The organism is Paenibacillus sp. 1-8 (assembly GCF_056316205.1).
Genome location: NZ_CM149995.1, coordinates 4,600,133 through 4,657,803, shown reverse-complemented (window position 1 = coordinate 4,657,803; position 57,671 = coordinate 4,600,133). Strand labels below are relative to the sequence as shown.

Genomic DNA, 57,671 nt, shown 5'->3' with positions numbered 1-57,671 from the left:
CCTTCCTGGCGGGGGGCAACGACGCAAGCTTACGCCGATTACCGGCTGGAGGGCGCGCACGAGGAATTGCTGGAACTCGCGCGCGTGGACGAAACGGCCGTTGTCATCCGGGACATCTTAGAGCAAGTCAAGCGGCAGATCGAAGCGGAGGCCGGGGTACTGCATGGAAGCTGACCGCCAGCCGTCTGTTCTAGAACAAGGCACAGCGGCGCCTTCCAAGCGCCAAACCGCTTACGCCGCCTGGAAAGCGTTCCGCTGGCTGATGTCCTATGTAAGCCGTCACAAAGGCTGGATGATCGTCGGTACCTTGTCCGCAATTGCCGCCGCTGTTATTGAGATATGGACGGGAAGTTTGATCGAGCAGCTGACCACCCAGGCCGAGAAGGGGGCGGGGCCAATCGTTCTGCAAATCGTGTACACGGTCTTTGTGGTCATCTTGATCGGTGTGCCGGCGAAGTATTTCATGAGCTTCGGCGTGGAGCGAAGCAGCGCCTCTGCGGTGCAGGATATCCGCAACCATGTCATGCGTCATATCGGCAAACTCCCGGTCTCCTATTTGGAAAAGCAGCACTCCGGCGACGTATTGTCGCGAATCAACAACGACCTGCAGCTCATCCAGCAGTTTATGATTCGGGACCTCGCCCAGTGGTTTTATCATCCGCTGTTGTTCATCGGCTGTTTCGCTTATTTGATCTACCTCCAATGGGAGCTGATGCTGTACAGCCTGCTGTTATTTCCCGTAGCGCTGCTGGTTTCCCAATGGATCGGCAAGCAGTTGGAGCGGTTGACGGAGGAAGCCCAGGCGAACATGGGCCGAATGAACGTCAACCTCCAGGATACGCTTGGGGGTATGCCTATTGTAAAAAGCTACCTGCTATCCGGCATGTTATCTCGCTCCTACCAAGTGCTGCTGCAATTGACGGCCCAAAAAAAGCTGGCCGTGAAAAAGCGGGAAGCCTGGGTCAACCCGCTGCTTTCCACGCTGATGATCAGCCCGATCATTTTCGCCGTCAGTTACGGAAGCTATTTGATCTACAAAGGGCAGCTAGGCGCGGGAGAGCTGATCGCCTTCCTGTACTTGCTGAATCTGTGTCTGGAGCCGCTGGAGCATATTCCCGAGCTCATCACGCGGACGTTCGAAATGGCCGGTGCCCTGAGAAGGGTCTCCGAAATCGTCGAGCAGCCGACCGAAACGGAAAATGGCCGTTCGCTTCCGAAAGCGAGCGCCGCCCCCATCGAGTTTCAGAACGTAACCTTCGGGTATGAGGAGAGCTCCCCGATCCTGCGGAATGTTAGCTTCTCGGTGCCGGAAGGGAAGACGATCGCGCTTGTCGGAGCGAGCGGCGGAGGGAAGAGCACGGTGTTTAAGCTTGTATGCGGCTTTTATCCGCTTCCGGAGGACCAGGGCGAGATCCGCGTGTTCGGCAGCCTGATCCACGGCGCCGATCCGGAGCAGCTTCGGTCGCATTTTTCCGTGGTAACCCAGGATTCATATTTGTTTAGCGGCACGATCGCTGAAAATATCGGCTACGGGCGGGAAGTAGCGTCGATGGACGAGATTATCGAAGCCGCCAAAGCCGCTCAGGCGCATTCCTTCATTATGCAGCTTCCCGACGGCTACCAGACGTATGTCGGAGAGCGCGGAGGCTTTTTGTCCGGCGGGCAGCGCCAGCGCATTGCAATGGCCCGGGCTTTTCTGAAGGATGCTCCCGTTCTGCTGCTGGACGAGCCAACGTCGGCTCTTGATCCGGAGTCGGAAAGCGCGGTTCAGGAAGCGCTGGGCGTATTGATGAAGCAGAGAACGACGATGGTTATTGCCCACCGGCTTTCTACAGTACAAAACGCCGACGAAATTTGGGTCATGGAACAGGGGAGTATTGTTGAAAAGGGCACTCATGAACAATTGCTGAAGATGAAGGGACTGTACGCCCAGTCGTACTATCAGGAATTTACCGAGTCTGCCGAACGCAGGGAGGTGGCGTACACATGAAAAAGGGCGGATGGCTCTCGCAAGTGAAAGAACTCGGCTACTTGCTGATGTTTATGAACCGCAAGCGCAAAACCCAGTACGCCATTGGCCTGGCCGTGACGGCGCTCACCCAGACATTGTTCCTGATCGCCTTCAGCTTGGTCGTACATAACTTGGTTGATTTCGCCGTGTCCCGAGATACGTCCCTGATGGTGGAAGCCTTTATTATTTTGGGCGCGGCCTTGTTCCTGGAAAATGTGATTTCTCCCTGGTTCATTTACTTATACCAGCGCAGTGTCGAGCTGACTGTGCTGAATATCCGCGAACGTCTTTATGACAAGCTGTGCCGGGTGCGGCCGAGATTCCTGGAGCAGACGCACCATGGGGACTTGCTGTCGCGGGTGAACAACGACGTAACGACCGTTGAGTTTACATTCTCGCAGGTTTACTTCGTTTTGCTGCTTCAAGTTGTCTTTTGCATCGGCTCCATTGTCTCCATGGTGTTGATCGATTGGCGGTTTGCCGGCGTATCCTTCGTCATTCTGCTGCTGTCCTCCGTGGTCAGCCTGAAATTTGCGCGGGATATTCGCGCCTTGTCCGAACAAGGCTTGCAAACGCTCGGTAAAATGACCGAAAAATTCAAAGATTTTATGGGCGGCATTCAAATTGTGAAGCTGTTCCGCATCCGCACGATTTACGGCCAGTACGAGGCGTTGAACGAACAAATGACGCAGACGCTTCGGCAAACCGCGCAGAAGAACGGCATGCAGGCTGCGGTGAATCATTTTATCAGCTACGTCACGTTCTGCGGCATTATCGTCATCGGCAGTCTTCTTTATGCCTACGGACTGATGGGAATGGGAAGCGTCGCCGCCCTGGCGGTTCTGCAAGTGAATCTGACGCACGCCTTGTTGAACTTGGGGATGGTTCTGTCGATGATCCAAAATTCGCTCGCGGGCGCTCACCGGATTCAAGAGGTACTAAGAGAGGAAGAGGAACCGGAGCGTTTGGGATCTCCTCACAGCGAGCTCGTGTCGGAGGCTGCGGTGGAGTTTCGCGATGTGGAATTTTCCTATCAGGCGGATAAAAAGGTGCTTGTCGACATGTCCATGCAGGTGTTTCCCGGCCAGGTCGCCGCTATCGTGGGGGCCAGCGGCAGCGGCAAAAGTACGCTGATCAAGCTGCTGCTCGGCTTTTATCCTGTGGACAGCGGAGAAATCCTGCTCCAAGGCAAACCGTTCGGCCATTATACGCTGGACGAAATCCGCAGGCAGATTGCATACGTTCCGCAGGAGCCGTTCTTGTTTACCGGCACGATTGAGGAAAACATCCGCTACGGCAACCCGGATGCAACGGATGAAGAAGTGATCGAAGCGGCCAAAGCGGCGTACGCTCACCATTTCATTCAGGAACTTCCTGAACAGTATAAAACGCCGGTGGGAGAGAGAGGAGCGTCGTTGTCGGGCGGACAAAGGCAGCGAATTGCGATCGCCCGGGCGATTCTCAAAAACGCCCCGATTCTGCTGCTGGACGAAGCGACTTCCGCGCTGGATAACGAATCCCAGCATTGGGTACAGCAGGCCCTGAACGTATTGATGAAGGGGCGCACCACCATTCTGATCGCCCACCGTCTCAGCACCGTGGAACATGCGGATTTGATTACCGTCATGAACCAAGGGACGGTCGTCGAGCGGGGCCGCCATCAGGACCTGCTGGCGCTCGGGGGTTATTACGCCCGGCTGTACGGCTAGACCCGCTTTACGGCGGGCGGCTTCCTACTTGCGAATGCGACAGAGTCTTTTAGTAATCCAAGGTATGACTTTATAACCGGTAGTTACCAGAAAACGTAGACACGAAAAAGGAGTAAGAGTCCGAAGGAGCCGTTCCGGGAATGGCCTGCGCGGTTCTTCTTAAGAGTGACTAAGTGACATCTAGGTACAAAGCCTATCTATAAAGAATCTCTAAACCGGGAGTGTGTCGATGTGAGAGAGAATACCAACGAGCAATATGGATTAACGCAAGCCCAGCGCCGAATATGGTTCATGGAAATTATGAATCCGGGAACGTCCATCACGATGCTTTCCGCGACCTACCAGATTACGGGCGAGATCAACACACAGCTTCTGGAGCAAGCGGCGGCAGAGATCGTCAAAACCTATGACGTTTTCCGAATCCGCATTAGCGGGGATTTGCAAAATCCAACGCAGTGGTTCGAAGAGCCGGAGAATGTCCAAGCTAGGATAAGCCGCCTCGAAATAGGCACAACCGAACAATTCTATGCTTGGGTGAAAGAAGTAAGCGAAAAACCGGCCAGCGTGTTCGACGAACACCTCTACCAATTTACGATTATCCATTTTGCGAACGGCCAAGTATGGCTCAATTTGACGGTAAATCATATTATCGCCGACGGCTTGTCCGTCAATGCTTTGCTGCATGCGGTGATGGAAAAATACCTGGAACTGCGCAAAGGCATCTCCAGCAGTTACCAGGCCCCTTCCTATCTGGATTATATTTCCGCGGAGCGTGAATATGAGCAATCGCAGCGTTATCAAAAAGGCAAGGAATACTGGCTGACGAAGTACAACACTTTGCCTGAAACGACCGGCATTAAATCGTATCCGCCATTCTCGATCGGCAGCGAATCCAATAAACTGGCCATCACTTTGGACGGTTCCCGGTATGAACGCATTCTGGCCTTCAGCGAACAATATCAGGTCAGCTTATATACGTTATTTCTGTCCGCCATGTACGCCTTATTGTACAAGCTGACCGACAGCACCGATGTTCCGGTCGGCACGGTTTTCGCCAATCGCACCAGCAAGAAGGAAAAAGAAACGATCGGCATGTTCGTCAGCACCGTGGCTACGCGGATTCGTCTGAATCCAGACAGGCACGTGCTGTCCTTGATCCAAACGGTTTCCAAGGAAAATACGGCGGATCTGCGGTATCAGAAATACCCTTATAACCAATTGATCCAGGATTTACGCGAACAACACGGCCGCAACGATCTTTCGGGGCTGTTCCGCACGTCTCTGGAATATCTGCCTTTGAAAATCGTGGAGTACGAAGAAATCAAGGTACGCCTGGAGGCTCACTTCGCTAGGCACGAGATGGACGATTTGCTGCTGCGCTTCGACCATATGCTGAATGAAGGCCATGTAATTCTCCATGCTTCCTATCGTACCGGCCTGTTCGAGACGGCCGAGATTGATCGGATTATGGAACAGTATGTAACCGTTCTGGACCAGTTTCTTCAGACTCCCGAACTGCCGGTACGCGAGATTTCTCTGCTGAGCGATGAGGAGAGACACCGCATTCTCAACGTTTTTAACCCGCCGGTGGCAGGGCTGAGCGAGGGAGAAGCGTTTCATCGGTATGTTGAAAAGTTTGCCCGGGAAATTCCGGATCATCCGGCAGTCGTCTACATGGACAAACAGCTGACCTACGGCGAATTGAACGAACGCGCCGAGCGGCTGGCTTCTCTCCTTCGCGAACAGGGCGTGGGAAGGGAGACGATTACGGGGATCTGGGCGGAGCGTTCGGTGGAACTGCTGGTCGGGGTGCTCGCCGTTTGGAAAGCCGGCGGAGCCTATGTACCGCTGGACCCCGATTATCCGGCGGAGCGGATTGAGTACATGCTCAGCGATAGCGATGCATCGGTGCTGCTTACGCAGCGTCATCTGTTGGAGCGGGCCGGAGGTTGGTTGGCCGATGACCGGCTGAAGCTTCAAGCTGTCTATGCCATGGACGATGAACAGATTTATAACGGGGATGCCTTAGCCGTGGAATTTGAATCTGCCGGCAGCGCCCCGCAAGATTTGGCTTATGTGATTTACACCTCGGGTACTACGGGACGCCCGAAAGGCGTCATGATCGAGCACGGTAGTCTCGTGAATACGGCGGATGCGTACCGTCGAGAGTACCGGTTGGATCAGTTTCCGGTGCGGCTGCTGCAGCTGGCCAGTTTCTCGTTTGACGTGTTCGTCGGAGACATCGCGCGGACGCTGTATAACGGAGGCACGATGGTGATTGTGCCGAAGGATGACCGGATTGATCCGAACCTCTTATACGGCTGGATTCGGGACCAAAACATTACGGTATTCGAATCGACGCCTGCGCTCATCCTGCCGTTCATGCAGCATATTTATGAAGAAGGGCTGGACGTTAGCTCCATGCAGTTGCTGATTACCAGCTCAGATGCTTGCAGTGTCACCGATTACCGATTGCTGCAGGAAAGATTCGGCGGACAATTCCGCATCATCAACAGCTATGGCGTTACCGAAGCGGCCATTGACAGCAGCTTTTACGGTGAGCCGCTGGATAAGCTGCCGCCGTCGGGTCATGTGCCGATCGGCAAAGCTTGGCTGAACGCCCGGTTTTACATTGTCGATGCCGCGTTAAGGCCGGTTCCTGTAGGGGTTCCGGGCGAGCTTGTCATCGGCGGCGCCGGGGTGGCGCGCGGGTACTGGAACCGTCCGGACCTAACCGCCGAGAAGTTTGCGGACAGCCCGTTTGTGCCGGGCGAACGTCTGTACCGGACAGGCGATTTGGCCCGCTGGCTGGAAGACGGCAACGTCGACTTCATCGGCCGGATCGACTATCAGGTGAAAATTCGCGGGTTCCGGATCGAACTCGGCGAAATTGAAACGGCCCTGCTGCGTTTCCCGGGCGTCAAGCAGGCTGTGGTGACCGACCGTACGGATGAGCAGGGGCAAAAGTATTTGTGCGGCTACGTGGCGGCGGATGCTTCCTTGCAGCTGAGCGATCTGCTGTCCCAATTGAAGCAAGAGCTGCCGGCCCATATGGTCCCGGCCCGGCTGGTGTCTCTTGATAAGCTTCCGCTCACGCCGAACGGCAAAATTGACCGTAAAGCGCTGCCTGAACCGACCGGAGAGGTAGAAGCAGGCCGTGAGTATGTGGCTCCTCGCACAACGCTGGAAACAAGACTTGCTCTCATTTGGCAGCAGGTGCTGGGTATTGCGCGAGTTGGAGTCCAAGACGATTTCTTTGACTTGGGTGGTCATTCCTTGCGGGCCTCCACGCTTGTTTCCAAGATTCGGAAAGAGCTGCAAGTCGAGGTTCCGCTGCGGGAAGTTTTCCGCTACACCACGATCGAACAGCTGGCCCAAAGAATCGGCGGTTTAAGGCAGCAGGAGACGTATGAGATTACAAAGGCGGCTGAGGCCGAGTACTATCCGGTTTCATCCGAGCAAAAGCGTCTGTACGTCCTGCGCCAGCTTGACGGGGCCGAGCGCAGCTACAATATGTCGGCGGCGCTTCTTCTCGAAGGCAAGCTGGACCGCACGCGCGTCGAGCACGCGTTCCGGGCGCTGATTCAGCGCCATGAGACGCTGCGTACCGGGATCGAGCAGGTTCAAGGCGAGCTTGTCCAGCGCATCTATGACGAGGTGGAGTTTGCTGTCGATTATTTCCAGGCGAGCGAGCGGGAAGTGGACCAAGTGGTGGAAGCTTACTATCACCCGTTTGATCTGACCAAGCCGCCACTTCTTCGCATCGGCCTGATCGAAGTCGCCGAGGATCGCCACATTCTGCTGTTCGATATGCACCATATCGTCTCGGACGGCATTTCGACAGCGCTGCTCTTCGACGAGTTCAGCCGTCTGTATCGGGGCGAGGAGCTGGCTCCACTGTGTATTCAATACAAAGATTATGCCGTTTGGCAGCATTCCGAAGCTTACGGGCAGCTGCTCCAGCCACAGAAGGAGTATTGGCTCGAACAGCTGTCGGGCGAGCTGCCGGTCTTGGAGCTGCCGACGGACTTCCCGCGGCCTGCGGTGCAAAGCTTTGACGGCCGAACCGTGAAGTTTTATATCGGGAAAGAGCGGACGGAGAAGCTGAAAGAGCTGGCGGCACGGACGGGCACGACCCTGTATATGGTGCTGCTGTCGGCTTACTCCATCCTTATGCATAAATATTCGGGTCAGGAAGATCTGATCGTGGGAACGCCGATTGCCGGAAGAACGCAAGAAGAAGTGCAGCCGATCGTAGGGATGTTTATCAACACGCTGGCCATTCGCAGCCGTCCAGAGCGTTCCAAGCTGTACCTTTCGTACCTGGAAGAAATCAAGGACATCACGCTCGGGGCTTTCGAAAACCAAAATTATTTGTTCGAAGACTTGGTGGAAAGTCTTCACATTGCGCGCGCGACCGGCCGGAATCCGCTCTTTGATACGTTCTTCTCCCTGCAAAATACGGAGAACGAGCAAATTGTCATCGAGGGGCTGGAGCAATCGTTTTATCCGCTGGAAAACCAAACATCCAAGTTCGAGCTGCTCCTGGATATTTCGGAGCTGGACGGTCAGCTCGAATGCCGGTTGGAGTACGCTACGGCTTTGTATAAACAAGAGACCGCGGAACGGTTCGCCAGACATTATGACAAGTTGCTCGAAACCATCGCAGCAGCGCCGGACGGGAATATTGCCTCGCTGGAAATGCTCACGGAGGAGGAAATCCGCGAGCTGGTGCGCGGTTTCAACGATTCAGAGGCGGACTACCCGAGGCAGCAGACGATTCACGGCTTGTTCGAAGAGCAGGCGGAGCTTTACTCGGACAACGTGGCCGCCGTCATGAACGAGCAGCAGCTGACCTACCGCGAGCTGAACGAGCGATCCAACCGCCTTGCGCGGAAGCTGCGGGAGACGGGAGTAGAAGCGGATCAGCTGGTAGCGATTCTGGCCGAACGCTCGCTTGATATGGTCGTCGGCATGCTGGCGATTCTCAAAGCGGGCGGAGCATACGTGCCTGTCGATCCCGACTACCCGGAGGAGCGCATCCGCTTCATGATCGAGGATTCGGGCGCGCCGTTATTGCTGATTCAAAAGCATCTGCACGAGAAGACCGACTTCGCAGGAACGCGCCTCGAATTGGACGATTTCGTTTGGGGCGACAGAGGGGCGGACTCCGAAGGTGTGCTGGACGCTTCGAACCTGGAGCCGATTTCCGGGCCGGGCAACCTGGCTTATGTCATCTACACGTCGGGAACGACCGGCAGACCGAAAGGAACGCTGATCGAGCATAAGAACGTCGTGCGCCTCCTGTTCAACGACAAGAACCTGTTCGACTTCGGGCCGTCCGACACGTGGACGCTGTTCCACTCGTTCTGCTTCGATTTCTCCGTCTGGGAAATGTACGGAGCGCTGCTGTACGGAGGCAAGCTGGTCATCGTACCGCCGCTCACGGCGAAAAATCCGGCCGATTTCCTGGCGCTGCTGGGCCGCGAACAGGTCACGATTTTGAACCAGACGCCAACGTACTTCTACCAGCTGCTGCGTGAGGTCTTGGCGGACCATCCGTACGATCTGCGGATTCGCAACGTCATCTTCGGGGGCGAAGCGCTGAGTCCGCTGCTGCTCAAGGGCTTCAAGACGAAGTACCCGGAGACGAAGCTGATCAATATGTACGGCATTACCGAGACGACGGTTCACGTTACGTATAAGGAAATAACGTGGGTCGAAATGGAGGCGGCGAAGAGTAATATCGGCAAGCCGATCCCGACGCTGAGCGTGTACGTCCTTGATGAAAACCGCCACCCTGTGCCGATCGGCGTAGCGGGCGAAATGTACGTGGCCGGGGAAGGCCTTGCGAGAGGATACCTGAACCGTCCGGATCTGACGGCGGAGAAGTTCGTCGATTCCCCGTTTGCGGAGGGGGAGAAACTGTACCGCTCGGGCGACTTGGCGGCTTGGCTGCCGGACGGCAACATCGAATACCTGGGCCGGATCGACCACCAGGTCAAAATCCGCGGGTACCGGATCGAGCTGGACGAAATCGAGACGCAGCTTCTGAACGTCGAGGGCGTGGAAGAAGCGGTGGTGCTCGCCCGTCAGGACGGCGGGGGCGAGAAGGCGCTTGTCGCCTACTTTGTGGCGGACCGGACGCTGACGGTCAGCGAAATGAGAACCTCGCTGGCCCAGGGAATGCCGGGGTACATGATCCCGTCGTACTTCGTGCAGCTGGAGCGCATGCCGCTGACGTCCAACGGCAAAGTGGACCGCAAAGCCCTGCCAGAGCCGCAAGGCGGCTTGCAAACGGGCGTCGAATACGTAGCACCGCGTAACCGGACGGAGTTCCAGCTTGTGAAGATCTGGGAGGAAGTGCTGGGTTACTCCGGTATTGGAGTCCTGGACAATTTCTTCGAGCTCGGAGGCCACTCCTTGCGGGCGACGAACCTTGTCAGCAAGATTCGGAAGGAAATGAACGTCGAACTTCCGCTGCGCGATGTGTTCCGCTATATGACGGTAGAGTCGATGGCCGGGGCTATTGCCAGCTTAGAAGAAACGCAGCACAGCTCGATTCCGAAAGCGGAAGAGAAAGCATACTATCCGGTTTCCTCCGCGCAAAAAAGGCTATACGTACTGCACCAGCTGGATAGCTCGGAGCTGAATTACAACCTCCCAAGCGCCTTGCAATTGGGAGGGGCTTTGAACGAGGCCAAAGTGGAAAAGGCGCTGACTACTTTGGTGGCCCGGCACGATATGCTGCGCACCGGTTTTGAAATCGTGAATGGGGAGCCGGTTCAGCGTATTCATCCGCTCGTAGCTTTCAAGGTCGAGAAGCTTCAAGCAAGCGAAGATCAGGTTGCGGCCATTCTTGAAGGCTTCATTCAGCCTTTTGACTTGACCCAGCCGCCTTTGCTGCGCGCCCTGCTGATCGAACTGGAGAAAGAGAAATTCCTGCTCGCGCTGGATATTCATCATATTGGTTCCGACGGCCTTTCCATGGACGTGCTGCTGCGCGAATTCGTGCGGCTTTACAATGGGGAAGAATTGCCGGAGCTGCGGATTCAATACAAGGATTACGCCGTTTGGCAGCAATCCGAGGAGCAGCGCCAGCGCATCAAACGGCAGGAGGAATACTGGCGCGGGGTATTCAGCTCCGAGCTTCCGGTTCTTGAGCTGCCTCTCGACTTCTCCCGCCCGGCCGTCCAGCAGTTTGACGGTCAAACGCTCACGTTTACGCTGGATGCGGAGAAAAGCGAAGCTCTCAAACGGCTTGCCGGCGATTCGGGGGCGACGCTGTACATGCTTCTGCTGGCTGCGTACTCCGTATTGCTTCATAAATACGCGGGACAGGAAGATATAGTGGTCGGCACTCCGATTGCCGCCCGTTCTCACGCCGACCTGCAGCCGATTATCGGCATGTTCGTCAATACGCTGGCCCTTCGCTTGGGTCCGGCGGCGGAGCGGACGTTCCTGGATTACTTGCAGGAAGTGAAGGAAACGACGCTTGGAGCCTACGAGCACCAGGACTATCCGTTCGAGGAGCTGGTGGAAGCTCTTCAGGTGAGCCGGGATTTAAGCCGGAATCCTCTGTTTGACACCATGTTTTCTTTGCAAAAGCACGAAAGCTTGGATTTAACCCTGGAAGGCTTGCAATGGTCGCTGTTCGACATCGAGGAAAAGACAGCAAAGTTTGATCTTAGCTTTGATATCGTGGAAGCCGATAACGAGCTGGTTTGCAAGATCGAGTACGCTACCTCGTTGTTTAGACAGGAAACGATGGTACGGCTGGCGGGTCATTACGAGCAGCTTTTGGCGTCGATCCTGGCTCAGCCGGGTGCGCGGATTTCGGATTTGGATATCTTGACGGACAGCGAAAAGCATGATTTGCTGGTCGGGTTTGACGTGTCGTCTTCGGCTCTTGCGAAGCAACCCGCCGCAGAGGGTACAGGTTTGGAAGCGGATGAGTCGTGGAGAGAGAGAACGTTCCACGAGCTGTTCGAGGAGCAGGCGGAGCGCACTCCGGGAGCGCTGGCGGTTGTCTACGAAGACAGCAAGCTGACGTATGCGGAGCTGAACGCCAAAGCGAATCGTCTGGCGTATGCACTGCGGGCGCGCGGGGTGAAGCCGGAGCAGGTGGTCGGCATTCTGGCCGGCCGTTCGGCGGAGCTGTTGATCGGGGTGCTCGCCGTATGGAAAGCGGGCGGCGCTTATGTGCCGCTCGACCCGGACTATCCGGCGGAGCGGATCGAGTATATGCTCGCGGACAGCGGGGCGTCGGTGCTGCTCACGCAGACCCGCCTGCTGAAGCAGGCGGAAGCTTGGCGCAGCGACGGAGCTCTAGTGCTGCAAACGGTGCTTGCGCTTGACGACGTCGCGACGTACAGTCTCGGAGCGGCGGAAGCGGTTGTGGGCGTACAAGCTTTGGGCGAAGCAGGCGCAGAGGCGGAGGCTTTGGCGCAAGCGGAAACGGCTGCTGCCGAAACGTCCGCCACGGCAGAAGCCGAGAAGAACGTACTAGCGGCGGATCTCGCATCGAATCCGGCGAATGTGAATAAGCCGCGCGATTTGGCTTACGTCATCTACACCTCCGGTACGACGGGCAAGCCGAAGGGTGTGATGATCGAGCACCGCAGCCTGGTGAACACGGCGGCGGGCTACCGGCGGGAATACCGCCTGGATCAGTTCCCGGTGCGGCTGCTGCAGCTCGCCAGCTTCTCGTTCGACGTGTTCGTCGGCGACATTGCGCGGACGCTGTACAACGGCGGCACCATGGTCATCGTGCCGAAGGACGACCGGATTGATCCAACCCGCCTCTACGGCTGGATTCGCGACTACGCCGTGACGGTGTTCGAATCGACTCCGGCGCTGATCGTGCCATTCATGGAGCATGTGCATGCCGAGGGTCTGGACCTCAGCTCGATGCAGCTGCTGATCACAAGCTCGGATGCGTGCAGCGTAGCGGATTACCGCACCTTGCAGGAGCGCTTCGGCTCGCAGTTCCGTATTATTAACAGCTACGGCGTAACGGAAGCGGCGATTGACTCCAGCTTCTATGACGAGCCGCTGGAGAAGCTGCCGAAGACGGGCAGCGTGCCGATCGGGAAAGCGTGGCTGAACGCCAAGTTCTACATCGTGGATGCGAATCTGAAGTCGGTGCCGATCGGGGTGTTGGGCGAGCTGGTTATCGGCGGAGCGGGTGTGGCCCGCGGTTACTTGAACCGCCCGGATTTGACGGCGGAGAAATTCGTAGACAGCCCGTTCGCCGCTGGGGAGCGGCTGTACCGGACGGGCGACCTGGCGCGCTGGATGCCGGACGGCAATGTGGACTTCATCGGCCGGATCGACAACCAGGTGAAAATTCGCGGCTATCGGATCGAGCTTGGTGAAATTGAAGCGGCCATGAAAAATTTTGCCGGCGTGCGTCAAGCGCTTGTCATCGACCGGACGGACGAGCGGGGGCAGAAATATTTGTGCGGGTATGTCGTAGCGGATTCCAGCTTCGATCTGGAAGGGCTTGTGGCCCATCTGGACGCCGCGCTGCCTTCCCATATGGTGCCTTCGCGCATCATGCGCCTGGATCAAATGCCGCTTACGCCGAACGGGAAGATCGACCGTAAAGCGCTGCCTGTACCGGAAGGAAGCATTCGTGCCGAGGCTGCATACACGGCGCCTCGTACTCCTGCCGAGCAAGCACTTGCGTCGGTCTGGCAGTCGGTGCTGGGCGTGGATCAGGTCGGCACGATGGACAATTTCTTTGCGCTCGGCGGCGATTCGATCAAGGCCTTGCAGGTATCGTCCCGTCTTTTGCAAACGGGGTACAAGCTGGTCATGAAAGATTTGTTCCATTACCCGACGATTTCCGCCCTTAGTTTGCAGCTGCAAACGGCGGAGAGAACGGCAAGCCAGGCCGAAGTGACGGGAGAGGTCATCTTGACCCCGATTCAGCGCTGGTTCTTTGAACAAAATCCGGCCGACGTGCATCACAGCAACCAGGCGTTCATGCAGTTCTCCAAGCAAGGCTTTGACGAAGAAGCTTTACGCCAAGCGGTGCGTCAGCTTGTCGTGCATCACGATGCTCTCCGTACGGTTTACCGCCAAACCGAGAACGGCTATACCGCCTGGAACCGCGGCGCCGAGGAGAACGAAGCGCTGTTCGATCTGGAAGTTGTCGATTTCAAGGGAGTCGGCGACGTGAAAGAAGCGGTAGAGGCTAAGGCGAATGACATTCAAGCGAGCATCGATCTGGAAAACGGTCCGCTGGTGAAGCTCGGCTTGTTCCGCTGCGACGACGGCGACCACCTGCTCATCGCGATCCATCACTTGGTCGTAGACGGCGTATCCTGGCGGATTCTGCTTGAGGATTTTGCTGCCGGCTATGAGCAGGCGCTGCAAGGGCAGCCGATCCGTCTGCCGCTCAAAACGGATTCATTCCAAACGTGGGCGAAACAGCTCGCTGATTATGCGAACGGTCCGGCGATGGAAAGCGAGAGAGAGTATTGGCAGCATATCGAGCAATTGACCTATGAGCCGCTTCCGAAAGATTTTGAACAAGGCAGATCCAAGCTGAAGGACAGCGGGCTCGTGACCGTTCGCTGGACGGCGGAGGAAACCGAACAGCTGCTGAAGCAGGCACACCGTGCTTACCATACGGAAATGAACGATTTGCTGCTTGCCGCGCTTGGCCTCGCGGTACAAGCTTGGAGCGGCCGGGAACGCGTGCTGGTGAATCTCGAAGGCCACGGCCGGGAAGATATTTTGCCGGATGTGGACATTACGCGCACGGTAGGCTGGTTTACAAGCCAATTCCCTGTCGTTCTGGAGCCGGGTCACGCCCAGGCGCTCGGTCATCAGGTGAAACAGGTTAAAGAAAGCTTGCGCCGCATTCCGAACAAAGGAATCGGCTACGGCATCCTGCGTTATTTGTCGGCGCCGCGTGACGGCGAGCGCTTCGCTTTGGAGCCGGAGATCAGCTTTAACTATTTGGGTCAGTTCGACCAGGATTACGAAAGCAGCGGCTCGAGGCCGTCTCCGTTCAGCCCGGGCTCCGATTCAAGCCCGAATGCAGTGATGGATTATGTCCTCGATATCAACGGTATGGTGTCGGAAGGAGTGCAGGAACTCACGATCCGTTATGGGGAAACCCAGTATAAACGGGAAACGGTAGAGCGCCTGGGCACCCTGCTTCATTCGAGCTTGCGTGAAGTCATCAGCCATTGCGTATCGAAAGAGCGGCCGGAGCTTACGCCTAGCGACGTACTGCTTCAAGATGTGACGTTGGAGGAACTGGAGCGGCTGGCCGAACATACGGCGGCGCTCGGCGAACTGGAGAATGTATACACCCTGACTCCGCTGCAAAAAGGGATGTTGTTCCACAGCCTGCTGGATGCCGATTCGGAAGCTTACTTCGAACAGGTGACCTTCGATCTGTACGGAAGCCTGAATGTCGAAGCCTTCACCCAAGGATTGGATACGCTGGTGCAGCGGAATGAGGCGCTGCGGACCAACTTTATTACCGGCTGGAGAGACGAGCCGATTCAAGTGGTATTCCGCGAGCGGAAGTGTGAAGTGTACTTCGAAGATATTCGCTCGGTAAGCGATGAAGACCCGGAGAAGACGATAGCCGATTTCGTCAGCGCGGATAAAGCGAACAAGTTCGATTTGGCCCGAGGCTCTCTTATGCGCGTGACAGTTTTGCGCACGGGCGACGAGTCCTACCATGTGATCTGGAGTCACCATCACATTTTGATGGACGGCTGGTGCATGTCCTTCATGATCAAGGAAGTGTTCGACACCTACTTCGCGTTCCAGGAGAAGCGGACGCTGGAGCTTCCTCCGGTTACCTCGTACTCCCGGTATATCGAATGGCTGGAAGCTCAAGATGCCGCGAAAGCTTCGCGTTACTGGTCCGAGTATTTGGCGGGTTACGATCAGCAGACCAAGCTGCCCCAGGAGAAAACGCAGCTGAAGCAGGGCGCTTTTGAAGCGGCTGAAATCGATGTGGAACTCAGCAAGGAACTGACCGGGCAAATCGAGCGGGTGGCGCGCCAGCAGCAGGTGACGCTCAATACGTTCATGCAGACCGTATGGGGACTGGTTCTGCAGGTATACAACAACAGCGAGGATGTCGTATTCGGCTCCGTCGTATCCGGGCGTCCGGCGGAAATTCCGGGCATCGAAAGCATGATCGGCCTGTTTATTAATACGATCCCGGTCCGTATTCAAGGCAAAGCCGAGGAGACGGTAGCCGATATCTTGAGAAAAACCCAGGATCAAGCGCTGGCATCGGGAGCTTACGAAACGTTCCCGCTGTTCGAAATTCAGTCGCTGAGCGAGCAAAAGCGCGACTTGATCAACCATATCATGGTCTTTGAAAATTATCCGATGGAAGAACAGATTGAGCAGGTCGTCGGCGGAGACAAAGAAGCGCTGAAAATCGCTAATATCCAGTCGCCGGAGCAAACGAACTACGACCTGGACATTACCGTCATTCCGGAAGAGCATATTTTGCTGCGGTTTACGTACAATACGCTGACGTTCAGAGAGGAAGACATCAGGCTGATCCACGGTCATTTTGCCCGGGCACTGGAGAAGGTTGCGGCTAACCCGAACATCCGCGTGAATCAGTTGGAGCTTTTGACGACGGCGGAAAAAGAACAAATTCTCGGCGCGTTCAACCCGGCGCAGCCGGAAGCGGCTCCTGCGGCCGCGTTCCACCGGCTGTTCGAGGAACAGGCGGAGCGCACGCCGGAGGCGGAGGCCGTCGTGTACGAGAATGACCGGCTTACGTATGCGGAGCTGAACGAACGGGCGAACCGCTTAGCATCCACGCTGCGCGCAAGCGGCATCGGCCGGGAGACGATCGTCGGCATTCTCGCCGAGCGTTCGGTGGACTTGCTGGTGGCCGTGCTGGCCGTCTGGAAAGCGGGCGGGGCGTATGTGCCGCTCGACCCGGATTATCCGGCAGACCGCGTGCGGTTCATGCTTGAAGACAGCGGAGCGAAGGTACTGCTGACGCAAACGCCGCTGCGAGAGCGTGCCGAAGCCTGGCTCGGCGAAGAGGAGCTGGCGCTGGCGGCGGTGCTGTACCTGGACGACGAAACTTCGTACAGCGAGGAGCGGACGAATGCCGACAGCTTCCATGAAGCCCCTCCAGAGGACCTGGCGTACGTGATCTACACGTCGGGAACGACGGGCAAGCCGAAGGGCGTGATGATCGAGCACCGCAGCCTGGTGAACACGGCGGCGGGCTACCGGCGGGAATACCGGTTGGATCAGTTCCCGGTGCGGCTGCTGCAGCTCGCAAGCTTCTCGTTCGACGTGTTCGTGGGAGATATCGCGCGGACGCTGTATAACGGAGGCACGATGGTGATTGTGCCGAAGGACGACCGGATCGATCCGTCTCGTCTGCACCACTGGATGGAGCGGGAGCGGGTCACCATCTTCGAATCGACGCCGGCGCTGATCGTGCCGTTCCTGGAGTACGTGCACGAGCAGCGGCTGGATATGAGCTGGATGGAACTGTTGATCACGAGCTCGGACAGCTGCAGCGTGGCGGATTACCGGACCTTGCAGGAACGCTTCGGCTCGTTGTTCCGGATCATCAACGCTTACGGCGTGACGGAAGCGGCGATCGACTCCAGCTTCTACGACGAGCCGCTGACGAAGCTGCCGCAGACAGGCCATGTGCCGATCGGCAAAGCGTGGCTGAATGCGAAATTCTACATCGTGGATGCGCATCTGAATCCGGTGCCGGTCGGGGTGCTGGGCGAGCTGGTCATCGGCGGAGTCGGAGTGGCGCGCGGGTACTTGAACCGTCGGGAGCTGACAGAAGAGAAGTTCGTAGACAGCCCGTTCGCCGCGGGCGAGCGGCTGTACCGCACGGGAGACTTGGCGCGGTGGATGGAGGACGGGAACGTGGACTTCATCGGCCGGATCGACAACCAGGCGAAAATCCGGGGGTACCGGATTGAGACGGGCGAAGTCGAAGCGAAGGTGCTGAGTGTAGGTGGCGTGAAGGAAGCGGTCGTCGTCGTCAGGGAAGATCAAGAAGGTCAGAAAGCTTTGTGCGCTTATTATACAGCGGAAGAAGGCTTGACGGCGGCAGACCTGAAACGGGCGATTGCCAGCGAGCTGCCGGGGTACATGATCCCGTCGTACTTCGTCGAGCTGGAGCGCCTGCCTCTGACGCCGAACGGAAAGATCGACCGGAAGGCGCTGCCGGCACCGGAAGGGGGAACAAGCGCAGGCCGCGAATACGTGGCGCCGCGCACCGAACTTGAGGCGAAGCTGGCCGCCATTTGGCAGGATGTGCTTGTTCGGGAGAAGGCGGTAGGCGTAACGGACAACTTCTTCGACCTCGGCGGACACTCTCTGCGGGCGACGACGCTTGTCAGCAAAATGCATAAGGAGCTAGGCGTTGAATTCCCGCTTCGCGACGTATTCCGCTACTCGACGGTTGAGGAAATGGCCGCGGCTATGGAGCGGCTGGAGATCGGCTCGTTCACGGCTATTCCGGCTGCGGAACCTAGCGAGTATTATCCGCTCTCTTCCGCTCAGAAACGTCTCTATATCTTGAACCAGCTGGAAGGAGCCGAGCTGAGCTACAACATACCGGGAGCTATGCTGCTCGAAGGGGAGCTCGACCGGCAGCGGTTTGAAGAAGCGTTCCGCGGGCTCGTAGCTCGTCATGAAACGCTGCGTACCGGTTTTGAGATGGTAAAAGGCGAAGCGGTTCAGCGGATTTACGAAGAAGCCGCCTTCCATGTGGAATATGTGCAGATCAGCGGGGAGCAGGCGGAAGAAACGGTGCGCCAATTCGTTCGTCCGTTTGATCTAGCGAAGCCGCCACTTCTGCGGGTAGGCCTTGCCGAACTGGTGCCGGATCGGCACATTCTAATGTTCGATACGCATCATATCGTATCTGACGGCGTTTCGATTGACGTACTGATCGAAGAGTTCGTCCGCTTGTACAGCGGGGAGCAGTTGGAGCCGCTCCGCATTCAGTACAAAGATTATGCGGTATGGCAGCAATCGGACGAGCAGAAAGCTCAGCTTGCCAAGCAGGAAGCCTACTGGCTCGACATGTTCCGCGGAGAGCTGCCGGTTTTGGAATTGCCGACGGACTATCCGCGCCCGGCTATGCAGAGCTACGAGGGCCGCACGCTGCAATTGTTTATGCATAGCGAGAAAAGCGAGGGTCTGAAACGGCTTGCAGCCGAGAACGGCGCAACGCTTTACATGGTTCTGCTTGCTGGTTATACAATATTATTGCATAAATATACAGGGCAAGAAGACGTGGTGGTCGGTACGCCGATTGCGGGAAGAAATCACAGCGACGTTCAGCCGCTGATCGGGATGTTCGTCAATACCCTGGCCATCCGCAGTTATCCGGCTGCCGGTAAGACGTTTCTTGACTACTTGAAGGAAATCAAGGAGACGACGCTGGGCGCTTTTGAACATCAGAATTATCCGTTTGAGGAACTGGTGGATAAGGTGAACGTGGCTCGTGATTTACGCCGCAATCCGCTGTTCGATACGATGTTTGCTTTGCAGAATACAGAGAATTTGGAAATCCAGCTTCCCGGACTCCATTTGTCGACGTATGCCAGCGAAGAAATTGTTTCTAAATTCGATCTCAGCTTGGACGTCACGGAGATCGAGGAAGGCTTGGAATATCTGTTTGAATACGCCACTGCTCTTTATAAAACCGAAACGGTGGAGAAATTGGCCGCTCACTACTTGCAGCTGCTTGAATCCATTCTCCGCAACCCGTCGGCGACTATTGCCGAGCTGGGCATTTTGACACCGGCGGAAAAAGAGCAAATTCTCGGCGCGTTTAACCCGGCGCAGCCGGAAGCGGCTCCTGCGGCCACGTTCCACCGGCTGTTTGAGGAACAGGCGGAGCGCACGCCGGAAGAGGCGGCCGTCGTGTACGAGAATGACCGGCTTACGTATGCGGAGCTGAACGAGCGGGCGAACCGCTTAGCGGCTACGCTGCGCGCAAGCGGCATCGGCCGGGAGTCGATCGTCGGCATTCTCGCCGAGCGTTCGGTGGACTTGCTGGTGGCCGTGCTGGCCGTCTGGAAAGCGGGCGGGGCGTATGTGCCGCTCGACCCGGATTATCCGGCAGACCGCGTGCGGTTCATGCTTGAAGACAGCGGGGCGAAGGTGCTGCTGACGCAAACGCCGCTGCGAGAGCGTGCTGAAGCCTGGCTCGACGAAGAGGAGCGGGCGCTGGCGGCGGTGCTGTACCTCGACGACGAAGCGTCGTACAGCGAGGAGCGGGCGAATGCGTCGGTTGTCTCCGGCATTGTCTCCGGCAAGCTGACGGATGCTGTGGACGACGGCGATGAGAGCCATCAGAATGTTGGCACCGACAGCTTCCATGAAGCCCGTCCGGAGGACCTGGCGTACGTGATCTATACGTCGGGAACGACGGGCAAGCCGAAGGGCGTGATGATCGAGCACCGCAGCCTGGTGAACACGGCGGCGGGCTACCGGCGGGAATACCGGTTGGATCAGTTCCCGGTGCGGCTGCTGCAGCTCGCAAGCTTCTCGTTCGACGTGTTCGTGGGAGATATCGCGCGGACGCTGTACAACGGAGGCACGATGGTGATTGTGCCGAAGGACGACCGGATCGATCCGTCTCGTCTGCACTACTGGATGGAGCGGGAGCGGGTCACAATCTTCGAATCGACGCCGGCGCTGATCGTGCCGTTCCTGGAGTACGTGCACGAGCAGCAACTGGACATGAGCCGGGTGGAGCTGTTGATCACGAGCTCGGACAGCTGCAGCGTGGCGGATTACCGGACCTTGCAGGAACGCTTCGGCTCGTTGTTCCGGATCATCAACGCATACGGCGTGACGGAAGCGGCGATCGACTCCAGCTTCTACGACGAGGAGCTGACGAAGCTGCCGCAGACAGGCCATGTGCCGATCGGCAAAGCGTGGCTGAATGCGAAATTCTACATCGTGGATGCGCATCTGAACCCGGTGCCGGTCGGGGTGCTGGGCGAGCTGGTCATCGGCGGAGTCGGAGTGGCGCGCGGGTACTTGAACCGTCCGGAGCTGACGGAAGAGAAGTTCGTAGACAGCCCGTTCGTCGCGGGCGAGCGGCTGTACCGCACGGGAGACTTGGCGCGGTGGATGGAGGACGGCAACGTGGACTTCATCGGCCGGATCGACAACCAGGCGAAAATCCGGGGGTACCGGATCGAGACGGGCGAGATCGAGTCGCAGCTGCTGCGGGTGGAAGGCGTGCGCGAAGCGGTGGTGCTGGTTCGAAGTGACGCGAACGGGCAGAAAGCGCTGTGCGCGTACTACACAACAGATGGCGAACTGACGGCGGCAGACCTGAAACGGGCGATCTCCAGCGAGCTGCCGGGTTACATGATCCCGTCGTACTTCGTCGAGCTGGAGCGCCTGCCTCTGACGCCGAACGGGAAAATCGACCGGAAGGCGCTGCCGACGCCGGAAGGGGGAGCAAGCGCAGGCCGCGAATACGTGGCGCCGCGCACCGAACTGGAGGCGAAACTGATCGCCATCTGGCAGGACGTGCTTGGGCCGGTCACGATTGGCGTGACGGACAACTTCTTCGACCTCGGCGGGCACTCCCTGCGGGCGACGACGCTGGTTAGCAAGGTGCACAAGGAGTTGAGCGTGGACCTGCCGCTGCGCGATGTGTTCCGGCACTCGACCATCGAAGCGATGGCCGAAGCGATCAGCCAATTGGAGCGGCAGGAACACCTATCCATTCCGGTTCTGAATAAGAGGGATTACTATCCGCTTTCCTCCGTGCAAAAACGGCTGTACATCCAGCAGCAGATGGAAGGCGCCGAGCTTAGCTACAACATGTCCGGCATGACGGTTCTCGTCGGGCGCTTGGAACGGAATCAATTCGAGGCGGCGCTCAAAGGATTGATAGCTCGTCACGAAATTTTGCGAACTGGCTTCGAAATGGTCGACGGCGAACCGGTACAACGGATTTATCCGGACTTGAAGTTTGCCGTCGAGTATACGAAAGCGACGGAAAGTGAAACGAAGAGCATCGTAGACGGTTTTGTGCGCGTCTTTGATTTGGAGCGGCCGCCGCTGCTGCGTGTGGGCTTAGTCGAATGGGAAGCGGAACGGCATCTGCTCATGCTGGACATTCATCATATCGTCACGGATGGCATGTCGATGGGCATCTTCGTCGAAGAGCTGCTGCGCCTGTATAACGGCGAGACTCTGGAACCGCTTCGGATTCAATACAAGGAATTCGCCGCTTGGCAGCAGTCCGAACCTGTAAAAGAGCGGCTGAAACGTCAGGAAGCCTACTGGCTGGACGTGCTGGAAGGCGAACTGCCAACGCTTGAACTGCCTACGGACTTTGTCAGACCTGCCGCTCGCAGCTTTGAGGGAGATGTGCTGCCTTTCAGCATCGACAAGCAGATGACCGACAGCTTGCAGCGCATCGCCGATGAGAACGGTGCCACCCTTTATATGGTTTTATTGGCGGCCTATTCAATCCTGCTCAGCAAGTACTCGGGACAAGAAGACTTCATTGTAGGCACGCCGGTTTCGGGCCGCACACATGCCGACCTGGAGCCGCTCATCGGAATGTTTGTCAACACTTTGGCGATTCGCCATTATCCGTCCGGGGAGAAGACGTTCCTCGCTTACTTGAACGAAGTCAAAGAAACGATGCTGGGGGCCTACGACCACCAGGATTATCCGTTCGAGGAGCTTGTGAAAAAGCTGCAGGCGCCGCGAGATCAAAGCCGCAATCCTGTATTCGATGTCATGTTTGCTCTGGAAACCAAGGAAGATAACGTTCAAAGCTTCGGGGATATCAAGATCGAATCTTATCCGGAAACTCATACGGTTTCCCAATTTGATCTTACCTTGGTCATTTCGATGCTGGATGAGGGAATGAACGGGCAGTTTGAATATGCCACCAAGTTGTTTACGCGCAATCTGATCGACAATTTCGCTCAGGACCTGCTCGTGATCGTCACCCAAATTTGCGAACAGCCTTCGGTGCTGTTGAAGGATATTTCCCTGAACGGGCAATCCGAACAGGAGCAAGTTGTGCTAGAGGCCATTGATATTATTTTCTAATCCCTTACCCGGCTTGGGTGTATACCGTATTTCTCTCGGTACGCATCCTTGCCGGGTATTTTTTTCCAAATGAAAGAGAAAAATCCACCACAGGAATCTGACGTCAAGTGCCGCTGAGTAAATATTTCAATTTATTGGAAAATCGACAAAACACAACAGAAAGGGGCTGTCCCAAAAGCCCTTAAAAAGCATATCGAAAAAGAACAAAAACACCGATATGTTCAAAAGGGACGAAGCAGAGGTTTATCCTGCTTCGTCCCTTTTGCGTTTTTCCGTCATTGCGGCTTTTTTGAGCAGATTGTGGGCAAGGCAAAGCCACCCGACCTCCAGGCTTACTTTTTGCAAGCCGCGAAGCAGGAACCTTCGGAAACCCCGATTGTTTTTTATTTGTCCAAACACGCTCTCGGGCTCAGTCATGCGCCGAACGGAAAGGGTGTATCCTTCCTCGCTGCGCAGTCGTTCCCGCATGTCGTTTTTTTGCCGCATATAGGTCAGACTGACGGCAATCTCCCGGTTGCCCTTGGCTGTGGTGCATTTCGCTTTTAGGGGACAATCGCTACAATCTTCACTTCGATAATGGCGTGTCCGAATCGTGTAGCCGCTCTCCGTGACCGTCTGGCCTTCGTATCGAAAACGTAACATTTTTCCAGCCGCACAGGTCCATGTATCTTCCGTTTCGTTGTAGCTCCAGTTGTCCACTTTGCCTATCGCTTGCTTCCAGGCCCTGGTTTTCTCTTTGTGGTATGTCCCGTATTTGACGATCGCTTGGATGTTGTGCTCTTCGAAATAGCTGTAATTTTCTTCGCTTCCATACCCTGCATCGGCAATGACCATCTCTGGTCGTCTCCCGAGTGATTCTTCCAGATGTTCCAAATGGGGCTTCAAGCATTTCGTATCGGTAGGCCGCTGATGCACGCTGTAACCGAGCACAAACTGGTTTTCCGTGCCCATCTGCACATTGTATCCCGGCTTCAGTTGACCATTTCGCATGTGATCTTCCTTCATTCGCATGAACGTCGCGTCCAAATCGGTTTTGCTGTAGCTATTGCGCTCGCCCGCGGTTTCGATCTGATGCTCATACTTTTGGAGCCGCGGCAGCAAGTCCTTGCGTAACTGGCCCACGGCTTTCTTTAAGGTTTTGTTTTTCGGTTTTTCTTGCAAAGCTTCCTCCAGTTGTTGAACCGCGTTTTCCAGCTTTTCTGCCGTGAGCGAGGAAGCTTCGCCAAGCTCAGGAAGGTCTGTACCCGCGTGGAGCGCATCTTCTTCGCTTTCGGCCGCTTCGATGGTTTGGAACAGGGTATGTACTTTTTCTTGCAGCTTGGCCTGGTGCTTGACAACGGCCTTTTTCCAGACGAAGGTGTACCTGTTTGCATTCGCTTCAAACTTGGTTCCGTCCAGAAAGTAGTGTTCCAAGGACACGTATTGCTCCTGAACAAGCAGCTCCAGCACATGGGTAAACACGGTTTCCAGCACCTCTTTCATCCGCTCCGAACGGAAGCGGTTGATGGTACGGAAATCCGGTTGTTGCCGCGCAGCGAGCCACATGAACATGATATTTTCGCGGACGGCCTTGGCGATTTGACGGGAAGAGTAGATGCGCTGGGTGTAGGCGTAAATGATGATTTTGGTGAGCATTTTAGGATGATAACTATGACGGCCACCGCCAGGATACGCAGCGTTGAAAATGGAATCACTCAGGCGGTTGACTGCGTCGTTTACCACACGGACGATGTGGTTTTCGGGGATATCTGCCTCTAAATCCATTGGTAAGAAAAGTTGATCCATGGTATATTGAATGTACAAAGAAACCGTCTCCTTTCGAATGGTTGGGTGGTACCTCCATTTTACCAAGGAACGGTTTCTTTTTGTTTTACAATTTGGAGAAAAGGGCCGTCCCCAGCCAATTTTATGACTTTTGGGACAGCCCCATCAAACCATTTAAACAGAGATAATTCCACCATAAAATCCGAATACCCGAAAAACGAAAAGAAGTAATTGCCGATCGTTGCAGACGAGTTTAATCTTTTGACTATGACACCAGAAGAACAACAAAAGGCACACGAAGACTACAGGAAGAAATACAGATATCTAAAACGTGCGCCGCGGCTACTCGTTTACTACTACCTCATAGGGGAAAAGTTCCGAAATACAATGGCCGAAATAGGCCGCAGGAAGGGCTGAGAGAGATAGCCGACGACGTTCTGAGTAAGGAATTTCAACAGGAATGCTAGGCTTGGAATCGATCTCACCGGCACAATTATGCCGCAAGCATAATCAGGTGGATCAGGACCTGCTCCAGCAGGTTTTCGAGCGGCTGGCTATGCAGATTTTGTCTAGGCATGGCTCTTCGATAGCAGACCGCAAAGCACTCCGGATTATCGACTCTACCACCGTTGCTCTTTGCTTGCGGAGGTACAAGTGGGCCGACTTTCGTAAGACCAAGGCTGGTATAAAGCTTCACCTCCGCCTTGCTTTTGCAGATGCTCATGAGGTCCTGCCAGAGAAGGCAACCATTACGACAGCCAAGAAAAATGACCGGACACAGATGGATGACCTTATCGAAGATGCCGGAATCACCTATGTGTTGACCGCGGTTACGTGGACTACAAAGCATTCGATCGTTATTGCTCGGACGGGATATACTTCGTGACTCGCTTGAAGGAGAACGCGGTGATCGAACCGCTCCAATCGCTTGAAATTCCAGAGGACAGCAAGGTCACCATGGATGAATGGGTGCTGATAGGTTCCACGCAAAAGCGGATGAAGCACAAGCTTCGCATGATGGAAACAACCGATTCACAGGGCAATTTTCTCATTCTGCTCACCAACCGTTTCGATCTGTCTTGCGATGAAATCAGTGAGATGTACCGCAGCCGCTGGGCCATTGAGACCTTCTTCAAATGGATGAAGCAGCACCTGAAGATTAAGCATTTCTATGGAACAAGCAAACAGGCCGTGCACAACCAGGTTTGGCTGACACTCATCGCTTTTTGCCTGCTTATGCTGGCCAAACTGGACGCGAACGTAGAGCACTCCCTCCTGCAAATCCAGCGGTGGCTGAAGGCTCTGATTTGGAAGCCCTATGCACAGTGGATCGGGCGTATGAAGCGAAAACCGAGCCGCAAGTCGGCAGGACGAAAGCGGTTAGAACCCACGTAACTGAGCCGGCCCGAAGGGCGTTGTCTGACGCAAAAGCCAAGTAAATATACATAAATTTTCAAATGGACAGGGCTACCTTTAGTGGCTGCTCGACCTTTTGGTTCTCATGGTAGATGCTAATTATCTGAATTGTCTGTCAATGTTTTATGCAACGCTAGTGAGAATATCTAAGGCATTGGAATAACTACTGGATAAAACTACCACCCAAATCTGCTTGGTAGTTTTTTTTTTTGTAAAAGGGGTCGAATAAGCTGAATTGAGATTTTTAAGACTCTCTTTATATCCTACATTTCCTGCATAAATCCCATTTAGATTTATCATAAAATGATGCTGTTTTTTCAAGGCTTATCCATCGAGATATTTTTTGTGCCAGTTTTTTTGTTTTCAGATCATTATCTCACTCACGGTTAATTGAACGAACAATAGGTTCACCTCATTAGGTTTTTTAATATCGTATGATGGCACGAAGACTGTGCGGCTCCCGTGACACTAGATACCTTGGAAGCCTTAGAACAACAAATAAAAGTAATAAAGCACGATAATGGAATTTATAAAGTTAGAACGATTACAGACGAAGAGGATATAATACCTGTACCTGCAATTGGTAAACTGGTTTATAACATTGAAGAGGAAGAATCACAATTAGAAAAGAAGACGTTAACGGAACTGAACTCGATTACGAAGAATATGATGAAGGGGGTGATTACTTTGTTCCATTACCTACTAATATTAAACCAATAATAGATAGTTTGAATTCACTAGATGACAGAAGAGTTCAAACTGTTATAAATTCTTTAGCCTTGGCAACAAAAGAGAATTTTGAAAATTGGCTTCAGAACTTAAAAATGAGTGAGTTTGAATATTTAATTACACCTTCAAATAGTTATCCTTATAAAAGGTATATAATCAGGAAAATTATTGCTAATTGTTGCGTATCACATCTTTCGTTACTTATAAATACACTTGTCTCAAATATCTCGAACGAGAGCCAATTGTCAGTTTATTATGACAATTTAATTGAGAGAGTAAAAAAATTTAAGGAAGATCAGAAGGAAGAGTTTATCGGTTTAATGGTGGATATAATTGATTCACTTAAGGACTATGTTCACAAGGGTCAACTTAATGGGAAAAAGACTTTAGCGAAACCAAACTTAGATAAATTGAGCTACCTTTTAACTATTTGCGGAAAATCAATCTATAAATCTGCTGAATTAGAGTACAAAGATGTCCAAACCGAAGTATGTTTAGTTCCAGGGTATCAAGAGATAAAAAGGAAACGTGAAGCTCTTGGAGAAGACTTTTGGTATTATGCCGAAACGTTTTTTTCAGTATTAGAATCAGGAGGCTGGAATGTAATCTACCTTCCATAAGTTCACTATTTAAAGAATTAAGTAAAATCAAGCTATCATTCGAACAAAAAAAGAGAATTAATAAACTAGCTAGAGATATAATGGCTTCATTGAAAAAAGTGAATAATGAATTAGTAAGAGATTTGATAGAAGAATTTAATAAAATAAAAATGGATAATAACCTAACTTTAGTTCAAAAAGAGCATCTGAAGACAGCACTTCTTGAACTCTCACGAACTACAGGGCGGTTAGTTCAAATATATGGACAATGGACTAAAGATGGACAGATTATTAGAGATAATTCTTTGAAAAAGAAAATTGATCATTTAAGCACGTTATATGCGACATTCAGTATATTGAGGAAATGGTTATGAAAATTATATTATCGTAATAGTACAAGTTTCCAACTTTCTTTTTATGGTAATTTGTGGTGGTTTCAGACTTTTTATTTTTCGTGTTTATCACGTGCTCTGGCAAACGCAGTAAAATCAACAAAATTGGTTCACGACTTTTTTATCACCTGACATAAACTTGTTGTTCAGTTACATTAAAGTTGGTACCTGAGTTTTAAAAACCGGTTGTCTTAATTTAAGATGACCGGTTTTTTTATAGTACGCCCAGCATGGGCGTCATCTCTAGGGTGAAAGTCCTGAACGGGGGCTGGCGAGCGCCTACCGTTAGCCAAGGGCAAGGGTGTCCACCGTGAGGTGGAATCTGAAGGAAGCTGGAGGCAAAAGCACGGGCCAAGGTACACGAACTGGATTTGAGGCTGTGTCAGTCGGATGAGTCACCTAAACATGACGAAATCCAAAGCCGCCAAGGACTGACGCGGTATACTCCAGTGGTCGCGGGCGGAAAGATGGCGCTCTTATCTGGGGAGACCTGTCAGATAAGCAAGGAAAAAAAAACTTGTAACCGTAGCCGAGAGGCTACGCTGAACGGACAGGAGTCAGCAGAAGCCATAGTACGTAAGCTGTTGCAACAACTTACGGAAGGGCTGAACCGAAAGGAGAGAGGAAACCGATGCGTTCGCATGAAGAGCAAAGACAGCCGAATATCTCGCAAGAGAGCTGCCAGCAAAGAGAAGCGGTGAAGCCGTCAGGGTATGCTGGAGCGCTGAGTTCTTCGTCGGCACAAGTCGCCCTATCCTCTCGCGAAGACCAGAACAACTTGCTGGAACGAATGCTCGAAGGAGATAACCTCAGGCTCGCATACAAACGAGTGGTGCAAAACGGAGGAGCGCCTGGTGTGGACGGTGTAACGGTAGCCAATCTACAAGTTTACCTGAATACGCACTGGGCAAGGGTGAAAACTGAACTTCTGACGGGAACGTACAGGCCTGCGCCAGTCAAACGGGTGGAAATTCCCAAACCCGGAGGCGGTGTACGGCTTTTAGGCATCCCGACCGTAATGGACCGATTTCTCCAGCAGGCGCTTTTACAAGGGATGAACCCGATCTTTGACGCGCAATTTTCCTGGTATAGCTACGGCTTTCGCCCGGGGAAAAGTGCACATGACGCGGTGAAACAAGCGCAAAGATATATCCAAAGTGGACTTCGCTGGGTCGTGGATCTAGATCTGGAAAAGTTCTTTGACCAGATGAATCATGACATGTTGATGGGAAGGGTGGCGCGGAAAGTGACGGACAAAAGAGTGTTGATGCTGATTCGTGCCTATCTGAACGCCGGAGTCATGGTGGACGGAAAGCTGGAGCGTAGCCGGGAAGGAACGCCACAAGGCGGCCCGCTTAGTCCGCTATTGGCCAACATTCTACTGGACGATTTGGATAAAGAATTGACGGAACGTGGCCTGCGGTTTGTGCGCTATGCGGACGACTGCAATATCTTTGTGGCGAGTAAGCGAGCAGGCGAACGTGTGATGGAATCGGTAAGTCGGTTTGTAGAAGGAAAGCTAAAGCTAAAAGTGAATGGGGAAAAGAGCGCGGTAGCCAGACCCTGGCACCGGAAGTTCTTAGGGTTCAGTTTCCTGAGCCAGAAGCAGGCGACGATTCGAATAGCACCGAAGAGCCTCAACGCATGTAAAGAGAGGATTCGAGAGCTGACAAATCGAACATGGTCCATTTCCATGGAAGAACGGATTCGCCGATTGAACCGCTATCTGTTGGGTTGGCTCGGTTATTTCCGTCTAGCTTCGGTGAAGACGCACCTCCAAAAACTGGACCAGTGGATTCGGAGAAGACTACGAATGTGCCTGTGGAAGCAATGGAAACGAGTACGCACACGAATCCGTGAACTCCGGGCACTTGGGGTTCCAGAGTGGGCATGTTTCAAGATGGCTAACTCGAGGCGAGGCGCATGGGAAATGTCCCGGAATACCAATAATGCCCTTCCTACTTCCTATTGGAAAGAGAAAGGGCTGAAAAGTTTGCTTTCACGTTATCTGGAGCTTGGTTAACCTTTTGGAACCGCCGTATGCGGACCCGCATGTACGGTGGTGTGAGAGGACGGGGGTTTACCGCCCCCTCCTACTCGATCTGCTGAATTAGTCATTTGCGCCCTAATTAAAGAAAACCTCCTAATATTTAACCTTTTGTCAACGGACAATAAAGTTGTATCCTAAAAGCAAGTATTTGTAATTTGAACTTAAATTATTGTATTAATAATATATTAGTAAAATACTTACTTTAATTCGTTTCTTTATTAATATGTGCTCCTGTCTTCATCTTTTCCATTTTTTCTTTTCCATGAAATTTTTCTAAGGATATATCCTTTCTATAAAGGAGTTCCTTAAATTTTGTTTGAATTATGTTCTGTATTATGTTCTGTATACAGTAATATTTCCTTCAATTTTCCTTTCATTTCTATGGCATCAAAATTCACTTTTTCATCCAGTACAAACGATTTTCATATGCAATCGTTAAAAACACCTTATTATTGTTAGGAATAACGCATTCTAGGAATGTCCATAGGAGCAAAAAAGAAGGAATTTTGGGAACTATCCGTACTTTTTGCCAGTACTTCTCTACATACAGGGCATTCAGATATAAGCATGATATTGTGGGTGTCACATTACGAGGGTACCTGCTAATGGAATAATTTGAAGGTGTAAAAGTAAAGGATGATTTCTGGCTAGTCTATTTCCTTGGATATAAGGTAAAAGAGGATTAAGTACATCATTTTATCCAAACAAGCTTTGCTATATATTCGACCAACAACTTATTTCTTCCTCTTTACATTTTGATTACATAAAACTATCTCTCCCTTCATATACGAATACTAATATTATCTATGTGTTAGCCGATTATCATCGGTAATCTCAGAATAAATAATAGGGGGGACTTTATGTTTGGCAATCTTTTTAAAAAAATATTACCTATCGTTATGGTGTCATCAATCACAATTACTGGCATTGTGTCAGGAGGAGCTTCTGCACAAGCAGCCTCAGACACAAAAAAAATTAAAAATGTAATTTTTTTAATTGGTGATGGTATGGGTCCATCTTATACTTCTGCCTATCGGTATATGAAAGATAACCCAGCAACCCCCCTGATGGAAAAAACAGAGTTTGATCAGTATCTTGTAGGTGCTCAAACGACGTATCCGGAAGATGAGGCTCAAAATATAACAGACTCCGCTTCTGCTGCCACAGCGATGTCTGCTGGTGTTAAAACATACAATGCTGCCATCGCCGTAGATAACGATAAAGCTGATGTCAAAACGGTATTAGAGCAAGCGAAGGAAAACGGGAAATCTACGGGCTTAGTTGCAACATCTGAGATCACTCATGCTACTCCTGCAGCATTTGGCGCACATGATGTTAGCCGTAAAAACATGAATGCTATTGCTGATGATTACTTTGATGAAAAAATTAATGGAAAGCACAAGGTGGATGTCCTGCTTGGTGGTGGACTAAGCAATTTTGTGCGTAAAGACCGAAACTTAACTGAAGAGTTCAAGAAAGCCGGTTACGGTTATGTCACTGATCGGGAAGGATTGCTGAACAATAAAAACGATCAAATTCTCGGTCTATTTGCCGAAGGTGGACTAGATAAAGCAATCGATCGTGCCAAAGAAACGCCTTCTTTAGAAGATATGACTAATGCTGCAATCAGCCGATTAAATAAAAATGATAATGGTTTCTTCCTGATGATTGAAGGAAGCCAAATCGACTGGGCAGGTCATGACAACGACGTGGTTGCTTCCATGAGTGAAATGGCGGATTTTGAAAAAGCATTTAAAGCAGCGATCGACTTTGCCAAGAAAGACGGCAATACATTAGTAGTTGCAACTGCTGATCATTCTACCGGCGGATTTTCGATCGGTGCAAATGGAGAATATAACTTTAATGTAGCACCAATTAAAGCAGCAACGCGCACACCAGATTTTATGGCTAAAGAAATTGTTGCTGGCGCAAGTGTTGAAGATACACTTAAGAAATATATCTCCTTAGATCTTACAGAAAGTGAAGTTCAATCGGTCAAAACTGCTTCTGCTACAAAGGACGAAGTTAAAATCGATAATGCCATTGAAGCCATCTTCAACACTCGTTCATTTGCTGGCTGGACAACAGGTGGTCATACTGGAGAAGATGTGTCGGTCTATGCTTACGGGCCAGGGAAAGAATTGTTTACGGGACTTATCGATAATACAGATAATGCAAAGAACATTTTTGACATTCTGAAAAAAAACAAATAAATAACAAAAGAAAAAAGGGGTATTTGGATTCATGAACTGTGACCCGAAAGATGGACACTTTGAAAAAAGTGACCTCTCTCGGGTCTCTTTGCGTTTATAATCGATATACAAGTAAGGTTGGAGATACAAAATGGGGAACCGTTGGTCTACCGAGCTGGCAGCTCTAAAGGCCTATCAGGAGGGGAAAACTCCTGCGGACATCTTCAGGGAGGCAGGATTCAACTTAGATATGATCAGACGGGAGAATCCGAATACATGCTTAAAACGTTGGAGAAAAACCTTTACTTCTCAAGGTGAAGCAGGTCTTCTGGAAGAGCAACGAGGAAAAGGCAGCACGGGAAGACCCGCAGCAGAGCAGTCGATGGAGAAGAAGCTTGCACAAGCTGAGGCACGTATAAAGCTATTTATTGTGCTCAAAAAACAGTATATCAGTTTTTAAATCGAAGATTGCAGAGCAATTTTAACCTCTAATTTGGGATTCGCAAAGTTCAGTCACCTAACATTTACAGCCATTTTGAAGACCCTCCGTTATGTAAGGTTGTCGAAATGGTGAGGAGAGAGTATAGTTTGTATGTATTTATTTTGTGCGGGAAGAGGTTAATATGGCGACAATTCACGATGTAGCGTTAAAAGCCGGTGTGTCGGTCACTACAGTATCCCGTGTAATGAATAACCGGGGATATATCAGCGAAACTACACGCAAAAAAGTGTTCGACGCAATGGAGGAGCTTAATTATCAACCGAATGAAATAGCACGATCTCTGCTACGCAAGCAGTCCAATATTATTGGCCTTATTATTCCTAATGTCTCTCATCCTTTCTTCGGTGAGCTTGCCAATCAGGTCGAGTATTATGCCTATCAGCATGACTGCAAGGTCCTGCTGTGCAATTCGCATATGGATCCCGTGAAGGAAAAAGTATATATCGAGATGCTGAAGCGAAACCGGGTAGACGGCATCATTATGGGTAGCCATACTTTAGAAGTAGAAGAGTATCGCCATTTGAATTCACCGATTGTGACATTTGATAGGCAGATTGACCCGTATATTCCGTATATATCTTCGGATAATTATCGTGGAGGCGAGCTGGCCACGGATCTGCTCATTCGCAAAGGCTGCCGGAAAATTGCCCATATATGCGGAAATCTGGAGCTGAACATGCTGTCCAATGAGCGGACCAAAGCATTCCGGGATGTCGTGGGCAAGCATAGTGTCCAGCATGTGATCGTTCAAACGGACTTGAATGTGTTTGACCAGAAGGAGTACGAGCGAATTATCTCGAAACTCATTCATGAACATCCAGATGTTGATGGGGTGTTCGCAACAAGCGATATTATTGCCGCGTTCGCGTTGAAAGAATATATCCGCGCCGGAAGGCATGTGCCGGGGAGTGTGCGTATTGTAGGCTTCGATGATGTAAGCGCTGCATCCTGGCTGACGCCGGAACTTACATCGGTAAAACAGCCGATTGCAGACATCGGCAGACTGGCAGTCGAGCTGATTCGCAGGCAGGCGGAGGGGGAGCAGGTACAGTCTGTCAATCTGCTGCCTGTTGAACTGATTGAGCGTGCAACGACCTGAATGAAATCTGTTCCTCTAACAAGGGGAACAGATTTTTTTTAGTACATGTTAAAGGTTTAACATGTCAAACGATTGACATTAGTTAAATCTTTAACATATAATCCGTTTGTAAGCGTTTTATTCGAGTGTTCAGAGTCGTTACAGAAATAGGGGGATGACAACAGTGAGGAAATTCAAAAGAGTTCAATGGATGGTAATGCTGCTTCTTTTGGTTATGGTGGTGTCCGCATGCGGCGGCTCCGGAGAAGAAGGTAATTCGGCTTCTGGAGGGGGATCAGCGGATTCGAAAAATGTGAAAATTACGCTTTTGAACTCCAAAGGTGAAATCCTTCCACAGTTGGAGGATGCCGCCAAGGCATTCCAGAAAGACAATCCGGGCATTACTGTTGAAATCCAGCCGGTTCCGAACGGTGGATCGCCTTTTGAGCGTGCCTCCGCATTATATGCATCCGGAAATCCGCCGACCATGATGATGCTAGATACAGGCGATGTCGAGAAATTCAAGGACCGTATCCTCGATCTAAACGGAGAAAAGTGGAATGCGGACACTGTTGAAAACGCGACGAAAGCTACGACATTTGACGGTAAAAATTACGCGTTTCCGCTGGCTGTTGAAGGCTACGGATTCATTTACAACAAAGCCGTTGTTGATAAAGCGGTAGGCGGAACCTTTGATCCCGCCACAATTAAAACCCGAAATGACCTTGAAAAACTGTTCCAGCAAATCGAGACATCCGGAAAGAAAGCACTGGTGATTTCACCAATGGACTGGTCCCTTGGCGCTCATTATTTGCCTCTTGCTTATGCAGGCCAGAACAAAGACATGGCTAAAGTGGACAAATTCATGGCGACACTGAAAGCGGGCCAGGCTGATTTGGCTAACAATCCGGTATTTAACGGACTTATGGATACATTCGACGTCATGATGAAATACAATATCGACCAGGCTTCCCCGCTGGCAGGAGCTTATGAACGCGGACCGGAGCTGCTCGGCAAAGGCGAAGTTGGCATTTGGTTCATGGGCAACTGGGCATGGCCGCAAATCAGCAGTTTTGATACCGCTAACAAAAAATATGGTTTCCTGCCTGTACCGATCAGCAATAATGCCAATGACTACGGCAATCAGGAAATTTCGTCCGCTGTATCCAAACGCATTGTTATTGACAAGGAGAAGACTACTCCGGAACAGCAGGAGGCGGCGAAGAAGTTCTTGAACTGGATCGTCTATGAAGAGAAAGGCCAGGATTTCCTCGTGAACAAAGCGAACATTATCCCGGCGTTCAAAAATATTACACTGCCTGCGGCCGACCCGCTTGGCAAGTCCCTCCAGGATTATATCGCAAAAGGCAAGTCAGAGCAGTCGATGAGCACGCTGCCTGCCGATCACTGGTCCAAGACAGGATCTTCCATGCAAAAATATCTGGCGAAACAGGGCGACCGCGCAACACTGGTCAAAGAAATCGAAGACTACTGGAAAACAGCAAAATAAGGTTATTTTCAAATCACCCGGAATAGAGAGAGAAATCCGGAATAAAGAGAGGGATCATCATGATTGCGGAAAAAGGAGTATGGAACCGGTTGCGGTCACGGCTGCTGTTTACCGGACCAACCTTGTTTGCCTTCATAACGGTAATGATCATTCCATTTTTGTACGGCATCTATCTGACGTTCACAAACTGGGATGGTATTTCCACGACACTATCGCTGGTTGGCGTCCAAAACTACCTGGCCGTTTTTCAGGATAATGAGTTTTGGAAATCGTTCAGCTTGACGCTCGAGTATGTGTTTTATACCGTTATTCTTATCAATGTCGTCGCTTTTATGCTGGCGTATGTGCTGATAAAAGGTTTAAAGGGACAGAAAATTTTCCGGGCGGGATTTTTCCTGCCTAACCTTGTCGGCGGCATTGTACTCGGTTTTATATGGCAGTTCATCTTCAACAACGTGCTTGTCTATTTGGGACAACATGCCGGCATTCAGTCGCTCAGCACGACTTGGCTGGCTGATCCCGACAAAGCGTTCTGGGCACTCGTGATTGTAACCGTGTGGCAGAACGTGGGTTACATGATGGTCATTTACATCGCGGGATTGAGCGGTGTGCCGAATGATATTATGGAGGCCGCAAGCATTGATGGGGCGAACAGCTGGATCAGACTGCGGAAAATGGTGCTGCCCTTGATGGTTCCTTCTTTCATCGTATGTATATTCTTGTCCCTGCAGCGCGGATTTATGGTCTATGACGTGAACCTCGCGCTCACGAAAGGCGGTCCGTTCAGCAGTACTCAAATGGTGTCGATGCATGTGTATGAAAAGGCATTCCTTTCCCGTGATTATGGTGTGGGGCAGGCGGAAGCATTCGTGCTGTTCCTGATGGTTGCTCTCATCACCCTGCTCCAGGTTTATTTTAGTAAGAAGTTGGAGGTGGAGGCGTAATGACAAGCAAAAAAGCCGCTTCCTCCGTGATCAAATTTATTGTGCTGACAGTCGTACTCATATTGTTCATCGTACCGTTCGTTTTTCTGCTGATCAATTCGTTCAAGGAAAACAAGGCCATCACTTCGAATCCGTTATCGCTTCCAGAGAGCTTCAATATGGTCAATTATATGAATGCGTTCGATAAAATGAATTACATCGATGCCTTCACCAACTCATTGGTCATAACGGTGTTGAGTGTCTTCTTTATCTCACTGTTCGCGGCGATGACGGCTCATTATTTTGTCAGAAACAACACCAAGTTCAACCAATATACGTTTATGCTGATGGTTGCTTCCATGATCATTCCGTTTCAGGCCATCATGATTCCATTGGTGAAAATTTACGGCTCACTTGATCTGCTGAACAGCAAGTGGTCGCTGATTTACATGTACATCGGTTTTGGAAGCTCGCTGGCCGTCTTCATTTATCATGGATTCGTGAAGAGCATTCCGAAGGAACTGGAGGAAGCGGCGCTGATTGACGGTTGCACGCGGATTCAGACATTCTTCCGAATCGTGTTTCCGGTACTGATGCCCACGACAGCCACCATTTCCATTCTCAATGTGCTGTGGGTCTGGAATGATTTTCTGCTACCTTCCCTCATTCTGGTCGATCCGGAGCAAAGGACACTTCCGTTGTCCACGTATAACTTTTATGGAACCTATACAGTGGATTACGGTCCGTTAATGGCAAGTTTGGTACTGACGATATTTCCGATCATTATCATCTATCTGTTCGCCCAGAAATATATTATTCAGGGTGTTATGCAAGGTTCGATTAAATAACCGCAGGGGGAGGATGCTTTATCATACAGAGTAGAGCATATACGAGAGAGAGTGCAGATCAATTTATTTCTGAATCGAAACATATGCTTCGGCCAGATTATCGGCTGAACTACCACTTAATGGCCGAATTCGGCTGGATGAACGATCCGAACGGTTTCATTCAATATAACGGGCAGTATCACTTGTTCTATCAACATTACCCGTATAAATCAGTATGGGGGCCGATGCACTGGGGACACGCAGTCAGCCGCGATCTTATGAAGTGGGATTATCTGCCGGTCGCTTTAGCCCCGGACGGTGAGTTCGACCGGGATGGCTGCTTCTCCGGCAGTGCGGTTGAGCAGGACGGGAAGCTTGTTCTGATGTATACGGGACATGTGGTAACCGGGCCCGATAAAGATCAGGATTACAAGCAGTCGCAGGGAATCGCAGTATCAGAGGACGGAGTAACGTTCGAAAAGTGGGAGGGCAATCCGGTCATCGGTTACGACGCCGTACCAGACACGGTCAGCCGCAAAGACTTCCGTGACCCTAAGGTGTTCAGACACGAAGATCAATATTACGCCGTTCTCGGTTCTAATGATGCCAAAGGGAACGGGCTTGTACTGCTCTACCGTTCTGAAGACCTGAGAAGCTGGATGTATGTCAATGTATTGGCCGTGAGTGACGGTCGCTTCGGCGATAATTGGGAGTGCCCCGATCTGTTCCCGCTCGGCGGTCGGCACGTATTTATGCTGTCCCCGCAGCGGATGCCTGCCCAGGGGGAAGCTTACCACAATCTGCATTCCACCATGTACGGTATTGGTGATTTCAATTCCGCGGCCGGAACATTTACGGCAGAACAGTATGCTCAGGTGGATCACGGATTCGATTTCTATGCCCCGCAGTCAACCTTGGATGATAAAGGGCGGCGTATCGTCATCGGATGGATGGATATGTGGGAGTCGGAGATGCCGACCCAGCAGGGGCACCATTGGGCTGGTGCGATGAGTCTTCCGCGGGAAGCGGTTATCGACCGCGGTAGGCTGCTGTTCCGTCCGCTTGAAGAGGTAAAGAATTACCGATCCAATCTGTTCGAGCAGCGGGATATCTTACTGACAGGCGAGCACATGATGGAGACGTGTGGAGATAGCTACGAACTGAAGGCGGTATTTGAGTTCGAAGCCAGTAACACCAATGAATTCGGTTTGAAACTGCGGGTAGGTAGCGAAGAGGAGACTGTACTGTCGTACCGTCCGGATGACGGTCTGTTCCGTTTCAACCGAGAACGTGCCGGTATAGGCCCGGGCGGAGAGAGAAGAGTGCCTTTGGACTTACACGAGGGCCGTCTGGAGCTTCGGGTTTTTGTCGATAAAAGCTCGGTGGAAATATTCATCGGCGACGGTGAATACGTCCTCACAGGAAGAGTGTATCCGGGAGTGGAATCAACGGGCATTCGAGCGTTCGCGAGCGGAAAGTGTACGATTGCTTCGTTTCAGAAGTGGGATATATCCACATAGAATTGCATGACAAACAGGAACCCGACCGTTGATGGTCAGGGCTCCTGTTTTTTTGCGAGGATTGTGATTGTTTATTCTTTCGTATTAGCATGACTGCCACGAGTAGCATTGGGGGTTAATTTGCTCAAGTCGGTTCACCTTCCTTATGTGACTTATGTGCGATGTTGAAATCAGCAAGAAGGAACTTTACGCGAGCTTATTTTGAAGATAAGCATCAATTTTTGCGAGGGCTTCTTTTGTACCGCCTGATTGCTGGAAGCTATCATTTATTTTCTGTACACCCTCTTTATACGCTGCGTTCGATACCACCTCACGTACGGCCTCTCTTAACGATTGTACATTGATATGGTCTTTGGTTATTCGATAGCCAGCTTGAAGTTCCGTTAACCGCTGCGCGACCATCGGCTGGTCCTTGTCCTGGGGTAGTACGACCAAGGGAACATTGAAGTGAATCCCTTCATTCACGCTGTTCATTCCACCATGAGTAATAAACACATCTGAATGACGTAATACCTCCAATTGAGGAACATAGGGCGAAATGATAAAGTGCTCGGGGGCCGGATTGATTTTCGTAAAGTCAGCTTTTTCGCCAGCCGCAATCACGACGATGCCTTCAAAATCGGCAAAAGCTTCAATACAGGTGTTAAAAAAGTCTTCAACATGATCCAAAACCGTTCCCATCGAAATATACAGAACCTTGTCATTTTGTAATACATCCAAAGGAAAAGAATGTTCCCCTTTGCGCTCAGGGAAGCTGGGACCGATAAAAAGGTTCTCCTCACCAAGACGGTCCGCGTCCGGTTGGAAATATCTGCTGGTATATACAATATTCAGAGCCCCTGAGTTGTTCATAAATTGAAACACATGCTCAGGAGCAACACCGAATCTTTCCTTCATGTGATGCAGCGAGGTTGTGGCCTGTTCATCAAGCTGAAACGGTACTTCAGCATCAAGACGAAAGGGGTTAACAATCATCTGGTTGTTTGAAATCAGAAAGGATGGCGATGAAGCAATACCGGGGATATTCAAATAATCTCTAACTAACTCACCAGCTCCGAATCTATCATAGAACACAAAGTCAAAATCAATGCTTTCCGACAACCTCCGGGTAACCTCCAATATGTCTAGCGAAGTCTGAATTTGAATGTTCAAAAATGCGTTCAATCCGGCCGGAGAAGCGGCGTTGATAGAAGCGGCCCTCAACAAATCGGGGTGCAGATGAACCGTTGCTCCAACTGCTTCGAGTCTGTCCTTGTATTTCTCAGTTGTAATGTAATGCACTTGGTCCCCCCGTGCTGCAAAGGCCTGCGTAATCCCAATTGTAGGATTCACATGTCCTTCTGCCGGAAAGTTAACCATTAGTATGTGTAACATTCATCATCACTCCTTTTCGCTTCATCGAAGATCGCAGTTTTCACTGAATCTCTCTATCTATAATAACAATAATATTTATATTTTCAAATGATATCCTTTTTGTAAACGTATCTTAAGCTCTTCGAGTTAACACGAGAGAATATTGTACAAAGACATGTGAGTAAGAAATTTGTATAACAGATATTCATCTTGTGCATAGTAAAGACGTACTGTACTCAGCAAGGGAGGTCTTTCTAAATGAATGTCCAAAGAGCACAAGAAATAGCGTCCTCTCCCATAATGGCGAATGTGTTATGTGATGGGTTACCCATTTATATTCAGCATGTGAATGAGCAGAGTGAGACGGCACGTATTTATGCGCTGAACAAGCCGGAAGAGGAACGGGAAGTACCTTTGTACGCGTTAATAGAACGGGATCAGGCACTGGAATAAGACAGGAGGGATATTGAGAATGAAAGAAAATAAACAGAAAGTAGCTGAGGCCGACCGTTTGAATTTTCATGATCGTACTGATGATGTGGTAAGGGAAGTGCCTGCCACGACGGATGCCAGCGAAGCAGTTGCCGCTATGACCTCACATATCAATAAATACGATGTACCGGATGAGTTGGAGAAAAAATAGAGAATGGCCAAGCGCGCACAGGATACCCTGCTGCGTGCTTTTTATATGACGCATAATTGGCTGGTTCGGACAAAAAATATTACATATAGTTTTACTTGGTTTTATGATAACAACAGATTTTTTTTGTTCTTGAAAAAGTATCAGCTAAAAACGTGAGTGATTTTGTTAGAGAGCAGTTGGAAGAGGCTATTATTCTAAAAGAGTTGCTTAGCGAGGAGCAACTACCGACAGAGCGGGAACTCTCAGAAATATTTAATGCCAGCAGAATTACACTCCTTTAATTTGGATAGGTTGAACGAAACTTAAAAACCACCACTGGTATGGATTAATATTTGTAAATTGCAAATATAAAAGGAGAGTATTATCCTGTTACCGGAAAACAACATTTGCTTGATTGGGCCATGGCATCGTTAAAGAGCTTCACAGATCGAATCACGGTTTCTTTTTCAAAATCAGTCAAATACGAAAAAACTTCGTTTAAGTATTCATTCATTTGTGCATCAATAGTGGTTGCTACATATACATTATATACTTGCGAATTACAAGTAATATGCATACTTGATTTTAGAATGGAGCTAAATTAGTATATAAGCATACAGTTATATATCCGAAAGGGGGTTACACATTGGAGCAACTTGGTTATGTAGCCGATCATTTAAAGCTACTGGGGGATAAAACCCGCTTGGCCATGCTTTCCCTGCTAAGAGAAAGAGAATGGTGTGTTTGCGAATTCGTGGACATCTTCGATATGTCGCAGCCAGCAATTAGCCAACATTTGAGAAAATTAAAGTCGCAAGGGATCGTAAAAGAAGAAAGACGAAGTCAGTGGGTATACTATTCTTTAAACGTAGACGACAAGCCCCATATTCAAGCTGTACTTGAGTGTATGCCGGATTCTAAGCATATTTTAAAATGGATGAATAAAGAGGAACCCATAGCATCTTGTGGACCGGATTCCCCCGCTTGCTCCTCCTAAAGGTTGTTCAGTTTATCTCCTTGCGGGGATAATATTTTCTTTATATAAGTATATGTTTATAAGGTGATGTGAGAATGGTGGACTAAACAAGGGAGGAATTCGTAGGAAGAGCAGAAGGAGAACTAGGGATATCATGGGTAATGGAGGTTTTGAACATTGGTTTTGTTGGCATGCATTATATTTTTGGCTACTTTAGTGTTGGTGATCTGGCAGCCTAAAAATCTGTCTATCGGCTGGTCGGCCTGCGGCGGAGCAATACTCGCCTTGCTGGTGGGTGTCGTCGATTTGCATGATGTTTGGGAAGTTACTCAGATTGTCTGGAATGCGACACTGGCTTTTGTTGCTATCATTCTGATTTCGTTGGTGCTTGATAAAATCGGCTTCTTCGAATGGGCGGCGCTTCACATGGCACGAGCTGCGCGGGGAAGCGGAACCCGGATGTTTGTTTATGTGACCATTCTTGGCGCCATTGTCGCTGCTTTTTTTGCGAATGACGGTGCGGCCTTAATTCTGACACCGATTGTACTAGCGATGGTTCGGGCACTGAAATTTGATGAGAAAATGGTTTTCCCTTTCATCATAGCGAGCGGATTTATTGCCGACACGACGTCGCTTCCACTTGTAGTCAGCAATCTGGTGAATATTGTATCAGCCGATTTCTTTGGCATCACCTTTATGGAATATGCGAGTCGCATGATTGTACCTAATTTATTTTCCTTAGCGGTTAGTATCGTGGTACTGTATCTCTTTTTTCGCAAAAGGATTCCCAAAACATTTGATGCTGCACAATTAATAACACCTGCAGAAGCGATTAAAGATCCAAAAATGTTCCGCATGTCCTGGATTGTTCTCGCGGTTCTGTTGGTTGGATACTTTGTTTGCGAATTTTTTAGCATTCCTGTCTCGGTGGTAGCCGGTATTATTGCCGTCTTTTTCTTGCTGATGGCGAGAAGAAGCCCTGCGGTCCCCATGAAAGAAGTCATCAAGGGCGCTCCATGGGCCATCGTATTTTTCTCCATCGGGATGTATGTTGTGGTGTATGGCCTGCGTAATGCCGGTTTGACGGATCTGCTGGCTCATGTGATTCAAGCGGCTGCCGATCAAGGTATGTTTGTGGCCACGATGGGCATGGGTTTTATCGCGGCTGCTATCTCGTCGGTGATGAATAACATGCCTACAGTGATGATTGATGCACTTGCCATAGATGCCACCCATACGACTGGTATGATCAAAGAAGCGCTGATTTACGCTAATGTAATTGGATCGGATTTGGGACCGAAAATAACCCCGATTGGTTCATTGGCCACATTGTTGTGGCTGCATGTGCTTAGCTCAAAAGGCGTGAAAATTTCTTGGGGAGCTTATTTTAAAACAGGCATTGTTTTAACGATTCCTACACTTTTTATTACCCTGCTGGGCTTATATCTGTGGTTAATCATTTCATAATTGAACATTAAAGGAGACGTCTATCATGGAAAAAAAGACAATTTACTTTTTGTGCACCGGCAATTCTTGCCGCAGTCAAATGGCAGAAGGCTGGGCCAAAAAATATCTGGGAGACCGTTGGAATGTGTACAGTGCAGGCATTGAAGCTCACGGCCTTAACCCTAAAGCGGTACAAGCGATGAATGAAGTAGGTATCGATATTTCTAGTCAAACTTCGGATATTATAGATCCTGTCTTGCTGAACAGTGCCGATTTGGTTGTGACCCTGTGCGGGGATGCTGCCGATAAATGTCCCATCACACCTCCACAAGTTCGCCGTGAGCATTGGGGATTTGATGATCCGGCCAAAGCAGAGGGAACGGAAGAAGAGAAATGGGCCGTTTTCCAGCGAGTTCGTGAGCAGGTGGGAGAACGCATTAAACAATTTGGGGAAACCGGAAAATAATAGAACGTTAACTAAAGACTTTATTCTTGAAGATTTTGATTAACTTAGCAGTGATTCTTCTTTATGAAAATTCATCGTCTTCAACGTTACTTTACCGTATGTGTATGTATAATTCTCCTATTTTTTCTTCCAGGATCAGCTTGTTTGAAGGAAAACCAGTACATGCTGAATTAATGGCTTCGTCCTTGAAAGTTATAAGGACGGAGCCATTTGTGTAATGATCATCAACGTACCGGGAGGGTTCCCGGTCGTGGATTGATAAATAGAAACCCGTCATTTCGTTGACAGAGTCCACAAAAAAAAATAATATAATTGTTGCAAAAGTCCACTAAATGGGGGGAGTTAAAATCAATATAGATACTAAGATCATAGCAGATATGAGACGTTTCAATCGATTTTATACCAAAATACTGGGTGTATTAGATAAACATGTGCTGGATAGCGGATATTCCTTTACCGAGGCACGCGTCATTATAGAGATCGGTATGATCGAGCCATGTATAGCCAATACTTTAGTCGATTCTCTTAAAATTGATCGCAGTTATATGAGTAGAATCATAGCTAAACTTTACAAAGAGGGCTTCCTTGTTAAGGAAAATTCTTCGGTGGATAATAGAACAAATCTGATTCGTTTGACGCCTAAAGGAAAAGCGTTCTATCAACAACTGAATGAAAGATCTGACGAACAAGTTGTACAATTAGTTCAAGGACTCTCAGAAGAAGAGATTAAAGAATTACATGCTTCTATGGTATTCATTCAGAACAAACTAGAGAAATTGGAGAGAATACAAAATGATTCGATTTGAGTGCGACTATACCGAAGGTGCCCATAAGCGTATTTTACAGCGACTATTGGAGACGAATGACGAACAAACTGGCGGCTATGGTGTGGATGAGCACTGTGAAAAAGCCAGAGCTTATATTAAAAAGGCATGTGACTCCCCAAATGCAGATGTACACTTTTTAGTTGGAGGTACACAGACCAATACAACGGTGATCTCTTCTATTTTACGTCCGCATCAAGGTGCCATTGCTGCAGTTTCTGGACATATTGCCGTACATGAGACCGGAGCGATTGAAGCTACTGGCCATAAAGTACTTACTTTGCCAAGTGATGATGGGAAAATCCGGGCCGAACAGGTAAAGGGTCTGTATGATGCTCACTGGAATGATGCCGCTCCTGAGCATAGCGTACAGCCCGGTATGGTTTTTATTTCTTACCCTACCGAGAATGGGACGATCTACACTAAATCCGAGCTGGAAGCGTTAAGTCGAGTCTGTCGGGAATGTAGTTTACCGCTTTTTATAGATGGAGCCCGATTGGGTTATGGCTTGGTTGCAGAGGATAGCAATGTAACCTTAGCAGATATAGCAAAACTATGCGATGTATTTTATATCGGCGGGACCAAAGTTGGAGCAATGATGGGAGAAGCAGTAGTCATTATAAATGATACATTGAAAAAAGATTTCCGATACATGATCAAGCAAAAAGGAGGACTGCTGGCTAAGGGGCGAATACTGGGCATTCAGTTTGAAACTTTGTTTGAAGACGATTTATATTTTGAAAATTCCAAACACGCTATAGATATGGCAATGTTGCTTCAAAACGGATTATCTGAGCAAGGCTTTTCTTTTCAGTACCGATCTACAACCAATCAGCAGTTTCCGATTTTACCAGATCGTATGTTAAAGGCATTGAGCGAAAAATATACTTACTCCTTTTGGGAAAAGGTTGATGATACACATAGTGCTGTTCGATTCTGTACCAGTTGGGCTACGAAGAAAGAAAATGTTGAAATGCTGATTCAGGATATTAAAGCATTGCGATAAAGGTATTTATTCAATGTCGTCTGACAGCTGAAGATGGCTTGACAGGCAGGGTTGATCTTGGACGGCCATGGCGCCCTTACGCTCATATTGCTTTTTTAAAATCCTATATGGATGATCATATCAAGCCGGGCGGGACGGATCATTGGAATCCGTAGTTGAATAGATAAATCGTCTTCTTCCAAATGTGATCTTCAATGGATAAGCGGGGTATGCGCTTCAAGCGATTACCTCGCTTATTTGTGTATTTTGCAATTATATATTCGGGAAATATATAGTCGTGGGGATGTCGCTACTACAAATGGCGTTTATACGTTGGTTGATCGCTGTATTTCTCTCGATATTTCAAATACTTGTTTTTATGGAAAATATTTTATATATTAAGTATGAGATGTATTTTTTATCTTTCTATGCACATAGCAGGTGTTGTTTTATTTTACTAGAAAACAAAACTTACATCTTGTATGTTGTTCGTAATTCAGTATAAAAAATTACATTTAATGTTAATTTTAATTCATTATGATGTTGGAGGTGTAGGGATGGCACGTGTGTTGGTAGTGATCACACCTGCTGAAGGCCATGTTAATCCGTCATTAGGATTAGTTAAGCAGTTGGTCGACAATGGTGAGGAAGTAGATTATGTGTGTACGGAGGAATACCGCACGAAAATTCAACAAACGGGAGCAAAACTGATAACCTATCCTTTTAGTAATGATGCTTTTTCTCGTAAATCTGAGTTAATGCCGGCTGAATACAAACATCATTACCAATTCGTGAATATGATCGTTACAGGTTTGATTAAGCCGATTATTCCAAAGGTTTTGAAAGTAATCGAAAATAAGGTGTATGATTATTTGATTTATGACTTTTTGCTGGGCTGGGGAGGCAAGATTATTGCAGAGAAGCTGGGAATACCTGCAATATGCTCTATTGCTTCCTTTGCTTTCGTAGAGCCTCTGGGATCTGATCAAGGATTGGATGATAATGATAAAGAAGTGAAAAAGATTTATGATAACATAATAAAAGTAATGCATCAATTAGCTGATGAGCTTCAGGTTGCCGTACCTGCTATTGAGGAGATCGATTCACATTCCCAAAGCTTAAAGATCGTTTACACAAGCCGTTATTTTCAACCGCAAGCTGAAAAGCTGGATAACAGTTATATTTTTACAGGCCCTTCTATTGTACCACGTAAAGACGCGCCCTCTTTCCCGTTCGAACAACTTCATGCTCTGCATCCGCAGGCTGTTTATATCTCATTGGGAACTATTATTAATAGAGACTTGGATTTTTACAAGCTTTGCTTTGAAGCGTTCCACGATTTACCTGTACAGTTTGTACTTTCATCAGGCAAATATACAGATATGAAGCTATTGGACGATTGTATCCCTGACAATTTTATTGTCAAGCCCTATATTCCGCAACTGGAAATGCTGCAGCATGTAGACGCTTTTATTACACATGCGGGGATGAACAGTACAAGCGAAGCCTTGTATTACAATGTGCCTCTGGTTATGGTTCCCATGACATCGGACCAGCCTATCGTGGCTAATCGGGTGCAAGAGCTGGGAGCGGGTATTGCTGTAGATAAAAATGAGCTTACACCCGCTACTTTGAAAGCTGCCTTATTAGAGGTTTTAAATCATTCAACCTATAAACAGCAGGCCCATGTGATTGGCGAATCATTACGTCAGGCTGGCGGGTACAGACATGCGGCAGATACCATTATGAGTCATTTCTCCACAATAGAAAAATAAGGTGCCAGACTATAGACTGTGATTCCTTTCTTGTAGAGCAGCCGATTTTTCAAACTCTAATTTCTTTGAAATCGCCAGAAGACCAAGGGAGCAGAGGATCAGGGCCAAACATACCCAATAGGTGTTTCGGTAACCCATCCATTGAGCGGTTAATCCGCCCATCAAGCTCCCCACCAGTCTTCCGATGGTTGTCGCATTGGAATACAGCGTCGATGCGTATCCAGGAAGAGAGGGCAATAAATCCTGCATGTAGCTGATGCCAATGGCCGAAATCACTGCAACAAAGAAGGCTAGAAGAAGCTGCCCCACTAATAACTGCCATATCTCCGTAGACATAAGGACGAGGAGATAATAGACAACCCCTGTTAAAGCTCCCCAAAATACAAGCAGACGGTTGGAGTATTTAGCAGCAAGTACGCCCAACATGATCATCAAAGGTATTTCTAAAACCGCGCAAATACTGGATACTAGAGCAACGTCACTCATGTCTCCTTTTAAATTATGAATGATAAACAAGGAAATATTTAAACTGTTCATCCAGTGAGACACATAGAGCAGAGTGAGAACTGAGAATGGTATCAGAATTTCAATGTTTTTATGCAATGTTATGTGATGGAGTAAAAGTTGATTCTTACTTTTGAGCTGAGATGGGGATTGCTTAATAAAACAGAATAGAAGAATAGCTATAAGTATAAAAATAGAAGTCGTCCCTATAAAGATACCTTTAAAACCGGTATGTGCAATCAGGAAAGACCCCAAAAGCGGCCCCGTGATAAAGCCAAGGGAAAACATAGAACGAAGTGTTGAATTGGCAAAAGTATGATCTGCTGCTTCACTGCGATCAACCGCTTCACGTGCACTGGCAAATAACTGCGGCATCCCAGGAGCACCAATGGCCGTAAAGATCGTCATATAAACAAAAAGTACATAAAAATTTTGGATTACAAGATATCCTGCAAAGGCTATGGCATTAAATAACGTACAAATCACCAAAATTTGTTTACGATCTAATCCGGTATCAGAACGTTTGGCAATCAGAGAGCTTATCCATATGCCACAGATCAAAGTCACCGCTGTAAACACACCAAAGGTTCCCACAGATACGCCAAGTGTACTTGTAAAATATACAGCTAAAAAAGGTGCGCTGATGGATATAGCCATGCCTTGCAATAACATGCAGATCATGAACAATGGGTAGTTAGGGATAACAAAAAGATTCTGAATACGCTTTAGCATTTCATTTTTACACTCCTTCCGAATACATACCTATCCCAACCAAACTATATATGACTTTAGCATAATTTGTATATTTACATGGTGTAAAATATTATATATTATTTTTCACTTTGATGAGCAGGACAATATACAGGCAAAGATACTGTAACAGGCTAAGCGTCAAACTCTCCACACCTTCAACTACTAACCTAGCTATGAGATCATGAGATTAACCTGACTGTTCCGCTGTCTTCCGGTAGTCATGATCGTGGGCAAGACAGTAAAGAACAATGTCTATTCGTTCCTGATGATTGGTAGACCGCCCCTTGCTCATAGCTTTCGCTTCCCCATTCCGTACAACTCATAGCGATGTCGCCATTTCACTAAGGTGGTAACGCTGATGTTATGTTTTTTTGCTACTTCCACACGGCTGCTCTGTCCTGCTTTTAACTCCTGTACGATGGCTAGTTTCTCAATCGCATTGTATTCGTTCTTCTTAGACAAAGGAAAACTCCCCTTCAAGTAGCGGTTTATTTATTAAACCTGCCTACTTGAAGGGGAGCATATCAAAATCGGTAGTTCCGTAATTTATAATAGCGAGGTTACGAACTTCACCTCCGGAAAGCGGCTATCCGGTCCTTTCATTAAGATTCCGCCTTGATTTTTCAGATACCTATCGAAGAAATCCAGCATATAGGCATTGATAACGGAGTTCGCTCTTTCGGGCGCAATCTTTCCTGTAATGCCCAGCATTTTGAAAATCGGAGAAATGAACTGTACGTCGGCAAAATTCAAGTGCTCCGTATTTTCGATATAGAGGACTTGTCCCCCTTCGTTGACCGCTTCGCGCATCCGTTCAAGCTCCAACTTTTTATCTTCCGTTACTTGATCCTCCCACTCTCTTGTTGAGCCCATACGGTTAAGCTCTGCATCCGTGTAGACCCGGTTATCCATCACCATTTTTAATTTTTCGAAATAGCTTTCCGAGTTGATGAACAAAAACGGCTTTCGCAGACCCTCTCTTTCACGCAGTCGATAAAGCCCTCCATCAAGGTCTATTCCAACCGCGATTCGCGGATCGTAAGAAGCGTCATAGGCCGTCGCTCCGCCGATGGAATGACCGAACACCCCGACATGACCGAGATCAATCCTCCCTTTTAGATGACTTGTAATCTGCCCCGATTGGATGAGCTCGAATTGGTCCAGCGCAAACGCCACATCGCCGGTTAAAACTTTTCCCAACTTGTCGCGATTTCCTCTACTCGTCTGGTAATCATGGGCGGGCGAGAATAAGTCGTTGGTTGTGCTGGTCGTGATTCGCCCGTCCGGAAACTCGGTTGCAAATGTATTGTAGGTGTGGTCGATCACTGCCACGATATATCCATGACTCGCAAGATTTTCGGCTTGCGACGTGTGGAGGAACCTGGAAGAGCGATTGCCGGGATTCACAAGGATCAGCGGGTATGAAGTCTGTGCCGAAGAGACTTCGGCCCCCGAATAAGCATGACTGGATACGTACTTCAGATGTTGAAAAGTAAACTCAGGAAGGCCATAGTCCGCGGCCATATAACGTAAAATCTGGGTATCGGGAATAAAGGGAGCGTACTTGTCGGTGCCAGCTTGAGCCGGATACCATACCTGAACCATCAATTCCCTTTTGCCTGTCGCGGTTTTGCCAAATGTCTCCTCCCGGCTTGGATCGATGAAATGAAAGACTTGCGTGCCTACCTTCAACTCGCCGGTTGGCGCCGGAAAGTCGAATACGGGAAACACATAGAGGAAGCACGCCGTTGCGATTAGCCCAATCACGATAAAAAGGCGGCCCAGCACCCTACGGATTCGCGAGGCAGTCCGAACGACTTTCAGCGTTATGAAAACGTCTATAAGCGAAAGCATAAGCATCAGGATCGTAAATCCGTATAAAAATAAAAGCTGAACCCTGTATCCTTCGACAAGCAAATGTATCACTAAAAAAATGGAGCCTGCTCCGCTTGTCAGGAGCAAAGCTGGTCTTCGGATACGTTGATTGATAACGAACAGGAGTGCCAACAAACAAGCACTTGAAAAGAATAGCAGCATTTCAAAAAACCTCACGCCAACTCCCCCTTAAAAATAATCCTATCAATGGATTAGTATAGAGGAGCAGCTAGGTTGATACCATTGATCTAGATGACAATTGCCTAACACTCTTGTAAGGTTGCGCGACGATGGCGCAGAAAACGGCATGTAATGTGCTGATTCCTGCTTTTCGGCCGGGGTCCGGAAAGGAATGCCCCATCCGCCGCATGTCATGGCCAACGGATGTTGAACAGGTGGGTGGCTATTTGACGCTTAACGTAACAGAAGTGGGATGTAGATATGTATGTGGAATTATCCTGTAGGATTTGCCTTAAAGGCTGAACCGATCTACGAACTGCTTGATCAGTTCATTCAATAATCCGGCGGCCTTCGTAGGAAGGCGGTGATCGACTTTTTTTATGAAAACAAGTTCACTCTTCGGCAATTGTTGATGTAACAATTTGGCATAAGGATGAAAGAGCTTATCATCTTCCCCATAAACAAGCAGGACAGGAAGATGGATTTCCCCGAGCCGCGAGGTACAGTTGTACTTCAAGCTGTACCGGTAATATTGTTCGACATTTCTGGAATTTCCCTGTTTCGCATCGTTGAATAGCTCACGGAACAAAGAAAACTGTTTCGTTTGCGACCAAGCATTAGAAATCGCAATCGTGCCGACTGCTCCGATTTTGGAGAGAGCAATGCCCACAGAAATTTTGTTTTTTAGTCGCCATTCGTTTACTTCCGACATTCCACTGATCACGATGCCTCCCCATGCCCGATCCGGATAGGTCAAGAGAAATTCAAGCACTATCGAGCCTCCGGTAGAATATCCACACAAAAAAACTTTTTCTATGCTCATCCGGTCCATCAACTGTTTGATATCCTGAGCGATTAGAGGGTAAGTAACCGTTTGTTCGGAAGGCTGACTCTTACCGTGTCCTCTGATGTCAAAAGCAATCGTTCGAAAATGAGGCGATAGACCTTGGATTTGGTATGTGAAATTTAAGCTTGTGAGTACCGGAGGGTGAATGAAGAGGATGGCGATTCCTTTTCCGGAATCAATATAGTGCATCGAGTATCCGTTTATGCTTGTAGTTGTCATTGTTATATTCCCCTTCCATTGATGATTTTGGTTTTACTGAAAAAAATAACTCGTGATATAAAAAACATTTTCGGAATCGTTTTATGACCCTACAATCATAATTCTGATCTCTAAACAATCGAATATATTCTTTTTCATTACGAATATACTCCCCGTTGTCGTACCATTTCATAAACCTGTTACATAGCGGTTTTTCATTGGATAAACAGGGCTCCATAACGACAATGGTTCCGTTAGGCTTTAGAATTCTTTGAAATTCCTTTATGTAACTTGATATTTCATCTGAAGAAATGTGGTGTAATACAGCGATAATAAGTATGTAGTCGAACGACTCATTATCAAATGGGAACTTCTTACTGTTTAATACTTGAAATGCATGGTGGCTATATAATCGCTTTGCATAATCAATTCGTTGGGCGTCAGGATCCATCCCAACATAATACAACGGGTCAAACATGGAGCAATTTGCCCCAGTACCGCAGCCAAAATCCAGTACAGTTTGGCCATCAAAAGAAAAATGGGAATGTACATGATCATGGATATATTTTTTAGTAAACCATTTCGGACGAACAAACCAATGATAAAGTCTAGGTGAGAACGGAATGTTAATGGGAATTCACCATCTTTCTAATTATTCGAGTCACTAGAGATAATTTGGCCTATTAGTTCAAAAAAAATCATGGAATAATTTTTTTTAGTGTAAGCAAAAATAAAAAAAATCAAGGGAATTGTGTTTTTCAAAGAAGGGGATACACAAATGGGGATAAAGTATAAAATCACTATTGTACTGGTGCTAAGTTTAAGTTTACTAATCGTCGGTTGCAGGGCGGACTCCAGTCAACGGCTAAAGCAACAAAGCGTCAAGCCCCATATCATAGCAAGTCAAAATGTTAAGCCTGTCATAGTTATTTTGATTGATTCTTTAATGAACAAGCCTTTACAAGAAGCGATTCAAGAAGGCCGTGCACCCGCAATGCAATATCTCCTTAAAAAAGGGCAATACTTCCCGCAGGTGGTGAGTTCATTTCCCACGATGTCCGTGACGATCGACAGCACATTATTAACGGGGACGTATGCAGACCGACATCATGTGCCCGGACTTGTGTGGTACAGCGACCCAAGGAAACGCATGATTTTCTATGGAAATGGTGTCAAAGAAGCCTTCAAGATAGATCAAATGCAAGTATTTATGGATGCTATTTATCAGTTAAATCAAGTTCATTTGAACAAAAAAACGAAAACAATTCACGAAGAGCTGGCCGACAAAGGAAAAGAATCGGCATCAATCAACGCTATTGTTTTTAGAGGAAGAACGGAACATGTCTTAAAAGTGCCTCGCTTCATAGCGAACAGCAACCGTGTTCCAGAACAATTGAGAATAACAGGACCTAAATGGTTTTCCTATGCAACTTTTGCACAACTGGACCCAAAGAATAGCTGGAATACTCCTCCGTGGAAAAAATTCGGAATGAACGACGAGTTTTCCGCAAAAGATACCGCTTTTTTAATCAATCAAAAAAAACTTCCAAGCGTAACCATCGCATACTTTCCAGAGAATGATAGTTCGGTGCATAAAAAAGGCCCGACTCAGCTGGAGGGAATTGAAAAAGCGGATCAAGCGCTGCAAGGCGTGCTTAACGCATACGGTTCGTGGGAACAGGCTGTAAAAAATGCTATATGGATTGTCATGGGGGACAGTGCGCAAAGCGCTGTTTATAATGATCGACAGGCAGCAACGGTAGAGCTAAAGCCGCTGTTGAACCATTACCGCATAGCACAGTTAAATCAATCAGTAAAAAAAGAAGATCAAATTGTCATTTCCACGAATGAACGAATGGCTTATGTTTATGCGATTAATGATAACGTCGAGTTATCCGATGTAGTGAAGCATTTACAAAAAGAGGAAAAGCTCGATATCATCGCAATGAAAGACGATAAAAATAATATTCGTGTTACAGGAGGGAAAAATAGTTCCATGTTTTCTTATCGTCCCGGTGGAAAATTCACCGATGAATATGGACAATCGTGGACATTATCGGGCGAAAAGGACCTTGTGGATATTACGATAAATAACAATCGAATCAAGTACGGAAAATATCCTGACGTTTTGGCGAGGTTATACGGGGCCATGTATTCTCATGAAGGAAAATACGTTGTCGTCACGGTCCAACCCGGATATGAACTCGTTGGTGAAAGTTCTCCTACCCACATCGGAGGGGGAGCTCATGGTTCGCTGCATGAAAAAGATTCCCTTGTCCCATTAATTATTTCCGGAACGAATACACGGCCCAGAACACTGCGAATCGTTGATATAAAAGACTGGATTATGCAATTGGTGAACGGATAGTTTTAAATTGGATAGTATATGACCATACTTAATCGAGTTAATGTTTTCCCTGAATTAAGATAGGTATGGGGTCTGTCAGCTTTGAATTGGATGGAATCCCCATTTCTTACTGTATATTCGATGTCATTTACACGGACAGTTAATTCTCCATCAAAAACAGTTAAGAACTCCTTCGTTCCCTCTCCATGCGAATCAGCACTTAGGAAGCCGTTTTGTTCTATCTCGATTGAATAAACTTCAAACCGTCTATCATCTTCGAAGGGGAAGTGGGGATAAACTCGATATTTTCCGTTGTCTTCCGTTAATATTTGAATTTCACTTCCTAAAACCACTTTTGTATCTGGCTGCGGATTATTTATGAGTGAAGTAAAAGAAATCTTTAATCCATTGGCTATTTTCCAAATCGTTGTAATCGTAGGGCTGGATTCGCCTCTTTCAATTTGACCTATCATCGTTTTACTTACTCCCGTTAGTTCTGCAACCCTTTCCAGACTTAATTTCTTATTTTCTCTAAAGGCTTTTAAGTTTTTGGCAATGATCAGATTGATGGTCTCCATAAATACCTCCTATACCTGTGTACAATATAACGTCTGTGTTGTACAATAAAACGTAAAACGTTATATTGTTCTTTTTGGACATTATAGCATACACAGAAGAGGGGGTTCCAATATGCCTTTATTATCGTTTCTGTTATATGTGTTTGTTACCAGCTTTACTCCAGGCCCCAATAACATTATGGCTATGCTCTTTGCTAATAAATTCGGGCTTAAAAAGACAATTCGATTTTGTTTAGGAGTAGGTGCAGGTTTCTTTGTAATCATGTTATTGAGTAGTTATTTTAATTTGTTGCTTGAAAATTTCATTCCCAAAATTCAATTTGTGATGACCATCCTGGGTGCAGCCTATATGTTATATCTGGCTATAAAAATAATTATGAGTAAAGATAATGGTAAAGATAATGATGGGGGCAAGAATAACAGTTTTCTAACAGGTATGCTTTTGCAATTTATCAATCCGAAAGGAATTTTATATGGTATCACTGCTATATCAACCTTCATTCTTCCATATCACCATTCAAATTTCAGCTTGATATTGTATTCGTTATTTCTAGCTTTTGTTGGGTTTATGAGTACATTCTGTTGGAGTGTGTTTGGCTCCGTTTTTCAAAAGTTCTTATCAAAATATAGAAGTCAGTTTAATATAATAATGGCTTTGTTATTAGTGTATAGTGCAGTTTCGATTCTTGTAGATATTTGACTCCATGCAAGTAACACAAACAGTCCCATTGAAGAAAATCTTCATTAGGACTGTTGTGTATTTTTGCGGACAGCAGATGAAGCGATGGCGAAAAGGCTGTTCAGTGTGCTTTACTTTTTTTCTACACAAGTCTCTTCCACAGAATATTCCTCCAGCACCGTTGTTTTATCACCATAAACCCTGTCTAAGTGTTCTTCCCCCCATAAGCAAAAACGATCAAGCAGATCTTTAAAATCCCATCCGTATTCACTAAGCTCATACTCTACTTTGGGTGGAACCTGGTTATAGATAATTCGGTGGATGATTTCGTCCTTTTCCAGCTCTCTAAGCTGCTGTGTGAGCACTTTTTGGGTGATTTTTGGAATGAGCTGCCGGAGCTCGTATGTACGTTTTCTGCCGCTGGTTAGATGGTGCAGGATGATGGCTTTCCATTTCCCGCCGATGACCTCAAAGGTTGCTTCAATCCCGAGCATATATGTTTTGGCGTTATCCTTCATTTGTTTTTCTCCCCTCGGATCTGTAGTACATGAAAAGCACTAAGGAACCTTAAAGTACCTACAGTACCTTGAGGTGCGTACTTCACACCTTGTTGTATATCATCCATAATAGCATCTGTAGACAGGGTTCACCAATCACGAGGAGAAAGAAGGTTACGGATAACATGAAAGTTCTATTGGTCGTTACGCATCCTAGAGAAGATTCACTTACCCTTGCGGTCATGAATCGTTTTGTAGAGGGATTGAAGGAGAGTAAGCACGAGGTAGATATTCTGGACTTGGATCGGGACGGGTATAATCCGGTGTACAGCGCAGCAGATGAGCTGGATTGGAATACGCCTCATAAACAATATGCCCCTGAAACACGGAAAGAAATGGATAGAATTGTGGCCGCGGATGCTCTGGTCTTTGTGTTTCCACTATGGTGGTACAGTGTCCCGTCCATGCTAAAGGGATACCTGGATAAAGTGTGGAACATAGGTTTACTTCAGGAGTTTACGACAAAGCAGGTTTTGTGGATGTGCTTGGCGGGAGGGACGAAAGAACATCTGATCAAGTATGAATACCACGATATGGTAACTAATTATTTGAATAAAGCCATTGCTGGTTACGCAAGAGTAAGAGAGTCCAAGGTTGAGTTCTTCTATGATACTTTGTCCGAATCGAAAGAATACATTGAAGGTCTGCTGGAGCACGCTTATCAATTAGGTCTGGCATATAAGTAAATTTTATTCTGATAACAATGAGAATTTCATATTATTGAAAAAAAGGGTTAAGGCTTGTTAGACGGCACTTAACCCTTTTTTTATTATACTGACGAGACTCTATCCTTTTATAGGCTCATACAAAGGTTCAGGTCATTCGCTCGATTGATATTTACAATGAAGTGCTTGATAATAAAGTGGATATTGTAGTAGGCTTGGGGATTCATTCGGATCATCGTAGATAAATATGTAAGTCCAGCCGCAAAGGCCTTCATTCAAAAAATGGAGACGTTTTTTGAAAATTGAAATCCAAAGTGAGGAACTTTGAATGACGACAAAACTATATTACTCTTCTCCGACCCTTACGGAGTGGGAGACTCATATTACACGTAGCATGGAAAGAGACGGCGGATATTTTGTTATGCTGGAGGAAACGGCTTTTTATCCACATGGAGGGGGTCAGCCATGTGATACGGGAACGATTCAGGGAGTTTCGGTGGTGGATGTTTTTCTGGAAGAGGGCGATATTTGGCATCAGGTCGAACGTATGCCGAAGGGTGAAAAGGTAGCTTGTACGTTGGATTGGGAGCGCAGATTTGATCATATGCAGCAGCATAGCGGACAGCATTTGCTGTCGGCGATTTGTCTGGAGCTGCTGGGAGCGCGGACGGAAAGCTTTCATTTGGGACAAGAGCAAGCCACGATTGATGTAAACTGTTCGGATGTAACACCTGCGCAGCTATCGGCAATCGAGCAGGAAGTAAATCGGCAAATCTACAGTAATCGCAGCATAAAAAGCTATTTTGTAACCAATGAACAATTGAAGGATATTCCGCTTGTGAAAACGCCCAAAGTGACGGAAAATATTCGCATTGTTGAGATCGAAGGCATTGAATACAATGCTTGCGGCGGTACACATGTCGGCCGAACCGGGGAAATTGGAATGATCAAATGTCTGAAATGGGAGAAGCAAAAGGGGCTGGCGAGAATCCATTTTAAATGTGGCGTTCGCGCGCTTCAGGACTTTAACGAAAGTGTTCGGATTTTGGACGTGCTGTCTGCGAAATTTAATACCGGGCGCAAGGATATTTTGACCCGCTTTGAAAAGTGGGAGCAGGAGCACAAGCAGCTCAAGGCGCAAGTGGACATCCTGCAAGAGGAAAATGCTTCGTATCAGGCAGCAGAGCTGCTTTCTGCTGTTCAGGGGCAAGTTCTGGCTCATATTTTTGAACAAAAAACCTTTCAGGAAGTACAGCAAATGGCTGCCAAGCTGACATCTGAACATGATTTACTTGTATTATTAGCCACAACAGCAGAAAACAAAATCATTCTGACACATAACGGCACACAGGATGTTGCCTGCGGGGCATACTTTAAAGAGCATCTGGGCGCGTTTCAGGGTAAGGGTGGCGGCAGCAACCAATCGGCTCAGGCAGCGTTCTCGTCCCGTGAAGACCTTTTGAACTTTTTTGAAACCGCCCAGCGGCAGTTTATTCAGGGCTAATGCAGGATTAGTGGCGAAGGGGCATTTTCCACTTATGTTCTTTTTCCGTAAATAAAATAAAAGAAAAAATGAGTGCCACAACAGCGCCCCAGATGGCTTTATCCCCAATAGCCAACGTCAAAAACCCTCCCAGAAAAGCCCCGACCAGAAAGGTGATCAGGATGACACCGTAACGCATGGCGCGAATGGCAGCATTCGTGTCCTTGGTCGTAATGGCGATATACAC

The 57,671-nt window shown here is 48.8% G+C and carries 36 protein-coding genes and 4 pseudogenes (2 of these 40 running past the window's edge); 29 read left to right on the top strand and 11 right to left on the bottom strand.

What is annotated here, in order from left to right:
• The 4 genes from AC0WRU_RS21470 to AC0WRU_RS21455 form a co-directional block, all read left to right on the top strand.
• On the top strand, window positions 1-174 hold the final stretch of the coding sequence (locus AC0WRU_RS21470; RefSeq protein ID WP_476126255.1) for a non-ribosomal peptide synthetase. It extends 3,108 nt beyond the left edge of the window; only the last 174 of its 3,282 coding nucleotides appear in the window; its start codon lies off the left edge, out of view; the stop codon is at window positions 172-174.
• Window positions 164-1,990 carry an ABC transporter ATP-binding protein gene (locus tag AC0WRU_RS21465; protein WP_476126254.1) on the top strand — a complete coding sequence of 609 codons (1,827 nt, stop codon included), beginning with the start codon at window positions 164-166 and terminating at the stop codon, window positions 1,988-1,990. Before AC0WRU_RS21470 ends, AC0WRU_RS21465 begins: the two co-directional genes overlap by 11 nt.
• Entirely contained in the window at window positions 1,987-3,720 is a 1,734-nt protein-coding gene (locus AC0WRU_RS21460) for an ABC transporter ATP-binding protein (protein WP_476126253.1), read from the top strand. The genes AC0WRU_RS21465 and AC0WRU_RS21460 overlap by 4 nt, the downstream gene beginning before the upstream one ends.
• Before the next feature lie 231 nt (window positions 3,721-3,951).
• Window positions 3,952-22,809, top strand: coding sequence for a non-ribosomal peptide synthetase (locus tag AC0WRU_RS21455; protein ID WP_476126252.1), 18,858 nt, complete (start codon window positions 3,952-3,954; stop codon window positions 22,807-22,809).
• Window positions 22,810-23,052: 243 nt separating this feature from the next.
• Here AC0WRU_RS21455 and AC0WRU_RS21450 read toward each other — a convergent pair whose 3' ends face one another.
• Window positions 23,053-24,612, bottom strand: coding sequence for an IS1182 family transposase (locus AC0WRU_RS21450; protein ID WP_476125033.1), 1,560 nt, complete (start codon window positions 24,610-24,612; stop codon window positions 23,053-23,055).
• Window positions 24,613-25,033: 421 nt separating this feature from the next.
• Between AC0WRU_RS21450 and AC0WRU_RS21445 the strand changes: the two are divergent.
• From AC0WRU_RS21445 to AC0WRU_RS21395, 11 genes and pseudogenes are all read left to right on the top strand, one after another.
• A pseudogene (locus AC0WRU_RS21445) lies at window positions 25,034-25,968 on the top strand (IS4 family transposase).
• A 749-nt stretch (window positions 25,969-26,717) separates the two neighbouring features.
• Window positions 26,718-27,338: a hypothetical protein gene (locus AC0WRU_RS21440; RefSeq protein ID WP_476126251.1), complete on the top strand. Its 621-nt coding sequence runs from the start codon at window positions 26,718-26,720 to the stop codon at window positions 27,336-27,338.
• Window positions 27,339-27,418: 80 nt separating this feature from the next.
• Complete coding sequence (locus AC0WRU_RS21435; RefSeq protein WP_476126250.1) at window positions 27,419-27,691, top strand: hypothetical protein; 273 nt, start codon at window positions 27,419-27,421, stop codon at window positions 27,689-27,691.
• Between the two features lie 649 nt (window positions 27,692-28,340).
• Complete coding sequence (gene ltrA / locus AC0WRU_RS21430; RefSeq protein WP_476125132.1) at window positions 28,341-29,732, top strand: group II intron reverse transcriptase/maturase; 1,392 nt, start codon at window positions 28,341-28,343, stop codon at window positions 29,730-29,732.
• A gap of 887 nt (window positions 29,733-30,619) precedes the next feature.
• Window positions 30,620-31,972: an alkaline phosphatase gene (locus tag AC0WRU_RS21425; RefSeq protein ID WP_025686182.1), complete on the top strand. Its 1,353-nt coding sequence runs from the start codon at window positions 30,620-30,622 to the stop codon at window positions 31,970-31,972.
• A 130-nt stretch (window positions 31,973-32,102) separates the two neighbouring features.
• Complete coding sequence (locus AC0WRU_RS21420) at window positions 32,103-32,411, top strand: hypothetical protein (RefSeq protein ID WP_476126249.1); 309 nt, start codon at window positions 32,103-32,105, stop codon at window positions 32,409-32,411.
• A 163-nt stretch (window positions 32,412-32,574) separates the two neighbouring features.
• A complete protein-coding gene (locus AC0WRU_RS21415) occupies window positions 32,575-33,552 on the top strand; it encodes a LacI family DNA-binding transcriptional regulator (RefSeq protein ID WP_476126248.1) in 978 nt (325 codons plus the stop codon).
• Window positions 33,553-33,715: 163 nt separating this feature from the next.
• Window positions 33,716-35,041: an ABC transporter substrate-binding protein gene (locus AC0WRU_RS21410; protein WP_476126247.1), complete on the top strand. Its 1,326-nt coding sequence runs from the start codon at window positions 33,716-33,718 to the stop codon at window positions 35,039-35,041.
• Window positions 35,042-35,100: 59 nt separating this feature from the next.
• Window positions 35,101-35,985, top strand: coding sequence for a carbohydrate ABC transporter permease (locus AC0WRU_RS21405; protein WP_476126246.1), 885 nt, complete (start codon window positions 35,101-35,103; stop codon window positions 35,983-35,985).
• Entirely contained in the window at window positions 35,985-36,812 is an 828-nt protein-coding gene (locus AC0WRU_RS21400) for a carbohydrate ABC transporter permease (RefSeq protein WP_134912440.1), read from the top strand. Before AC0WRU_RS21405 ends, AC0WRU_RS21400 begins: the two co-directional genes overlap by 1 nt.
• Before the next feature lie 83 nt (window positions 36,813-36,895).
• Window positions 36,896-38,311 (top strand): glycoside hydrolase family 32 protein, encoded by a 1,416-nt coding sequence (locus AC0WRU_RS21395; RefSeq protein ID WP_476126245.1) that lies wholly within the window; start codon window positions 36,896-36,898, stop codon window positions 38,309-38,311.
• A 186-nt stretch (window positions 38,312-38,497) separates the two neighbouring features.
• Here AC0WRU_RS21395 and AC0WRU_RS21390 read toward each other — a convergent pair whose 3' ends face one another.
• Entirely contained in the window at window positions 38,498-39,685 is a 1,188-nt protein-coding gene (locus AC0WRU_RS21390) for a macrolide family glycosyltransferase (protein WP_476126244.1), read from the bottom strand.
• A 237-nt stretch (window positions 39,686-39,922) separates the two neighbouring features.
• Between AC0WRU_RS21390 and AC0WRU_RS21385 the strand changes: the two genes are divergently transcribed.
• From AC0WRU_RS21385 to AC0WRU_RS21375, 3 genes and pseudogenes are all read left to right on the top strand, one after another.
• Window positions 39,923-40,117 carry an H-type small acid-soluble spore protein gene (locus tag AC0WRU_RS21385; RefSeq protein WP_476126243.1) on the top strand — a complete coding sequence of 65 codons (195 nt, stop codon included), beginning with the start codon at window positions 39,923-39,925 and terminating at the stop codon, window positions 40,115-40,117.
• A gap of 19 nt (window positions 40,118-40,136) precedes the next feature.
• Window positions 40,137-40,307, top strand: a complete 171-nt coding sequence (locus tag AC0WRU_RS21380) for a hypothetical protein (protein ID WP_476126242.1) — start codon at window positions 40,137-40,139, stop codon at window positions 40,305-40,307.
• Between the two features lie 116 nt (window positions 40,308-40,423).
• Window positions 40,424-40,582: pseudogene (locus AC0WRU_RS21375) on the top strand (GntR family transcriptional regulator); the annotation flags it as partial.
• A gap of 86 nt (window positions 40,583-40,668) precedes the next feature.
• On the opposite strand, the pseudogene AC0WRU_RS21370 reads toward AC0WRU_RS21375, so the two are convergent.
• Window positions 40,669-40,827: pseudogene (locus AC0WRU_RS21370) on the bottom strand (MarR family winged helix-turn-helix transcriptional regulator); the annotation flags it as partial.
• A 105-nt stretch (window positions 40,828-40,932) separates the two neighbouring features.
• Here AC0WRU_RS21370 and AC0WRU_RS21365 point away from each other — a divergent pair.
• From AC0WRU_RS21365 to AC0WRU_RS21335, 7 genes and pseudogenes are all read left to right on the top strand, one after another.
• Complete coding sequence (locus tag AC0WRU_RS21365; RefSeq protein ID WP_025686173.1) at window positions 40,933-41,283, top strand: ArsR/SmtB family transcription factor; 351 nt, start codon at window positions 40,933-40,935, stop codon at window positions 41,281-41,283.
• Between the two features lie 156 nt (window positions 41,284-41,439).
• Entirely contained in the window at window positions 41,440-42,729 is a 1,290-nt protein-coding gene (locus tag AC0WRU_RS21360) for an arsenic transporter (protein ID WP_476126241.1), read from the top strand.
• 25 nt (window positions 42,730-42,754) lie between these two features.
• On the top strand, window positions 42,755-43,174 hold the full coding sequence (gene arsC, locus AC0WRU_RS21355) for an arsenate reductase (thioredoxin) (protein WP_476126240.1): 420 nt from the start codon (window positions 42,755-42,757) through the stop codon (window positions 43,172-43,174).
• Between the two features lie 332 nt (window positions 43,175-43,506).
• Complete coding sequence (locus AC0WRU_RS21350) at window positions 43,507-43,980, top strand: MarR family winged helix-turn-helix transcriptional regulator (protein ID WP_476126239.1); 474 nt, start codon at window positions 43,507-43,509, stop codon at window positions 43,978-43,980.
• Entirely contained in the window at window positions 43,967-45,004 is a 1,038-nt protein-coding gene (locus AC0WRU_RS21345) for a threonine aldolase family protein (RefSeq protein ID WP_476126238.1), read from the top strand. Before AC0WRU_RS21350 ends, AC0WRU_RS21345 begins: the two co-directional genes overlap by 14 nt.
• A 2-nt stretch (window positions 45,005-45,006) precedes the next feature.
• Window positions 45,007-45,150: pseudogene (locus AC0WRU_RS21340) on the top strand (pectinesterase family protein); the annotation flags it as partial.
• Between the two features lie 390 nt (window positions 45,151-45,540).
• Window positions 45,541-46,758, top strand: a complete 1,218-nt coding sequence (locus AC0WRU_RS21335) for a macrolide family glycosyltransferase (protein ID WP_476128696.1) — start codon at window positions 45,541-45,543, stop codon at window positions 46,756-46,758.
• A 9-nt stretch (window positions 46,759-46,767) separates the two neighbouring features.
• Here the strand turns inward: AC0WRU_RS21335 and AC0WRU_RS21330 are convergent, their stop codons facing one another.
• The 5 genes from AC0WRU_RS21330 to AC0WRU_RS21310 form a co-directional block, all read right to left on the bottom strand.
• Window positions 46,768-47,994 (bottom strand): sugar efflux transporter, encoded by a 1,227-nt coding sequence (locus AC0WRU_RS21330; protein ID WP_476126237.1) that lies wholly within the window; start codon window positions 47,992-47,994, stop codon window positions 46,768-46,770.
• Window positions 47,995-48,303: 309 nt separating this feature from the next.
• Complete coding sequence (locus AC0WRU_RS21325; protein WP_476126236.1) at window positions 48,304-48,477, bottom strand: helix-turn-helix domain-containing protein; 174 nt, start codon at window positions 48,475-48,477, stop codon at window positions 48,304-48,306.
• An 84-nt stretch (window positions 48,478-48,561) separates the two neighbouring features.
• Window positions 48,562-50,067 carry an alpha/beta hydrolase family protein gene (locus AC0WRU_RS21320; RefSeq protein WP_476126235.1) on the bottom strand — a complete coding sequence of 502 codons (1,506 nt, stop codon included), beginning with the start codon at window positions 50,065-50,067 and terminating at the stop codon, window positions 48,562-48,564.
• A gap of 295 nt (window positions 50,068-50,362) precedes the next feature.
• A complete protein-coding gene (locus AC0WRU_RS21315; RefSeq protein ID WP_476126234.1) occupies window positions 50,363-51,136 on the bottom strand; it encodes an alpha/beta fold hydrolase in 774 nt (257 codons plus the stop codon).
• On the bottom strand, window positions 51,093-51,740 hold the full coding sequence (locus AC0WRU_RS21310) for a class I SAM-dependent methyltransferase (RefSeq protein ID WP_476128695.1): 648 nt from the start codon (window positions 51,738-51,740) through the stop codon (window positions 51,093-51,095). The genes AC0WRU_RS21315 and AC0WRU_RS21310 overlap by 44 nt, the downstream gene beginning before the upstream one ends.
• 153 nt (window positions 51,741-51,893) lie before the next feature.
• On the opposite strand from AC0WRU_RS21310, the gene AC0WRU_RS21305 reads away from it, so the two are divergent.
• A complete protein-coding gene (locus tag AC0WRU_RS21305; RefSeq protein WP_476126233.1) occupies window positions 51,894-53,483 on the top strand; it encodes an alkaline phosphatase family protein in 1,590 nt (529 codons plus the stop codon).
• 2 nt (window positions 53,484-53,485) lie between these two features.
• Here AC0WRU_RS21305 and AC0WRU_RS21300 read toward each other — a convergent pair whose 3' ends face one another.
• Window positions 53,486-54,040 carry a helix-turn-helix domain-containing protein gene (locus tag AC0WRU_RS21300; RefSeq protein ID WP_476126232.1) on the bottom strand — a complete coding sequence of 185 codons (555 nt, stop codon included), beginning with the start codon at window positions 54,038-54,040 and terminating at the stop codon, window positions 53,486-53,488.
• Between the two features lie 112 nt (window positions 54,041-54,152).
• Here AC0WRU_RS21300 and AC0WRU_RS21295 point away from each other — a divergent pair, with 112 nt between their 5' ends.
• Window positions 54,153-54,740 (top strand): LysE family transporter, encoded by a 588-nt coding sequence (locus AC0WRU_RS21295; RefSeq protein ID WP_025686162.1) that lies wholly within the window; start codon window positions 54,153-54,155, stop codon window positions 54,738-54,740.
• A gap of 110 nt (window positions 54,741-54,850) precedes the next feature.
• Here AC0WRU_RS21295 and AC0WRU_RS21290 read toward each other — a convergent pair whose 3' ends face one another.
• Entirely contained in the window at window positions 54,851-55,237 is a 387-nt protein-coding gene (locus AC0WRU_RS21290) for a winged helix-turn-helix transcriptional regulator (RefSeq protein WP_476126231.1), read from the bottom strand.
• Between the two features lie 164 nt (window positions 55,238-55,401).
• On the opposite strand from AC0WRU_RS21290, the gene AC0WRU_RS21285 reads away from it, so the two are divergent.
• Both AC0WRU_RS21285 and AC0WRU_RS21280 read left to right on the top strand, forming a co-directional pair.
• Window positions 55,402-55,962, top strand: coding sequence for an NAD(P)H oxidoreductase (locus tag AC0WRU_RS21285; protein WP_476126230.1), 561 nt, complete (start codon window positions 55,402-55,404; stop codon window positions 55,960-55,962).
• A 307-nt stretch (window positions 55,963-56,269) separates the two neighbouring features.
• Window positions 56,270-57,445, top strand: a complete 1,176-nt coding sequence (locus AC0WRU_RS21280) for an alanyl-tRNA editing protein (protein WP_476126229.1) — start codon at window positions 56,270-56,272, stop codon at window positions 57,443-57,445.
• 7 nt (window positions 57,446-57,452) lie between these two features.
• On the opposite strand, the gene AC0WRU_RS21275 is transcribed toward AC0WRU_RS21280, so the two are convergent.
• Window positions 57,453-57,671, bottom strand: the end of a protein-coding gene (locus AC0WRU_RS21275) for a YoaK family protein (protein WP_476126228.1). It continues 486 nt past the right edge of the window; the window shows 219 of its 705 coding nt (coding positions 487-705); its start codon lies beyond the right edge, outside the window; the stop codon is at window positions 57,453-57,455.

What these genes read in the sequence shown, in the direction of transcription:
- AC0WRU_RS21465 (WP_476126254.1), top strand. Translation starts at nt 164, where the DNA reads ATGGAAGCTGACCGCCAGCCGTCTGTTCTAGAACAAGGCACAGCGGCG.
- AC0WRU_RS21460 (WP_476126253.1), top strand. Translation starts at nt 1,987, where the DNA reads ATGAAAAAGGGCGGATGGCTCTCGCAAGTGAAAGAACTCGGCTACTTG.
- AC0WRU_RS21435 (WP_476126250.1), top strand. Translation starts at nt 27,419, where the DNA reads ATGGCTTCATTGAAAAAAGTGAATAATGAATTAGTAAGAGATTTGATA.
- ltrA (WP_476125132.1), top strand. Translation starts at nt 28,341, where the DNA reads ATGCGTTCGCATGAAGAGCAAAGACAGCCGAATATCTCGCAAGAGAGC.
- AC0WRU_RS21425 (WP_025686182.1), top strand. Translation starts at nt 30,620, where the DNA reads ATGTTTGGCAATCTTTTTAAAAAAATATTACCTATCGTTATGGTGTCA.
- AC0WRU_RS21420 (WP_476126249.1), top strand. Translation starts at nt 32,103, where the DNA reads ATGGGGAACCGTTGGTCTACCGAGCTGGCAGCTCTAAAGGCCTATCAG.
- AC0WRU_RS21415 (WP_476126248.1), top strand. Translation starts at nt 32,575, where the DNA reads ATGGCGACAATTCACGATGTAGCGTTAAAAGCCGGTGTGTCGGTCACT.
- AC0WRU_RS21405 (WP_476126246.1), top strand. Translation starts at nt 35,101, where the DNA reads ATGATTGCGGAAAAAGGAGTATGGAACCGGTTGCGGTCACGGCTGCTG.
- AC0WRU_RS21400 (WP_134912440.1), top strand. Translation starts at nt 35,985, where the DNA reads ATGACAAGCAAAAAAGCCGCTTCCTCCGTGATCAAATTTATTGTGCTG.
- AC0WRU_RS21395 (WP_476126245.1), top strand. Translation starts at nt 36,896, where the DNA reads ATGCTTCGGCCAGATTATCGGCTGAACTACCACTTAATGGCCGAATTC.
- AC0WRU_RS21390 (WP_476126244.1), bottom strand. Translation starts at nt 39,685, where the DNA reads ATGTTACACATACTAATGGTTAACTTTCCGGCAGAAGGACATGTGAAT.
- AC0WRU_RS21385 (WP_476126243.1), top strand. Translation starts at nt 39,923, where the DNA reads ATGAATGTCCAAAGAGCACAAGAAATAGCGTCCTCTCCCATAATGGCG.
- AC0WRU_RS21380 (WP_476126242.1), top strand. Translation starts at nt 40,137, where the DNA reads ATGAAAGAAAATAAACAGAAAGTAGCTGAGGCCGACCGTTTGAATTTT.
- arsC (WP_476126240.1), top strand. Translation starts at nt 42,755, where the DNA reads ATGGAAAAAAAGACAATTTACTTTTTGTGCACCGGCAATTCTTGCCGC.
- AC0WRU_RS21350 (WP_476126239.1), top strand. Translation starts at nt 43,507, where the DNA reads ATGGGGGGAGTTAAAATCAATATAGATACTAAGATCATAGCAGATATG.
- AC0WRU_RS21345 (WP_476126238.1), top strand. Translation starts at nt 43,967, where the DNA reads ATGATTCGATTTGAGTGCGACTATACCGAAGGTGCCCATAAGCGTATT.
- AC0WRU_RS21335 (WP_476128696.1), top strand. Translation starts at nt 45,541, where the DNA reads ATGGCACGTGTGTTGGTAGTGATCACACCTGCTGAAGGCCATGTTAAT.
- AC0WRU_RS21330 (WP_476126237.1), bottom strand. Translation starts at nt 47,994, where the DNA reads ATGCTAAAGCGTATTCAGAATCTTTTTGTTATCCCTAACTACCCATTG.
- AC0WRU_RS21315 (WP_476126234.1), bottom strand. Translation starts at nt 51,136, where the DNA reads ATGACAACTACAAGCATAAACGGATACTCGATGCACTATATTGATTCC.
- AC0WRU_RS21305 (WP_476126233.1), top strand. Translation starts at nt 51,894, where the DNA reads ATGGGGATAAAGTATAAAATCACTATTGTACTGGTGCTAAGTTTAAGT.
- AC0WRU_RS21300 (WP_476126232.1), bottom strand. Translation starts at nt 54,040, where the DNA reads ATGGAGACCATCAATCTGATCATTGCCAAAAACTTAAAAGCCTTTAGA.
- AC0WRU_RS21295 (WP_025686162.1), top strand. Translation starts at nt 54,153, where the DNA reads ATGCCTTTATTATCGTTTCTGTTATATGTGTTTGTTACCAGCTTTACT.
- AC0WRU_RS21290 (WP_476126231.1), bottom strand. Translation starts at nt 55,237, where the DNA reads ATGAAGGATAACGCCAAAACATATATGCTCGGGATTGAAGCAACCTTT.
- AC0WRU_RS21285 (WP_476126230.1), top strand. Translation starts at nt 55,402, where the DNA reads ATGAAAGTTCTATTGGTCGTTACGCATCCTAGAGAAGATTCACTTACC.
- AC0WRU_RS21280 (WP_476126229.1), top strand. Translation starts at nt 56,270, where the DNA reads ATGACGACAAAACTATATTACTCTTCTCCGACCCTTACGGAGTGGGAG.